Genomic DNA, 54,032 nt, shown 5'->3' with positions numbered 1-54,032 from the left:
GATCCTGGCCTCCCTTGGGGGACTGACGCAGGATGCCCTCGGGGTCGACCACGACCACGGCGTCGAACTCCAGGCCTTTGGAGCCGCGCACGGTCAGGACGGCCACCCTGCTGTCCAGCGGATCGACGGCCTCGGGAAACAGCGCGCCGATCTCGGCGTGCCGGGCGTCCGGCGTGATGACGCCCACCCGTCCCTCCCCGATCTCACCCCCCTTCCCGATCTCACGCAGTTCCGCGTCCACCAGCCGCCGCAGATCTGTCCCGGCGGCCGGTACGGCGCGGGGGCGGGCGCCGCCGTGCCTGACCGACTCGGGCGGCGCCTGCCCGGGCTCCACCGCCCGCAGCACGTCCGCGGCCACCTCCATGATCTCCGCCGGGGTGCGGTAGTTGACCACCAGGCGCTCCTCCCGCCAGCGCCCCTTCACGTACGGGTCGAGCATCTCGCCCCAGGACCGGGCGCCGGCGGCCGCGCCGGTCTGCGCGATGTCGCCCACGACCGTCAGGGAGCGGGCCGGGACCCGCCGCATCACCGTCCGCCACGCCATCGCCGACAGCTCCTGCGCCTCGTCCACGATCACGTGTCCGTACGCCCAGGTGCGGTCGCGTGCGGCCCGGTCCGCGGTCGTGACGTACGGCCCGTCGTCCCGGTTGCGGCCGGCCAGCGAGGCCGCGTCCAGCACCGAGGCGGCGTCGGTGATCGTGAGGACCTCCCTGGCGTACAGCTCCTCCTCGCGCCGCTCCTCCTCCGCGCGGCGCCGTCTCGCCTCCGCCCCGTGGTCGTGCTCGCCGAGCAGTTCGGCGGCCTCGTCGAGCAGCGGCACGTCGCCGATGGTCCAGGGCGCCTCCCGTGGCCGCAGCAGCACCGCGCGCTCGTCCTCCGTCAGGTGCGGCCCGGCGGCGGCGCGCAGCCGCTCCTCGTCGGACAGAAGCTCGCGTACGAGCCGCTCCGGGCTGATCTCCGGCCACAGGGCGTCGAGCGCGTCACGCACCGGCCGGTGCTCCCACAGGGCCGTGGCGGCGTACCGGAGGTCGCCGTCCTCCAAGGGCCGGTCGAGCCGCTCGGCCTCGTCGCGCGCCAGCGCCGGCAGGATCCGGCGGACGAAGGCCCAGCGGGCGATGTTGTGCGGCCGCCGCAGGCCGCGGGCGTGGTCCCGGGCTCGCAGGCAGGTGGCGTGGTCCACCCGCAGCGTCATCTCCTCGACCACCACCTCCACGCCGCCGCGCAGGGAGGTGCGGACGGGGATCCGCACCTCCAGGTCGCCCTCCGGCACCCGCTCCCGGTCCCGTACGGCCTCCTTTATCACCCGGACCATGCGCGGGTCGCCCTTCACGACGGCGGCGGCGGGCGCGTCCTCGGCCTCGGCCCGCACGCCGGGGTGGAGCCCGCCCAGGCTGGTGAGCACCACCTGGGTCTCGCCCAGCGCCGGGAGCACCTGGCTGATGTACCGGGAGAAGGTCGCGTTGGGCGCGACGACGAGGATGCCGCGCCGTTCCAGCGTGTCGCGGTGCGTGTAGAGCAGGTACGCCGCGCGGTGCAGCGCGGCGACGGTCTTGCCGGTGCCCGGCCCGCCCTGCACGACCAGCGCCCCGGCCAGGCCCGAGCGGATCACCCGGTCCTGCTCCCGCTGGATCGTCGCCACGACCTCGCCCATGCGTCCGGTGCGCCCCCGCCGCAACGCCGCGAGCAGGGCCGCCTCGCCGACGAGCGTACGGCGGTCGGCGTCGGCCATCCGGTCGAGGTCGAAGACCTCGTCGTCGATCCCGACGACCCTGCGGTCCCGGATGTGGAGGTGACGGCGGCGTACGAGACCCTCGGGGTCGCCTGGGGTGGCGACGTAGAAGGGGCGTGCGGCCGGTGCCCGCCAGTCCACCAGCACGGACGTGTGGTCGTCGTCGCGGAGCCCGACACGTCCGATGTAGAGGGTGCGGCCATCGCCGTCGTCGACGCGGCCGAAGCAGAGGCCGCGTTCGACGGCCGACAACCGCGCGAGGCGGTCGGCGTGCTCGGCCGCCGTCACCTCCCGCTCCACGAGCGCCTGCCTGGTGCCCGAGGCGCCCCGGGCCAGAACGTCGCGCATCCCGCGGCCGGCCCGGTCGCGGGCGACGTCGAGACGTTCGTACAGCATGGAGACGTACTCCTGTTCACGCCGCAGGGCCTCGGCGCGAGCGGCGTCCGGTTGACGATCACTCATTCCTGTGATAAACTCCTTACGAGCAGATCTGTTTCTCAGATATTTTCGAACCTCTCACTATAGGCCATGTCCGGCCGTTTCCCCGCCTGCCTTCCGGCTCTTTTCCGCTTCTTCTCGGGCACCCCTGATGCCGCAGTCGATCTGTGTGACGGATGTGAGTGAGACCGCGCCTCTTCTGGGTAGCCGTTCTCGCGGCGGAGCAGCCGCCCGCGTCCCGTTCCGGATTCGTGCGGGCGCCCGGTGAACCACCGCGCACCGCGGGACGTCTTGGAAACAAGGAGGCCCGGATGGACGTCCTCGACAGCCTCGTGGACGAGGAGCTCCGGCTGGAGTTCGTCCTCATCGAGGCGCTGCACCAGGAGGCGGAACGGCTGGCCGCCCCAGCCGTACGCTGAGATCGCGCGCCCGCCGTCCCATCAGGGGACGGCGGGCCGTCTTCACGCCCGCCCGCGCCGGGTCCGGAGTCTCAGATCCAGGGGCGGAACACGGCCCGCACGCAGCCGTCCTTCTTGTTCTTGAACAGGTCGTAGCCCCTGGGCCCCTCGTCGAGTGTCATGGTGTGCGTGGCGAGGTGGGACGGCTTCAGGTCCCCCCTGCCGATCAGTTCGAGCAGCTTCGGGATGTACCGCTGGCCGTGCTGCTGCGCGCCCCGCAGTGTGAGGCCCTTGTTCATCAGCGCGCCGAGCGGGAACTTGTCCACGAACCCGGCGAAGACGCCGAGCACGAACACCGAGCCGCCCTTGCGGCAGGCGTGGATCGCCTCCCGTACGGCGGCCGGGCGGTCCTGCTCCAGGCGGAGCCGCTGCTTGACCCCGTCGTAAACGCGCTGCAGGCCGGTGCTGTCCGCCTCCATGCCGACGGCCTCGATGCACACGTCGGGTCCCCGCCCGCCGGTGCGCTCGCGCAGTTCGGAGACGACGTCGGTGGTCGTGTAGTCGACCACCTCGCAGCCGACGTGGCGGGTGGTCATGGCCAGCCGTTCGGGGTAGCGGTCGATCGCGACGACCCGTTCGGCGCCGAGGAGCATCGCGGCTCTGGCGGCCATCTGGCCGACGCCGCCGCAGCCCCACACCGCGACCACGTCGCCCGGCCGTACGCCGCCGAGGTCGGCTCCCATCCATCCCGTCGGGACGGCGTCGGAGGCGAACACGGCGTCCATGTCGGAGACGCCCTCGGGCACGGTGAACGCGTTGTGGTCGGCGAAGGGCACCCGGACGTACTCGGCGTGGCTGCCTCTGAAGCCCCCCATCGCGTGGGAGTAGCCGAAGATCCCGGCCGTCGACCCGCCCCACATCAGGTCCGTGATGCCCGGGTTGGGATTGCTGTTCTCGCACAGGGACCAGTCGCCGTGCCGGCACGACCAGCAGCGCCCGCAGCCGATGATCGAGCAGACCACCACCCGGTCGCCCGGCCGGTGCCGGGTCACCTCCGGGCCGGTCTCCACGATCTCGCCGAGGAACTCGTGCCCGATGACGTCACCCGCCCGCATGGCCGGGATGTGACCGCCGAGCAGGTGCAGGTCGGAGCCGCAGGTGGTGCTGGCCGTCACCTTCACGATCGCGTCCTGGGCGTTGAGGATCGCGGGGTCGGGCACCCGCTCGACCGACAGCTCGTTCACGCCCTGCCAGCAGACCGCCTTCATCACAGCCGTCCCCCTTCCGACGCCCGGCCGAGCGCCAGGTCGAGGACCTTCCCCGGCAGGGTGGGCCGGGTGGTGGCGATCTCCTCGTCCGACCGCAGCACGTCGCCCGTCTCCAGCAGGGACTTCGCCTCGCGCAGCGCGGTACGGACCGCCGTGCGGGAGTCCTCGCCGCGCAGCCGGGTCAGGGCGCCTTCGGCCCGCGCCGTACGCCCCCTCGGGCGGGCGTAGAGTTCCGTGCCCCGGCCGCCCGGCGCCCGGTTCATCCGCACCTCCGCGTCCACGCGGGTCAGCGGCTCGGGCAGCCTCTCGCCGGGGGCGACCTCCTCGGGCGGCCGGTTGATCGTGACGCCGAGCCAGCGGCCGGCCGCGAGGGGGTCCCTCGCCGGAACGGGCCTCCGGCCGCGTGCCGCCGCCCATCGCGCCACTCCGAGGCCCGCGGCCGCGAGTGCCGCGGCGGCGATGAGACGTCTCATGACCTCGCCCCCTCCAGGCCCCCAGGCTCAGCTCCCCGGCCCGGCCGTCCTGTGGGGGTGCTACCCGGACCCTGTGGCCCTATCCCGCCCGTGGCGGCACGTGAGGAGGAGTTGGGGAGGTCTTGGATCGGCTCGCGGAGGCTTCGGTGACCCCAGGCCGCTCGCGAGGGCCTGTCGTGGGGGCCTACTGGGCGGCGCGCGGCGGAGCGGCGGCGAGGGCGGCCTCGACGGTGGGGAAGACCGGGACGTGGGACGCCAGGCCCGTGATCCACAGGGCGCGCGCCGCGCCCTTCTCCAGCGCGACGAGAGCCAGCCAGCCCCCTTCGTCGAGTGCGCGCTTCCAGCAGCTCACCAGCAGGCCGGTCGCCCTGGAGTCGAGGAAGTCGAGCCCCAGGAGGTCCATGACCAGGTGCGGCCCGTACTGCGCGAAGGCCTTGTCGAAGAGCCCGGAGGCCGTCTCGTGGGTGATGAAGTCGAGCGTCCCCCGCACCGTCACCACTCCGAGGATGCCGCTGCTCCCACTGTCTCCGGCGTCGGGCGTGATCGGCTCTGTCGAGATATGGAGTTCGGACATCAGGACACTTCCAAAGCGTTCGGCAAGATGCGCGCGGCGAGGATGCAGGTGTCGTCACCGGTGTTGCTCGGAGCGAGGACCCCCATGACGGCCGCCACCCTCTCGTCCGGAGGCACCTTCGGCACCACCTCCGCAATGGCCTCGCTGAGGATGTCCAGACCCTCGAACAGGTCCCGGCCCGGTCGTTCGATGAGACCGTCGGTGAACATCAGAAGCAGGTCGTCCGGCTCCAGCCGGATCTGTGCGCACGTGTAGCTCACGCTCTCGAAGACCCCGAGGAGGACTCCGGGATGCAGCAGCCGGTGCACCTTGTCACCCCGCACCAGCAGCATCGGAGGGTGGCCCGCGTGGGTCCACGTGAGCGTGCGGTCCTCGACCCGGTAACGCGCCACCACCGCCGTGGCGAGCACGTCGGGCCGCATCCGCCGCAGCAGCCGGTTCAGCGCGACCAGAATCTGCGCCGGGTCGTGGTCGGCGAAGGCCAGCCCGGTGATCGCGTGCCGCAGCTTCGCCATGGCGGAGGCGGCGGCCAGGCCGTGCCCGGCGACGTCGCCGACGGCCAGCAGCGCCTCCTCGTTGTCGAGGTGGATGGCCTGGTACCAGTCGCCGCCCAGCGGGGCCGTCTCTGCGGGGAAGTAGCGTACGCCGAGCTGCAGCCCGGGCACTGCGTCCTGCACCGGGAGGATGATGCTCTGCAGGCGCGCGGTGAGCTGCGACTCCTCCTCCAGCCGCTGGCTGACCTCGGCCAGCTCGTCGGCGGTCCGGCGCCAGTCGGTGACGTCCTGGAGCACGCCGTGGATCTCGACGGGCCGCCCCGCCGCGTCCCTGGTGACCTCGGCCGTGGCCCTGATGTGCCGGTGCTCCCGGCCGACGCGGATGCGCAGCTCGAACTCGTGCGGCCCGCCGTGCTCGATGAGCGTGGAGAGCGCGTGGTCGACGACGGGCACGTCGTCGGGGTGGGCGATCTCGCGGTAGTACTCCAGGGGGAACGGGCCGTCGGCCGGGTCGCGCCCGTGGATGACGTAGAGCTGGTCGGACCACTCGACCTCGCCCGTCACCAGGCTCCAGTGGCCCCAGCCCAGGTGACCGAGGCGCTCGGTGTGCAGCAGCCGGGCGGCCAGCCGCTCCTCCCTGTCGTGACGCACCCAGGACAGGAAGATGCCGCCCTGCAGCGGGGCCACGCGGACGCTGTAGGTGGACAGGAAGGGGACACCGTCGTCGTCCTCCCGGTGGACGTAGGGAGTGACGTCCTCGGCCTCCCCGGTCGACACGACCCGCAGGCAGGCCTCCCAGAGCGGGGAGCCGGCGACGCTCGGGTATCCCTGCAGCATGCGCAGGCCGACGAGTTCCTTGCCGACCCGGTCCTTGATGTCGCGGGCCTCCGGGCTCGCCGCGAGCACCTCGAAGTCGACGACGACGCCGGCCGGGTCGCGGATCGGCAGCTGCCAGACGCCCTGGGTCGGCATCGCGTCGAGCGTGGCCTGCACGAGGGCGGTGACGGCTTCCCGCGGGAGTTCGCCGGACCCGTCGGGCGAACTGTTCACAGGGGTCAGCCGCAGAATGCGATCACCTCCACCCATGAACCCGCCGTCCACCTTCCACCAGGGCACAAGAGCGGACTGTCGGAAGGATCGCTCTTGTCTTCCCGCCGAGACTACCCCTCCCCGCCAAGGATAGGTGCTGGGCCCCACTTGGTCTCCCCCCGGAAAGCCCTGACGGATCTACCGAGGTGAGCGGGGCGGGAGTCTCCGGCAGCGGTGAACGCGGCGGTAAATGAGGTGACGGGCACGTCCGGGAGCGGCACGATGGACTGTCACCTCATCCTGTGCACCCCTCCTCCCCGTGCACCCTTCTCCACCACCGGCCCGTCTCTCGGAGTTCTCACATGAATGGCGTCCGCCGCGATCTCGGCCTGCTCGGAGATCGGCGGTTCGCCCTGCTGCTGGCGGCCCGCACGATCTCCGTGCTCGGCACCGCCTTCGCGCCGGTGGCCCTCGCCTTCGGCGTGCTCGGCCTCCCCGGCGCGACCGCCACGACACTGTCGGCCGTGCTCACCGCCGAGGCGCTGCCGATGGTGCTGTTCATCCTCGTCGGCGGCGTGATCGCCGATCGGCTGCCGCGTCACCGGGTCATGATGGTGGGCGAGTCGCTCAACGCGGCGGCGTACTTCTGCCTGGCCGCGATGATGCTCACCGGCTGGACGCCGCTGCCCGCCCTCGTGATCGCGAGCGCGGTGAGCGGCATCGCCGCCGCGGCCCTGTTCCCCGCCCTGACCGGCATCATCCCGGACGTGGTGCCCGCCGACCGGCTGCAGACCGCGAACGCGCTGCTGGGGCTGGGCCAGAACGTCTCCCGCGTGGCCGGCCTGGTGCTGAGCGGCGCCGCCGTGGTCCTGCTGGGGAGCGGCTGGGCACTGACCGTGAGCGGGGCGATGTTCGCCGTGGCCGCCGTACTGGTCGCGCTGCTGCGGCTCACGCCGGCCGAGCGGACGGCGGGCGGCGGGCATTCGGTGCTGGCCGAACTGCGGGACGGCTGGCGCGAGTTCGTCTCCCGCCAGTGGCTGTGGGTGGTCGTCGCCCAGTTCTCGGTCCTGGTCATGGCGCTGCAGGCCGCCCACGGCGTGCTCGGGCCGCTCGTCGCCAAGGAGTCGCTCGGCGGGGCGCCCGCGTGGTCGGCCGTCCTCGCGGGCGAGGCCGTCGGCATGATCGTGGGGGTGGTCGTCACGCTGCGCCTGCGCCCCCGGCGGCCCATCCTGGTCGCCACGCTGCTCACACTGCCCACCGCCGCGCCGTACGTGCTGCTCGGCCTGGACGCGCCGCTGTGGACGGTCGTGGGCGGGGCGTTCGTGATGGGGGTGTGCTTCGACATCTTCGGCGTGCTGTGGCAGACCACGATGCAGCGCGAGATCCCGGCCGAGTCGCTGTCGCGGGTGAGCTCCTACGACGCGCTCGGGTCTCTCATGTTCGGGCCACTCGGCCTGCTGGTGGCCGGGCCGGTCGCCATCGGGGTGGGGCCGCGGCCGGCGCTGGTCGCCTGCGGCGCGATCATCGTCCTGGTCACGCTGGCGGCGCTCCTGGCCCCCGGCGTGCGTGGACTGCGGGTCGCCGAGGAGGAGACCACGCCCGTACCGGCCTCGTCCTGACCGCGCGTGGTCCGGGGCGGGGCGCTCCAGGCCCCGCCCCGGCCACGCGGCCTACCGGGCCGGTCTGGTCAGCCGGACCTCGACGCTGATGCCCTCCGTACGGATCTCGCAGGTCCCGAACGCGCTCTCGGCGGCGAGGCGGGCGAACAGGTCCCGGGAGTAGGCGCGGCGGCGCAGCGCGAGCAGCGGCACCTTCGTCATGAGGGCGTTCAGCGGCGTGAGCCCCATGCCTCTGATCTCCTCGTCGACGGCGGCCCGGGACGCCTCCCGGCTCATGTCCTGGATCACCGCCCGGCCGCCGGGGCGCAGCACCCGGTGCATCTCGTCGAGGGCGCGCACGGGCCGCCCGAAGTTCTTGAAGGCGGCCTGGCAGACGACCAGGTCGAAGGAGCCGTCGGGGAAGGGGAGGTCGGCGGCGTCGCCCCGCAGCACGTCGACGTGCACCCCCGCCCGGCGGGCGTTGCCGGCCGCGATCTCCACGAACGTGCGGCTGAGGTCGAGCCCGGTCACCGCGAACCCGAGCCGGGCCGTCTCGACGGCCAGGTGACCCGGGCCGGGGGCCACCTCCAGTACGGCCGCCCCCGCGGGCAGCCCCGCCGTGACCTCCGCCGCGAACCGCCGTACGGCGGCCAGCTGGGGTGCGGAGGCGCGCTGGCGGGCGTACCACCGGGCCACCGCGCCCTCCATGCCCGCCGCCTGCTTCTGTGTGATCTTCTCCATGGTCTTCTCCGGTGTCGGTTCGTACGGGTGTCCGAACCGGCCCGTGGAGGGAGCCCGGCTATCCTTGCGGTTGCCAACCTTGCGACCGGATCCGTCCGCGGGTTTCGGTTCGAGGGTCGCGACCCCGGCGAGGTGTTCCCGCACCACGCCGGGGTTCGCTCATGGGGTTCAGTCCGAGGTGAGGCCCCTTTCGGCGAGTTCGGCCATCTCGGGCGGCATCCGCCCCGACTCGTGCCAGGCCCGCCACATGGGCAGGTCGGGGAAGGCCCCACTGGTCAGTTCCTCGACGAAGGACCGGATCCACGCAGCCTCCGCCTCGCGGACGGCCAGGTCGTACTCCGCCTCGACGAGGAACAGCCGCGGCGTCTCCCGGCGCCACTCGGCGAGGGCCTCCCGCTGCGCGGCGACGTCCTCCTCCAGCCGGGCCAGCCGGCGCCGCAGCAGGCCGGTCAGCTCCTCCGGCGGAAGCACTCCGCACACCGAGAGGGCGGCCTCGAACCTCGGCCGCTCGGGCTCGGGGTCCGCGATCAGGTCGCGTACCCAGTCGGCCATCTCGGCCCGCCCGGCGTCGGTGATGCGGTAGATCGTGCGCTCGGGGTGCGCCCCCTCGCGCACGGTTCCCGCCACCTCCAGGAACCCGTGCTTCTCCAGGTTGCGCACCACCGTGTAGAGCGACCCCCACTTGACGCCCATGTCGCGGTCCTTGCCGCGGGCCCGCATCAGGGTGGCCATCTCGTACGGATGCATGGGGCGCTGGACGACCGTCGACAGCACCGCCAGGCCCAGCAGGTTGTTCACCTTCCGCCGCCCGGCCATCGCCCTCACCTCGTCTCTGCTACTCGTGGACGAGTATACGCAGACGAGTATCGCGGACGTCGAGGTCCTATAGGTTGCATTCCTAACTAGCTCGCTTTATCGTCTAGATCGTCACCTGATGTAGAAAGGGCGGCTGGTCATGACCGTTCCGAGCTTCACGGTCCCGAGCCTGTTTCTGGCGGTGCCGCTGACGGCCTACCTGGCCTTCGTCTCCCCCTGGCTCGGCCGGCGCCAGTACGACCGCCTGGCGCGGCGCCGCGCCGACGACCCCCGGGCTCTCGTGCGGGCGTACCGGATCTGGATCGGCGAGGAGTGGGCCTGGATCGCCGTGACGGCGCTGATCCTGGCGCTGTCGCCGGACGCCGGCCTCCGTGACCTGGGCTTCACCCGGCCCGACGACTTCGGGAAGGTCGCGGTGATGACCGCCAGCCTGGGGGGCGCCCTGCTGGCCGGCTCCCTGGCGCTCCGCCACGCGTCCCGGTCCGGCCGCGCCTTACCGGGTCAGGAGGCCGTGGCGGCACTGCTGCCGCGCACCCCCGCCGAGCGGTGGCACGCCGTCGCGATGGCGGTCACCGCGGGCGTCTGCGAGGAGGTCGTCTACCGCGGCCTGCTCATCGCGCTCGGCGTCGGGGTCCTGGGCCTGAACCCGAACGTGGCCGCGGTTCTCGCCCTGGCGGTGTTCGTGGCGGGACACCTCTACCAGGGCTGGAGGGGGATGGCCGGAGTGGCCCTCCTCGGTCTCTGGTTCACCGCGATGTACCTGGCCACCGACAGCCTGCTGCTGCCGATCGTGGCGCACGTCCTGATCGACGTCCGGGGCCTGGTGCTCGTGCCCGCGCCCCCGCCGGGGAAGGTCGGCCACGCCGCCTAGGTAGCACCGCTACCGTGCGAGGATGAGCTCATGGCGACCGACCGCCGGGCGAGCTGGCTCAAGGGAGTCCTCGATCTGCTGGTGCTGGCCAGCCTGACCGAGGGCGAGAACTACGGCTACGAGATCGCCAAGATGCTCGCCGCCTCGGGACTCGGCCAGATCAGGGGCGGCACGCTGTATCCCGTGCTCAACCGGCTGGAGGAGGCGGGCCTGGTGTCGGCCGAGTTCCGGGTGACCGAGCGCGGCCCCGGGCGGCGCTACTACCGGCTGACGGAGCAGGGCCGCCAGACGCTCGCCGAGCAGGGCCGCCTGTGGCTGGCGTTCGACGAGTCGGTACGCACCATGCTGGCCTCGGGAGGGCTGAAGTGACCGGCTACCTCGACGAACTCACCGCGCTGCTGCGCGCCGGCGGCGTGCCGGGCGAGCAGGCCGAGGCCATGGTCGCCGACCTCACGTCGTACGCCGCCGAGACCGGCGCGGACCCGGAGGAGGAGTTCGGGCCGGTCGGCGGGTTCGCGGAGCAGCTCCTGGCGGCGCGCTCGCCCGAGGCCGACGCGGCGGACGCGACCGAGTGGCGGTGGACCGCCGACGTCTTCGCCGACCGGCAGATGCTGGCCCGGCTCGGCGACCAGGGCTGGGAGGTCGACCGGGTCGACTCCCTCGGCAGGTTCGTCAGCCACCGCGACCCGGAGCGTCCGCAGCGGTGGGAGTACCGCAGGGAACGGGTGACACCGGGAGGCGCCCGGGCGCTCGCCGAGCGGTTGGCGCCCGAGGGCTGGGAGCCCTGCGGCACCTGGGTCTGCTTCGGGTACTTCAAACGGCCCAAGGCCGCCAGCGTGGGACCGGCCGCGCAGATCGACTCCCCGCCCGCGGCCCCGGGGCGGAGCATCTTCTTCAGCCGTCGGTTCTATGCCGTGACGGCCGCGCTCCTGATCGTCCTGGTCGCGCTGTGGGCCCTGTGGGGGCGGTCCGAAGGCGGCGAGGGGGCGGGCTTCTTCGCCGGGATGGCCGTCGGAGGCTGCACCGCGATCGCGGTCCTGGCGTTGGTGCTGTGGTGGAACGCGCGCCGCCGCGACTGAGCGGGGGCACTAGCCTGGGGCGCGATGGAGCGCCTGACGACAGCGCGCGGGGACTTCTGCCTCGCCCGCTTCCCCGAGGATCCCCGCGACCCACTGCGCGCGTGGGACGCCGCCGACGAATACCTGCTGCGTCATCTCGACGAGCGCGAGGACGGGCCGGTGGACCTGTCGGGGAACGTGGTCGTGCTGGGCGACCGGTGGGGCGCCCTGGTAACCGCGCTCGCCGGGCACGGCCCGATCCAGATCAGCGACTCCTTCCTCGGCCGCCGGGCGACCGTCGCCAACCTGGAGCGCAACGACCTGCCCGCCGACGCCGTACGGCTGCTCACCACCAGGGAGGCGCCGCCGGAGCGGATCGACGTGCTGCTGGTCCGGGTGCCGAAGAGTCTCGCGCTCCTGGAGGACCAACTGCACCGCCTCGCCCCGGCCGTGCGTCCCGGCACCGTGGTCGTCGGGGCGGGGATGGTCACCGAGATCCACACCTCGACGCTACGGCTGTTCGAACGCATCCTCGGGCCGACCAGGACCTCCCTGGCCGTGAGGAAGGCCCGGCTGATCTTCTGCGCGCCGGAACCCGGGCCGCTCCGGAAGGACGATCCGTGGCCGCGGAGCCTCCGCCTGCCCGCCGACGCCGGGGTGGTCTCCGGCCTGACCGTCGTGAGCCACGCCGGGGTCTTCAGCGCCGACCGCCTCGACGCGGGCACCCGTCTGCTCCTCCGCAACCTGCCCACGCGTACGGGGGCGGAGCACGTCGTCGACCTCGGCTGCGGCAACGGGGTGATCGGGCTCGCCGCGGCGCTGTCCAACCAGGACGCCGAGGTGACGTTCGTCGACGAGTCGTACCAGGCGCTGGCCTCGGCGGAGGCGACGTTCCTGGCGAACGCCCCGGCGGGCGCGGTCGCGCGGTTCACGGCGGCCGATGGCATGGCCGGTTTCCCGCCGGGCACGGCGGACCTGGTGCTCAACAACCCGCCGTTCCACAGCCACCGCGGCCGGACCGACGCGACCGCCTGGCGGATGTTCAACGGCGCCCGCGCCGGGCTGCGGCGGGGCGGCGAACTGTGGGTGGTGGGCAACCGCCACCTCGGCTACCACGTCAAGCTGCGCAGGCTCTTCGGCAACTGCGAGGTCGTGGCGAGCGACCCGAGGTTCGTCCTGCTGCGGGCCGTCAAGAAGTGATCAGAACAGGGTGAGCGGCTCGTCCTGGGCTTGGTCGCCGAGTTGCCCGGACAGCGGTTCCGGCAGTGGCTCGACGCCGGGCACCTCGGCCCGTACCGCGTCGTGGAACAGGCGGGCGAGCACCGGCGCGTCGGCGTTGTCGGGAGTGTGCACGAACACCGTCGGGGAGCGGCCCTCGCGCAGCCACCCGGCCACGGTGTCCACCCAGTGGCGCCAGCCCTCGACCGTACGCGCCTGGTCGTCGCGGCCGAGATAGCGGACGACCGGCCGGTCGGTGAGGGCCGTGGCGCGCAGGGGCACGCGCGGCTTCTTCGTCCAGGCGTCGCGCTCGGCGTCGCTGGTCGGCGGGCTCCGGAACAGCACGGTCGTGTCGAACGGGATCCACTCCGCACCGGCCCCCGCCAGGACGGCCTCCAGCAGCCGTACGGCCCGCGGATCGTCGAAGAACGCGCGGTGCCGCACCTCCACGCCGTACCGGTGGGAACGGGGAAGCCGGGCGAGGAAGGTCCCGAGGACCCCGGCGTCGGCGGGCCCGAACGAGCCGGGAAGCTGGATCCACAGCATGTGGGCGCGCGGCCCCAGCGGTTCGATCGCGTCGAAGAACGCGCGCACCTCGTCCTCGGCGCCGGTGAGACGGCGTTCGTGGGTGATCGACTTGGGCAGCTTGACCACGAAGCGGAAGTCCGGGCCGGTCTGCCCGGCCCAGGTCTCCACCGTGCTCCGCGCGGGCGTCGCGTAGAAGGTGGTGTTGCCCTCCACCGCGTTGCACCAGGTCGCATAGGCCCGCAGGCGCTCCCCGGGCGGGAGCGGGTGCGGCAGGAGGCGCCCCTGCCACGGCTTGTGCGTCCACATCGCGCATCCCACATGAAGCCGCATGCCCCGACGCTATCGAAGCGTCACCGGAAATCGTCAGGTGTAGTAGCCCTCGACGGGGACCCGCGCCTCGTCGAACAACGCCGGCCCCTCCTGACGGAAGGACGACGGGCCGGTCGGCGGCTTCAGCGTGCCGAGTTGCTCGGTGGAGAGCGCGAAGACGACACGGCCGAGCCCGGAGCGCTCGATGGCCCCCGCGCACATGCCACACGGCTGGCAGCTCGTGAACATGGTCGTGCCGGCCGCGGTGGCGGGGTCGAGCTCGCGGGCGGCCCAGCGCGCGAGCTTCAACTCCGGATGGGCGGTGATGTCCGAATCCGTGAGCGAGGTGTTGCACTCCTCGGCGAGGACGCCGCCGTCCGGGCCCACGAGCAGCGAGCCGAACGGCGGGTTCCCATCCTCCCGGGCCGCCGCGGCCAACTCGATCGCCCTGCGGAGGAGGTTTTCTTCGTCCGGTGTCACGGGTGCTCCGTTCTCGTACGGGCGGCGGCCACCGTAGCGAGCATGCGCCAGGCCGCCTCCGGATGGTTTGTCTCATCGGGGTCCCCGCCGAAGGGATCGAGCAGGACAGTCTCGGCGCCGAGGAGGCGCAGCCGTTCCAGGTCGTCGAGGACCTGGCCGACGGTGCCCTCGCCGGCCCGGCGTTCCGCGCCCTTCACGGGGGTGTCGGTGAGCCGCAGCAGGATGCGCGGGGCGAACGCGGGGGCGGGACGCCCCAGGCCCGCCGCGATGGCGGCCAGCCGGTCCATCCGCTCGTCCAGCCACGGGAGGGTGAAGCGCAGCGGGTGCCACGCGTCGCCGAGGAGCACCGCCCTGCGGAGGGCGGCGTCGCTGCCGCCGCCGATCCAGATCGGGATGTGCCCGGCCCGGTAGTCCTCCTCGTCCCGCCACGCCCGGCGGATCGCCCGCAGGTGCTCGTCGGTCAGCGCGCCGCGCCGCTCGTACGGCACGCCGAGCGCCTCGAACTCCTGCCGCGCCCAGCCCACGCCCACCCCGAGGGTCAGGCGGCCTCCGCTGAGCTGCTGGAGGTTGGCCGCAATCCGGGCCGTGAGCAGCGGGTGCCGGTAGGGCACGATGAGCACGGTGGTGCCGAGCCCGATCCTCGTGGTGATCCCGGCCAGCCAGGACAGCGTGGTGAACGGCTCGTAGAACGGCGCCGGATACTGCCCGGCGACATCGGGGGTCACGACGACGTGATCGGAGACCATGAGCAGGTCGAACCCGAGATCCTCCGCCGTCTCCGCCCAGCCGCGCAGCACGTCCGGCCGGGCGCCCGGCCCGAAGTTCGGGACGTTGACACCTAGTTTCACCGGTCCAGGCTATTGTGCGGCCACGCCATCGGGAAGGAAGAATTCCCTGCTTGACGGTGGTTCCGCCGTGGATTCCCCGGTAGATTCGGCGAATGGCCGAGAGTCTTGACGCGACGGACTGGTCCATCCTCGCCGAGCTGCAACGCGACGGCCGCGTACCGCTCACCGAGCTGGCCCGGCGGGTGAGCCTGAGCGCCTCCGCGACGACCGAGCGGGTGCGCCGGCTGGAGGCGGTCGGCGTCATCAGGGGTTACCGCGCCGTCGTCGATCTGGGGCAGGCCGGATACGCCGTGCTCGCCGTGGTGCGGCTCAAGTATCCGGGCAGCAGGCACGAGCCGCTGCACCGGCTGCTGGGCGAGCGCATGGAGATCCTGGAGTGCCTGCGCACCACCGGCGATGACTGCTACACGCTCAAGGTCGCGGCCACCTCCATGGCCCACCTGGAGAAGGTCGTGGACGAGCTGGCGCGGTTCGGCAGCACCACCACCAACATCGTCTACAGCGAGACGCTCCAGTATCGCGGCCCGCACGCCACCTGAAAACGGCACAGCGGCGGGCGAGTCCGGCGCGACGGACACCCCGGGCCGTCTGCGGCGCGCCGCCCTGATCAAAAGATCCGCTCCACGGCGGCGCGTGCGGCGGGCACCGGTCGGCGGACGGCGGTCAGTCGGCGTCGGGGGCGTAGGTCAGGTGCAGCACCCCGGTCTTGAACGTCTCGGAGCCGACCAGCTTCAGCTTGTGCGTCGGGGTGTCCTCGAACAGCCGGTGGCCGCGGCCGACGACGATCGGGTGGACGAGCAGGTGCAGCTCGTCGAGCAGCCCGTTGGCCAGCAGCCATCGCACGGTCGTCGCGCTGCCGGACATCTGGATGTCGCCTTCGGTGGTCTGTTCCTTGAGCTCGCGCAGCCTGCCCGCGACGTCACCGGAGACGAGGGTCGTGTTGGACCAGTCCGCCTTCTCCAGGGTGCTCGACACGACCCACTTGCGGGCGTTGTTGAACGCCGCCGCCACCTCGGGGTCCTGGTCGGTCGTCGTCCAGTAGGCGGACCACTCGTCGTACAGCCTGCGGCCCATCAGGAAGCCCGCGGCGTTCTGCATGCCCGCCTGGACGACGGCGCCCATCTCGTCGCTCCAGTACGGGAAGTGCCACTGGTCCGGCGACTCGACCACGCCGTCCAGCGAGATGAAGAAACTCGAAACGATCTTCGCCATTGCTCTGCTCCCCTTTTCCTCTTCCTCGGCGGCGCCCCGTTCACGCCGGCCACGAGACCCTTCGCCGTCACGACGGCCGCGAGACCCTTCGCGGCCGTTACGACGGCCGCGAAGGGAAGATTAGGAGAGCGGCGGCAATCAGGTCTTGTACAGAAGCGACAGCGGCTCCACCGGATCGCGCTCGCCCAACCGCGTGGCGGTCTGCCCGACGTAACGGACCAGTGACCTCGCCAGATGCGGCTGGTCGAAGTAGCCGAGCCGGTGGACCACCTCGGTCGCGGGCACGCCCTCCCGGATCAGCACGGCCGCCCGCCGGGCACGCTCGATCTGCCGGACCGCGCCGCGGGTGAGGCCGGTCGCCGCGAGGAAGCGCCGCTGGAGGGTGCGCTCCGACAGGTCCGGCGACGCGCCGTCGAGCACCGCGGCGACGACCGGGTCACAGGCCAGGACGTCCTCGCGGACCATGCGGCGCACGAACATCTCGGCGTTGTCGTAGTCCGGAAGGCACCAGGCGGACCCCTTGAGGTGGAACGTCCTGCGGGTCGCGTCGGGTATCTCCGCCGAGGCGTCGACGAGGCGGTTCGCCGGAAGATGCGGCATCGAGGTGCCGAGCGCGAAGACGATCCCGAAGAACGTCGCGTCCTCGGGCACGGAGGCCCGTGCCGCCCTCGTCTCCGGCCCCTGCACGGACACGCTGACCTGCCCGCGGTGTTCCCAGAAGACCAGGTCCCAGTGCGCCGTCGCCACGGACGTCATCTCGCTGACGTCCTGGCTGGTGCTCCGCCACACCCGCTCGATGTACGGCGAGTCGGACGGCCGGCTCTCGATCTCCAGAGCCATCTCGCCTTCCCCTTGTCCTGTCCCCTACGGCGCCGGGAGCTTACCGCACATGAACGTTTCACTCCGGCAGGATGGCGGGCAGGAGGTCGGGCGGGGAGGGCGGCAGGAGACTTGACGGCCCCTGAGATGTCGTATTCGCTCCCTTCGGCACCACCACCACCTGCCTCTCCATCGGGGGAAGGTGCTGGCACGGAAATGTTAACGCTAACACCGGACCGAACTCTGGCTCACCCGGTCAGCCGCGGAGTGAGTGGAACGCCGCGCTTCCCACTCGCCGAGCCGCACCGGCACGAGCACCTCAGAGACGAGGAGGCACGATGCGACTACGCGGACCCGTACGGCGACGCCGTTCCGACGACGCCGGGAATGGTCACCCGGCCCTCACCCGGCCCCTGTCGCGGCTGCTCGTCGCCGTACAGGTCGTGGTCCTCGCCCTGGCGTCGGCGGGATGGGCCGTCCCGGACGGCGTGGCGCGAACGGTCGCCATGCCGGCCGCGGCCGTCGCGGCCGTGGCGACGCCTCCCTTGGGCTGGGCCTCCTGGAACACCTTCGCCGCCCAGATCAACTACAACGTGATCAAGGCCCAGGTGGACGCGATGGTGTCCTCGGGGATGAAGGACGCCGGCTACGAATACGTCAACATCGACGAGGGCTGGTGGCAGGGGACGCGGGACTCCTCCGGCAACATCACGGTCGACACCGCCGAGTGGCCCGGCGGGATGAAGGCGATCGCCGACTACATCCATAGCAAGGGCCTCAAGGCGGGCATCTACACCGACGCCGGCCGCAACGGCTGCGGTTACTACTACCCGACCGGCCGCCCGGCCGCCCCGAACAGCGGCAGCGAGGGCCACTACGACCAGGACTTCCTGCAGTTCTCCCGCTGGGGCTTCGACTTCGTGAAGGTCGACTGGTGCGGCGGCCAGGCCGAGGGGCTCAACGCCCGCACCGCCTACCAGGCGATCAGCGCCGCCATCGACCGCGCCACCGCGCAGACCGGACGGCCGATGGTGCTGTCGGTCTGCAACTGGGGCGCCCAGAACCCGTGGGACTGGGCGCCGGCCATCTCCACCATGTGGCGCACCAGCGGGGACATCATCTACTGGGGCGAGAACGCCTCGATGGACCGGATGCTGGCCAACTTCGACTCCGCCCAGCACCCGAACGCGCAGAGCCCCGGTCACTACAACGACCCCGACATGCTCATCGTCGGCATGAACGGCTTCTCCGCCGCGCAGAACCGTACGCACATGGGCCTGTGGGCGATCTCCGGGGCGCCGTTGCTGGCCGGCAACAACCTCGCCACGATGAGCGCGGAGACCCGGGCGATCCTCACCAACCGGGAGGTGCTCGCGGTCGACCAGGACCCGCTCGGACGGCAGGGCGTGAAGGTCGCCGAGGACCAGAGCGGACGCCAGGTCTACAGCAAGGTGCTCTCGGGCACCGGCCGCCGGGCCGTGCTCCTGCTCAACCGGACCACCTCGTCCGCGTCCATGACCGTCCGCTGGTCGGACCTCGGCCTGAGCGGGGCGGCCACCGTCCGGAACCTGTGGACGGGGACCGACGCCGGGACCTTCACCAACAGCTACGCCACCACGGTGCCCGCCCGCGAGGCGGTCCTGCTCACCGTCACCGGCACCACCGCCTCACCCACGGCGACTCCTACGGCCACCCCCACATCCACACCCACCGCCACGCCTCCGGCCACGGGTTCGATCAGGGGTGTGGCGTCGGGCCGCTGCCTGGATGTCAACGGCGCCTCGCAGTCGAACGGCGCCACGGTGCTGATCTGGGACTGCAACGGCCAGAACAACCAGAAGTGGGCGACGACCAGCGCCGGTGAGCTGCGCGTCTACGGCAGCAAGTGCCTGGACGTCAACAACGCCGGCACCGCCGACGGCACCGCGGTGATCATCTGGGACTGCAACGGGCAGAACAACCAGAAGTGGCGCCTCAACTCCGACGGCAGCATCACCGCGGTCGGCGCGAACAAGTGCCTGGACGTGTCCGGCAGCGGCACCGCCAACGGCACCAAGGTGCAGATCTGGTCGTGCAACGGCCAGAACAACCAGAAGTGGACCCGCGTCTGAACGACGCGGTGACGCGGTGACGCGGTGACGCGCCGACGCGCCTTCGCCGGAGACGACCCCGTCCCGGCGAAGGCGTACGGCAGGGTGTCCCTTGTGCCGGGCTATCCGGCGGCGCGCAGGCGTACGGGGAGTGCCCTGTGCCCGTTGCTGATGAGGGTGGGCAACGGCCGCAACCCGGCGGCCGGCACCGCGAGTGACATGGCGGGGAAACGCTCGAAAAGCTGACGCAGGGCCTCCACGACCTCCAGCCGGGCCAGGGGCGCGCCGAGGCAGAAGTGCACGCCGTATCCGAATGCCAGGTGGTCCTTGACCCGGCGGGTGACGTCGAAGGCGTCGGCGTCCGGCCCGTGCCACTCCGGGTGCCGGTTGGCGGCCCCGTACGCCGCGAGGATCGGCTCTCCCGCGGAGATGACCTGGCCGTCCGGCAGCCGGAGATCGGTGACGGCGAAGCGCAGCGGGAGGTACTTGACGGCGGGCTCGTGGCGAAGGGTCTCCTCCACCACGTCCTCCCAGGCGGCCTCGCCGGTCCGGACGAGACGGAGCTGTTCCGGTGACGTCAGCATCGCGAAGACGGCCTGGTCGATGACGTTGACGGTCGTCTCGTACCCCGCGTTGATCATCAGGCCCAGCGTGTCGCGCAACTCCTGGTCGGTGAATCCCGAGCCGTCCGACTCCTCGTCACGCGCGGCGATGAGGAAGGAGGTCAGGTCGTCGCCGGGGTCGGCGCGCTTGGTCGCGATCAACTGGTCGATGTGCTCGTAGAGACGCACGGTGTTGGCCTGAGCCTGCTCGGGCGTGAGCGTGCTGTCGAAGACCCGGTCGACGATCTGCCGGAACCCGTCGCGCTGGTCCTCCGGCACGCCCATCAGGTGGCCGATCACCGCGATGGGCAGCGGTAACGCCAGTCGCTCCCGCAGGTCCACCACCTGGCCGGCGGGCAGCGCGGCGAGGCCGTCGACCAGCCCGGTGACGATGGACCGGACGATCGGCTTCAGCTCGGCGATGCGGCGTGCGCTGAAGGCGGGTGAGATCATCCGGCGTAACCTGCGGTGATCCGCGCCGTACGCGGTGAACATGTTCTCCACCAGTATCCACAGGGCGAGCGGCCACGTGCCGGCCGTCTCCTGGAAGGCCGGGTAGTGCGCACGGCCGTCCTTCGAGACGTCGGGGCTGGTGAGAAGGGTCCGGAGAACGGCGGGGTCGGTGACCGCCCAGGCGCGCAGGCCGAGGATGTCCACCGGAGTGGCCGGGCCGCGAGCCCGCAGGGCCCGGTACTCGGCGTGCCGGTCGGCGCCGGTGGGATCGATGACGAACGGGAGGAGCTCGGGCATGTGACTTCTCCTTATCGCGCTGTGGATACTCATCATCGACCGGGCGGCCCGGCCATGTGTGACACCTGCGGGAAGCGGTCGCGGTGTCTTCCCGGTGTCTTCTCGGCGCCGGCGGCGCCCCGGAAACTGTCGTAGGGATCGCGTACCGTCCCTGAGAGTCGTCGCCCGGCGGCGGAGCGGACATCGCGGAGGGAGCCGTCAATGCCGGAACTGCGTACGTGGCTCACCGGTCTCGGGCTGGTCGAGTCGCCACGCTGGCACGACGGCCGCCTCTACTTCTCCGACTGGACCGCGCACGAGGTGATCGCGCTCGACCTCGACGGCAAGCACGAAGTGGTGGCCCGGGTGGACTCGCTCCCCCTCTGCATGGAGTGGCGAGCGGACGGGCGGCTGATGATCCTCGACTCCGCGCGAGGGCTGCTGCTGCGACGGGAACCCGACGGCTCCCTGGTGGCCGAGACGGACCTCACCGGTCTCGGGCGCGGCTGGAACGAGATCGTCGTCGACGGCCGCGGCAACACCTACGTCAACCGGATCGGCTTCGACATGGCCGGCGGCGGGGCGTTCGCCCCCGGGTCCGTCGTGCACGTCGGCCCCGGCGGTGCGGCCCGCCAGGTCGCCGGCGACATCGCCTTTCCCAACGGCATGGCCGTGACGCGGGACGGCTCGACGCTGATCGTCGCCGACTCGTACGGCAACCGGCTCACCGCCTTCGACATCGAGGCCGACGGCGGCCTGGCGGGCCGCCGGGTCTGGGCCGATACCGGCGAGGACCACCCCGACGGCATCTGCGTCGACGCCGAGGGCGCCGTCTGGTACGCCGACGTCGGCAACAGGCGCTGCGTCCGGATCCGGGAGGGCGGAGAGGTCCTGCAGACCGTCGACGTCGACCGGGGATGCTTCGCCTGCGCGCTCGGCGGCGATGACGGAAAGACCCTGTTCATCCTGGCGGCCGAGTGGCGCATGCCCGAGATGGTGCCACCCGGAACCGGCCAGGTGCTCTCGACCCAGGTCGAAGTCCCCGGCGCAGCCTGGCGATAACCGACGAATTCAGCTTGAGTTTCGAGTGGCTCGAAGGTGCAGGCTCGTCCTTGTGAGTGACAGAACGGGGTTCTACACCGTAGGCCAGATCGCTCGGCGTACCGGTCTTTCGGTGCACACCATACGCTTCTGGTCCGACGGCGGCCTGATAGTCCCCACGGGCCGCTCGGCCGGCGGGTACCGCCTCTACGACGCCGCCGCCGTGGCCCGGTTCGACCTGGTCCACGCCCTGCGCGACCTCGGTATCGGACTGGAGGCCGTCCGGAAGATCCTCGCGCACCAAGCCACGGTGGCGGACGTGGCCGAGGTACACGCCCGAGCGCTGGACGCGGAGATCAGGGCTCTGAAGCTTCGCCGCGCCGTACTCCGCGCGATCGCAGCGCGTGGCGGCACAACCGAGGAGACGATGATGACGCACAAACTCGCCCGTCTGTCCGCCGCGCAGCGGCAGCAGGTCATCGACGAGTTCATCGAGAACACGTTCTCGGACATCCCGCTGGACGACGACGCCAAGGTGATCGCGGATTGGATGCGGGAGCTGCCCGATGGGTTGCCGGACGATCCGGCGCCGAGCCAGGTCGACGCCTGGATCGAGCTGGCCGACCTGGTCGCCGGCGAGGACTTCCGGCGACGGCTCCGGCGGATCGCGCTGGCCGGTGCCTCATCGGTGACGTCTCGCTACGGCTATGAGCTCCGGTCATTGACCCTGGAGCACGCCAACCGGGCGATAGCCGCATCAATCACACCAGACTCGGTCGAAGGCCGGTCGGTTCTCCATCGCATCATCAAGCCCGACATGCCGGCCGGTGAACGCAGTGAGCTGCTTCGGTGGCTTGAGACCGTCGCCGACGCCCGGGTGGAGCGCTATTGGCACCTGATAGCCGTGCTCAACGGACATGAGCCCTCTCCGTCGGCCGTACCCGCCTTCACCTGGCTGATCGCCGCTCTTCGCGCCCACGGCTGAGCCGCCCGCCCGCATCGCAGCCCACCGGCGCCGCGTCAGATCGGTGGATCTCGCCTTCCGGCGCCGCCGTCTCCGACCGTCCTGGGTTTCCGCCCCACGACGGGACACGCACGTCAGGTAATTGATCAGTGACGGTGAGTAGTGACATGGTGCTTGCGACTCGATCAACTTCCTCGGGAGGCAAACCATGCTCGCTCGCCGTCTGCTGGCCGTCGCCGTCGTCTCCGCCGCCGTGGGTGCGGTCACCACCCTGCCCGCCTCGGCCTCCGCCGACCCGCACGCCGACCGCACGGCCCTGGTCGGCACCCCGGCGTGCGTCGACCTGAGCAACGGCCGCGGCAACGGTACGCAGATGTATCTGTGGCAGTGCCAGGACAACAACCCCAACCAGAAGTTCGTCTTCCAGGACGGCCTCATCAAGGTCGAGGACACCATCGGCACGGGGCGGGAGATGTGTCTGGACGCCTCCAACAACCGCGCCAACGGCACCCGGGTGTACCAGTGGCAGTGCCTCGGAAACGCCAACCAGCTCTGGGTCGTCCAGAGGGGCCTGATCATCCTCAAGTCCACTCTCAACTCGGGCAACCGCATCTGCCTGGACGTCACCAACAGCCGCGCCAACCTCTCGCCGGTCTACCTGTGGCAGTGCCTGCCCAACAACAACCAGAAGTTCGTCATCGACAACGGTCAGATCGCGGTCAGGGACACCCTCCTCTGAGCGCGAAGTCCGGGACCGTCGATCGGTCCGATCCCGCGTGACCTCCTGCCCGCAGGAGGGCAGCGGCAGCACGGCAGCGGTGTGGCGGCGCGCGGCGCCGCCACACTCTCCACGCCCTCCGCTCCCGCGCGAACCGCGCTACGAGGATCAGGCCCGGCCTCCGAGCCGGGCGTAGGCCGCGGGAGGAATGCCGACGGCGGCGGTGAAGTCCCGGGTCAGGTGGGCCTGATCGGTGTAGCCGAGCTCGGCGGCCAGCGTGGCGAGGTCGAGGCCCTGGTAGACCCTCTCCGCGGCCTCGTGGAGCCGGAATCGGCGGATCACCCACTTGGGGCCGATGCCGACATAGTCCCGGAACAGCCTCTGCAGCGAGCGCACCGATCGCCCCGATCTGGCGGCCAACTCGTCGACCCTGGTCACGGACACGTCGTTCTCCACCATCGCCGTCAGTGCGGCGACCTCTTCCGACAGCGGATCCTGATCCGGTTCCAGGCTCAGCAGGAACGCCTCGACGAGCGCGATGGCGGCCTGGGCGTCGGGCTCGGCCAGGACCTGCTCGACCAGGGTCGCGCCGGCCGCGCCGTACATCTCGCTGATCTCCACGAACCGGCCGGTCAGCCGGGACACCGGACCACCGAGGAACGGCCGGAAGCCACCCGGGCGGAAGCGCGTGCCGAGCACCCGGCCACTGCCCTGCATCGTGTAGGAGAACCCGCCTCTGATCACTCCCGCGATCCGGCGGAAGTCCCGGGCGATCGTCATGTTCACGGTCGGGTGCGAGACGATGCGCTGCTCGTACGGCTCGGCGAGGCCGGTCCACGTCACGACCCAGAAATGGTCCACGTACGGCGCGATCCCGGGCGATGGCGCCTGCCGGACGAAATCGAAGGCGTCGAGCCCCGCATACGGATCGACCCAGCCGCGCTGTCGCGTTTCTACAAGCCGCCCTGCGGGCACGCGGGGCAGGGTGGTCGCCATGGAAGACATGATGCCGCTGATGACGCGGGCCACCGAACGGACCGCGGAGTTGGTACGCGCGGTGCGGCCGGAGCAGCTCGGGTTGTCCACGCCATGCGCGAAGTTCGACGTCAAGGACCTGATCAGCCACCTCGAGTGGGTGGCGGCGTTGTTCGAGTCGCTGGGTCGCAACGGGCCGCGCGTCGAGCAGGGGCCTTACGCGGGCGACTTCCCCGAGAGAGCGAAGGCCACGCTGGCCGCCTGGTCGCGGCCCGGAGTGTGGGAGGGGACCAGCCCCGCCATGGGCCTGCCGATGACCACGCTGGGCCACATGTACCTCGTCGACATGGTCGTGCACGGCTGGGACCTGGCCAGAGCGACCGATCAGGAGTACGAGCCGGACCCCGAGACCGTCTCGCGGGCGCTGCACTTCACCGACCGGATGGTGGAGATGGGCAGGCAACGCGGCGCCTTCGGGCCGCCGGTGCCCGTGCCGGACGACGCCCCGCCGTTCGACCGCCTGCTCGGCGTCATCGGGCGGGATCCGGCCTGGACAGCGTGAGCCGCCGGAGCCCGGTGACCGGCGGCGGCCTCAGCCCTTGAAGGCGCCGTCCATGATCCCGGCCACCATGCGCCGCCCGACGAAGACGAACAGGACGAGCAGCGGAAGGGTGGCGAGGAAGGAACCGGACATGGCGAGCCCGAGGTCGATGTTGAAGCTGTTCTGCAGCGCCTTGATCGCGATCTGAACGGTGTACATCTCCGGCGACTTCAGCACCACGAACGGCCACAGGAAGTCGTTCCACGCGGTGACGAAGCCCAGCAGGCCGAGCACGAAGGCGGCGGGACGTACCAGCGGGAACGCGACGCGCCAGAAGATCTGCCAGGTCGACGCTCCGTCGATGCGGGCCGCCTGGAGGATCTCGTCACTGATGGCGGACGATATGTGCTGGCGCATCCAGAAGATGCCGAAGGCGTTGGCCAGGCCGGGGACGATCAGCGCCTGGAGCGTGTCCACCCAGCCCAGCCACGAGGTGATCATGTACTGGGGGACGATGGCGAGCTGGGTCGGCACGGTCATCGTCAGGACGACGAGCAGGAACAGCGCGTCGCGGCCACGGAAGCGCAGTTTGGCGAACGCGAAGCCTGCCAGCGCGCACAGCACCGCCTGGCCCACGCCGATCGTCCCGGCCACGACCAGGCTGTTGACGACCGACCGGACGAACGGCACGGTCGAGAACACCAGACCGGCGAGATGGAAGAAGTTGCCGCCCGGCACGATCTCGGGCGGCAGCGTCGTCGCCGTCGCCGTGTCGGTGGTGGCGACGATGAACATCCAGTACAGAGGGAACAGGCAGGCGAAGGCGGCGAGCGCGAGCAGCGCGTAGGTCCACCATCGGACACGATCGCCGGAGCGTGGTCTCGTCATGCTCATGATCGCCCCCTCAGCCCTTGACCGGGCGGATCCGGGTGGACAGGAAGTAGTTGAGGCCGGCGAGCCCGACGACCATCACGAACAGTGCCACGCCGATCGCCGCGGCGTAACCGAACTTGAACTGGATGAACCCCTGCTCGAACAGGAAGAGAGTGAGCGTCTGGCACTGACGGATCGGCCCGCAGGTGTTGGCCGCGCCGCGGTTCACGAGCAGGGCCTCGGTGAAGATCTGCAGCCCGCCGATCGTCGAGGTCACGATCGTGAACACGATGACCGGCCGCAACGCGGGGAGGGAGATGTGCAGGAACTGCCGCACATCTCCGGCCCCGTCGACGGCGGCCGCCTCGTAGATCGCCCGGGGAACGGCCTGCAGGGAAGCCAGGTAGAGGAGCGTCGTGTAGCCGAACCACCGCCAGGTCACCATGACCGCGATCAGCACATGGCTGCCCGTCACCGACTGGGTGAAGTCGATGTGCTCGACGCCCACCAGGCCGAGCAGCCAGTTCAGCAACCCGTAGTCGCGGTCGAACATCTGGACGAACACGATGGCGGTGGCGGCCACCGAGGTGATGTACGGCACGAGCATCGTCATGCGGAAGAACACCGCGAGGCGCAGCCGCGCGTGGTTGAGCAGGTGCGCGAGCACCAGCGCGACCAGCAACTGCGGCACGGTGGACAGCAGCCAGATGCTCACGGTGTTGCGGGCCGCGTTCCAGAACCGCACGTCCCCGAGCAGCCGGTCGAAGTTGCCCAGGCCGACGAACACATGCTCGCCGATCGGGTTCCAGTCGAACAGCGCCACGTAGAAGGTGAACAGCAGTGGGATGAGACCGAACACCGCGAAGAGCGCGAAGAACGGGGCGATGTAGGCGTATGGGGCGATGATCTCGGTGAAACCGCGCCGCGCCGCCTCCACCGGCGGGGCGGGGGGCAAGCCCGCCGTGGTGGGGGTGATGCTCGTCGTCACGGTCTGCTCGCTTCCCCGCCGCCGGCGCCGCGCCGTGGGAACGGCCCGGCGCCGGTGGCGCTCGTGAAAAGTCCTAGCCGCCGATCGCGTTCTTGATGTTGGTCACCGCCGCGTCCCACGCCTTCGCGGGATCACCCTTGCCCTGCTCGACGTTGGTGATGGCGTTCGTGAACTCCGTGCCGATCGTGGTGCTGTCCGGCCCGATGAGGAACGGCTTCAGGCCGAGCAGGGAGTTGGTGTAGATCGTGCCGATCGGCGCGCCGGTGAAGAACTCGTCCTTCGCCGAGGTGAGCTTCGGGTCCTTGTAGACCGACGGGGTCGCGGGCAGCGACCTGGCCTTCGAGAAGTGGTCGAGCTGGCCCTGCGGCGACTGTGTGGCGGCGATGTAGTCCCAGGCGGCCTTCGGGTTCTTGGCGCCCTTGGGGATGGCGAGGAAGCTGCCGCCCCAGTTGCCCGAGCCGCCGGGGATCGTGGCGATGTCCCACTTGCCCTTGGTGTCGGGGGCGTTGTCGCGGATGGAGCCGAGCATCCAGACCGGTGCGGCGATGACGGCGAAGTCGCCCCTCTTCATCGCGGCGCTCCAGCCCTCGGTGAAGGTGCTCTGCTTGGCGGTGATCCCGGCGGCCACGGCCTTGAGCGCCAGGTCGAAGGCGGCCTTGACCTGAGGGCTCCGTTCGTACACCAGATTGCCCGCGGGGTCGTAGTACTTCTCCTGCCCCTGGTTGACCACCTGCGAGTACACACTTCCGCCGGCGTTGTCGACGAACGCCTTGCCGGTGGCCGCCGTGTACTTCTTGCCGGTCTCGATGAAGGCGTCCCAGGTGGGCCAGAGCTTGCTGACCTCCTCACGGTCCGTCGGCAGCCCCGCCTTCTTGAACAGGTCGGCGCGGTAGGCGATGGCCATGCCGCCGACGTCGGTCGGGATGCCGATGATCGAACCGTCCTTGGCCGTGGGCTGGCTGATCACCCAGTCGAGGTAGTCACCCTTGATCTTGTCTGCGCCCATCGTGCGCAGGTCGACGAAGTTCTGCGGCTGCTGGACGAACTTGGGCAGGTCGTCGCCCTGGATCAGCACCAGGTCGGGCACCTTTCCGCCGGCCAGCGCCGTCGTGAGCGCCTGCGCCGTCTCCTGCGCGTTGCCCACCTCGGTCAGCTTGATCTGGATGTCCGGCCTCTTCGCCTTGTACTCGGCGGCGGACCCCTTCGCGTCGATCCCGGTGAACGACCAGAACTCGAACGACGAAGCGTCCGACCCGCCGGAGGAAGTCCCGGACGACGAGCCTGAGCACGCTGCCATGCTGAGGGCCGCGGTAGCGGCGAACACGACCGCTGAGACGTTGCGGAACTTCACGGCGACCTCTTTTCGCTTGCTGTGGTCAGGGATGTGACGTACGGCCTGGTGCGAGAGGATGCGCCGCGCTCGCCGGGCATCTCTTACGTTCGGTCCCACTGCGTGCCTGAGACGTAGGACGGCGACGATGCCGTGCTACTTCAGGCTCCGGACCGCGGGTGCCGGACAGGTCCAGCACCGCCATGCCGACCTGGTGTCTTACCTGCAGGGCCTTCTGACCTCACTCTTGGCAGCTTGAAAGTTTCGGCGACGTCACGTCGATCGTTTCTCCGGGACAGTAGGCCCCTGCCAACCTGACCGTCAATATTCTGACGGTCATGTGTCTGAAACTATCGGCCTGCCCGTTTTATGTTTCGGGACGCATCCGGCCCCTCACCGAGGGGCTGCCGCTGCCATGGTCTGTCCTCGGGGGAAGTCACGGCGGCGCTGGGCCGGTTCCTCGGCGCGACGACCGGCCCGCCGGCCCCGCTGATCACGGCCCGCCGAGACCTCGCCGCTCAGCAGCCGCCTCCGCTACCGGAGCCGACCACGTCTGAGTGGAATGAAAATCTCACCCGTCATGCCGGTATTACGGCTCTGCAGGACCGGTCCCCGACCTGGTGACATGCCTGGCCCACCGTCGGGAGAGCCGCCTTGGAAATAGGTTAACGCCGGGCCGAATCAGTGTTCTCAATCTGCCGCCTGGACGCCTGGAGGCCCCGACAATAATGTCCTGTGTGCTCCGCCGTCATCATGAAAGAGGTGAGGTTGGAATTGGCACGTTCGAAAGCACGTAGTGCGGTCAGCTCTGTCGCCATGGTCATCGCAACACTCGCGGCGATCCTGATGCCAGTCGCTCCCGCGCACGCCGCCTACGGCCCGGACCAGACCGTCTTCCTTTCGGTCAGCTCGAACTCCGGACCGTCGATCACGCTTGCCCAGCTGACCGGCACGCTGGCCTTCGACGACGGAAACACGAAGTTCAGGTATTCCCTCCGGCTGTGCTGGGGGAGCGGGTCCTACCCCCAGCCGAACTTCTACGTCGCGGTCAACGGCAGTACCTACCTCTATCCGGCCCAGACAGGCACGGCGACCGCTCCCTCCGGGTGCCAGGTGTACCTCTACCTCTACGACGGTGAATACACCCACTCCACCACCCTCAGGAACGTCACCTTGTACGTGACGGGCGGCTGGTTCTACCCCGGCAACACGTACAACAGCCGCACCAAATCCGTGACCTACGACAACCCCTACAACTGAGCGTCCGGAAAGCCGCGGGCGCACCACCACACTGCGGAACGGCCTCCGCCGAGGGCAGCCGGGCTATCCTGCCCCGGCGGCCCAGGCGGAGGCCGATCCGCTGGAAATTTGATCAGTCCACGCATACCGCGTAGTGGGTGGACCGGAAGACCCATGTGCCGCCACCTGGAGAGGAATAGATCATATACGTGTAATAGGTACCGGGGGTGCAGTCGTGGCCGACCGCGAGGACGGCCTGCCGGGCCCGCTGCTCGGCCGACGCCAACCCGGCCGCGTAGGTGCTGCCCGCCCCATCAGCAGTGGCGCTGCGGGGAGTGTCATAGCCGTCGGCGTGCGCGGCCACGGACGTGGTTGCCAGGCCGGCCGCCACCACCGCTGAGACGAGGCCGAGCCGGCGGAGCCAAGTGACTTTTCGCATGCTTCTCCTTACCAGGGACGGGCATTTGATCGATCAACAGAGATTTAGCGCAGATCGATATAGCGGCGATATTGACCAATTGGTCACAATAATCTGGCGGCCGTTGTCCTCACGGTGGAGCACATAATTGAAGGCACTCCGGGGGGACCATCCACCGAATTGTTTCCAGCCGGGCACAGCCGATCCAGATAAACGGCCTTCAGGCAATCGGGGTTGAACTCGCCGAGACCTCCAGAACCACCGAATATGCGGAACGCAGGTACGAGGGGCCGCGTGCGCAGGCCCGGCGTTCGTTCGGCGAGGGCGTCGTGGTGCGGCTCATCCAGGTGGCGACCCCGTACTGGCCGGACGCCGCGTCCTGGATCACCCACTTCCAGGCGTCGGAGAACGGTGTCTCGGTCCCGGCCGCCGGGGACGGCCGCAAGAAACTTTCACCGATCCGGGTGAATGCCCGGCCGCCAAGGGACGCCTCGTAACCGGGCGGTGCGCCGGTTTCCCGCCGGGTCGCCGGGCGCCGCGGATCCCACCCGAGCATTAGGCCGGTCAGGCATCGTGACCTGCACCGCGGCCGCCCCCAGCGGCCCATTCCCCCGGCGGCGGACGGACGCCCGTTCCGAAGGTTCATGTGATCGGGTGGTCGGCGTCCGGCTCCGAGTACGTGGGGGCGTTTGCGGTTCGCGCGCGCACCGCTCAGCGCACCGACTGCGATCGATTGACACTTTTCGTGACCGCGGTGATAGTAACTGCACATTGCTCTGATCGGCCTGTTCCGCCTGACAGGAGCGCATTGTGCAGCCGACGGCCCGCCCTATCGGTCTGCCGTCGTGACACCTTCGGAGGGCGAAGTGAGAAAACGCTCGATCATCAGCGTGGCACTGGCGGCCGCGGTCGCCCCGCTCTGCGCCGCGACGGTGGCACTCACCACGACACCGGCCGCCGCGGCGGTCGGCGGCTCGGGCCCCTACCCGGCCGACTACGAAACCTCCACCAGCCTGCCCAACCACACCATCTACCGCCCCGGAACCCTCCCGTCGGAGAAGATGCCCATCTTCGTGTGGGGCAACGGCGGCTGCTCGGCCAACGGCCTAGACCAGCTGCCCTTCCTCCGCGAGATCGCCTCCCACGGATTCCTGGTCATCGCCAGCGGCAGCCCCAACGGCTCCGGCTCGACGACCTCCCAGATGCTCACCCAGTCCATCGACTGGGCGGTCGCCGAAAACAGCCGCCAGGGCAGCAAGTACAACGGCAAACTCGACACCGCCAAAATCGCGGTAGGAGGCTGGTCCTGCGGAGGCCTGGAAGCCTACGCCGTCTCCAACGACTCCCGTATCACCACGACCACCATCTTCAGCAGCGGCCTGCTCAACGACTCCGACGACTACCAGCTCCGCCGGCTCACCAAGCCCATCGCCTACTTCATCGGCGGGCCCAGCGACATCGCCTACCCCAACGCCATCGACGACTGGGGCAAACTCCCGGCAGGGCTGCCCGCGTTCATGGGCAACCTCAACGTCGGACACGGCGGCACCTACACCCAGACCAACGGCGGCGAATTCGGCCGCGTCGCGGTGCTCTACCTCAAATGGCGGCTGAAGAACGACACCACCGCCGGCACCAACTTCGTCGGCGCCAACTGCGGCCTGTGCAACACCCAATGGCAGGTCCAGCAGAAGAACCTCACCCTCGGCGGCGATCCGTCCCCCTCACCCAGCAACAGCCCGTCCGCCAGCCCGACCGTGACTCCGACCTCCGGTGGCGGTAGCGGGCCGATCAAGGGTGTGGCCTCCGGCCGCTGCGTGGACGTGACCGGCGCCAGCCAGACCGACGGCACCCAGGTGCAGCTGTGGGACTGCAACGGCCAGACCAACCAGACCTGGTCGTCCACCTCGGCCAGTGAGATCCGCGTCTACGGCAACAAGTGCCTCGACGCCGGCGGCACCGGCAACGGCGCCAAGATCCAGATCTACTCCTGCCACGGCGGCACCAACCAGAAGTGGCGCGTCAACTCCGACGGCAGCATCACCGGCGTCCAGTCCGGCCTGTGCATCGACGCCACCGGAGCCGCCACCGCCAACGGCACCAAGCTCCAGCTCTACAGCTGCCACGGCGGCACCAACCAGAAGTGGACCTGGAACAGCTAGCCCGCACCTGTGGCCTGCGGCGCGGAACACTCCGCCGCACCGCAGGCCACGCCCGGCAGCCCTCGCCCCGCCTGGGCATCCTGGTGGCGAGGCACAGGGTGCGACGCTCTTATCGTCGCAGCCGCTGGTCGGCGTCGCGCTTCGTCGGCTGTGGCGCAGAGTCCTCCACGAAACGAGGACGGCAAGCGAACCAGCCGGCGATCACCCCTGGGACGGCGGTCGCAGCGAGCACCAGGAGCGGGATCGACCATGATCCGGTCGCCTCGCGCAGAAGGCCCAGACCGATCGGGCCGAAGCAGGCCAGCCCATAGCCGATGCCTTGCACGAAGCCCGACACGGCAGAGGCTGTCTGCGGGCTCTTGGTTCGACGGTTGATGAGGGTCATGCAGAGCGGGAAGGTGCTCACCCCGATTCCCAGCGCGCACATCCACACCAGCGTGCCGTCGAGGGGGGACAGGAGCAGGCCCAGGTACCCCGCTACCAGGAAGATCGCGCACCCGACGACCACGATGAACGGGTTCTTCATGCGCGTGGCCAGGTGTGGAACCACCAAGGCCGCGAGCATGCCCCATGCCGAGTAGAGCGCGACCATGGTGCCGCCCAGGACCGCGCTGCCTCCTGCGTCGGTGAGCACTGCCGGGACCCAGGTGATGATCCCGTAGTTGGACAGCGAAATCATCGCGAAGAGGGTCACCAGACCCCAGACGGTTGACGATCGGCTGATCCTCGGTCTCGCATCGGTCGCCGTCACTGCCGCGGGCGCGTGGTGATCGGCGGGCAGCCTGACTGCCAGGACGAGCCAGACCACAGCAGCCACAGCAACTGGTCCCGCCCAGATACCTACCGAGAGCCGCCACGTCCCCGCTTCTGCTACCGGGACCGCGAGGAGCGGGGCGATGAACTGGCCCGCCTGCATGAGGATCAGGTAAAGCGAGGTCCACAGGGCCAGACGATCGGCGGACCAGGCCTTCACCAACGGAACGACCACGACGTTCGCGGCTCCGATTCCGGCCAGTGCCAGCACGGTCGAAAGCACCAGCAGCGAGGGCGTTGGAGAGAAGGCGCGCACCAGGAGCGACAGAGCGGTCAGGCCCAGCGCCACAGTGGCCGTGCGCTCGAGTCCGAACTTCCTCGTCACCGCTGGGGCGAGGAAGCCGAAGATACCGAAGGACACCGCCGGCACAGTGCCGAGCAGGCCGGACAACGTCACCCCGAAGCCGAGATCGGATCCGATGATCTCCAGGAGCGGAGTGAACCCGGTCACGGCCGTTCGCAGGTTGAGCGCTGTCAGAGCGATGGCGAGCCCGGCCCACAAGGTTAAACGCCCACGGTGCAATGGAACGAGCGATGAGAGCGACGTCACGTTATACTCCAGTGTAAGGTCAGCAGATGATGGGATTATGGGATGAGTTCCGAAGAGTCTGGCACGCGACAGCCGATGCGTCGAGTGGGACTCATCGACCAGGCTGCCGAGCGCTTCCGCGAGGAGGTGGTCTCCGGACGCTGGCCGGTCGGTGAGCAGATACCGACCGAGGCCGCACTGGTGTCGGAGTTCGGGGTCGGTCGGAACACGGTGCGCGAGGCGCTGCAGTCGCTGGTGCACGCAGGTCTGCTGCGCCGTGAGCAGGGCCGCGGCACCTTCGTCATCTCCAGCTCCGAGCTGACAGGCACTCTTGAACGTCAGCTCGGCGGTGGCACTCGTCGCCACTACCTGGAACTACGCCTTGCCCTCGACAGCGCTGCAGCGTCACTGGCCGCGATGAACCGCTCAGACGCCGACGTCGAGCTCCTGCGCGAGCTGCGCGACCGTCGAGAAGCGAGCTGGTCGACCGACGATCTCGACCTGCGAGCGAGCGCGGACCTCGCCCTGCACCGCGCGATCGTGGCAGCGACGCACAACCCTCTCTACGTCAAGCTGTACTCCAGCATGCTCGACATCTTCGCTGCCCACATGCGCGACGAAAAGAGCGAGGACGAGGACGCGGCACACCGCCACCACCACGAGCTGGTCGAGGCCATCGCGGACGGGGACGCCGACCGTGCTGCCACGAAGGTGGGTTCCATCTTCAAACCCTTCATGCGCTGAACCGCGAGCGACCGGGAGCACCCGTGTTCGCCGCCCGCAATGGCCGCTAGTGGCCCGACCGCACCGGCTCCTGAACGCTCGTCTCGACAGTGGGAACCTGCGGTGCTACCTGGTAGCACCAGATGTCACGCTCTCGTTACACTCATACGGTGAGCATCTCTGAGCCTGAACGCTCCCACCAGATCTCGCAGCGTGATCTCCGCAATCGATCTGCGGAGATCATGGATGGGCTGGAACGCGGGGAACGGTACGCCGTCACCCGCAACGGCCATCACATCGGCGACCTCGTGCCTATCCGGCGCCGGCGCCGGGCCGTCTCGCGAGCTGAATTCGCCGCGATGTCCCGGGGCATGCCACGTCTGGATGACCGGAAGTACCGCGAGGACATGGACCGACACGTCAGCGACGATCTCTACGACCCCTACGATCGCGCGTACGGCAGAGGCGAGTTCGACGAGGACGGGCAATGACCCTCACGCAAGGGCTGCTCGACACCAACATCCTCATCCTGCGCGCTGGGATCGACCCGGACGAATTGCCCGACGAGATGACGATCAGCGCCATTACAACGGCAGAGTTGTCAGTCGGCGTACTCGTGGCATCCGGGCCGCAGGAACTCGCTCAGCGGATGAAGATCCTGCAGGCCGCCGAGGCTGAGTTCGACCCGCTTCCCTTCGACGAAACCGCCGCCCGCGAGTACGGCCAACTCTGGACCGCTGTCATCGCCTCAGGCCGCAAACCGCTTCCCCGCACAGCCGATCTAATGATCGCTTGCGTGGCGATCGCAAACCAACTGCCGCTCTACACCTGCGACCCAAAGGACTTCAAAGGCCTGGATCATCTGCTCAACGTGGTTCCAGTCACTCGACCACGGTGAGACGGCACGTGGCCCTATCTACCATAATCTGCTGCTGTTTCCCCTCGCTTCCCGTCCCATCGGGCACGTGACGGGGACGGCGATACTCGTTCGGGTGGTCGTGGGCACTGCACCGCGCCTCCCCATACGCTGGGGCGAGTTGACGCAGCAACTGACGCCCTACGCCTGACGAGACAGTCAGTTGCCACGGATACCGTCACCCACCATGAATACCTCGTACAGATGGTCCGATCTCTTCCCGGAGGAAGAGCCGGTGGCTGAAGGCCCAGACCAGCCGCCGTTACCGCCGGGCCACGGTCTCCACCCCCCGGCCGACGAATCAGAAGTCATTCGGCTCGAAGAGCAGTTGGGCGTGAACCTGCCGCCGAGCTATCGGCAGTTCCTCCTGTACTCCGACGGCTGGGGCGTCGAGGAGTACTCCCTGTGGCCGGCCGCGGAAGTCGGCTGGCTCCGTGACATCGCGCCCACAACCATCGAACCTGGGCGGTGCCCACAGACGAAGTGCCCGATGACCTCTACTTCGTTTACGGAAAGGAGCAGAACCACCACGCCATCAGAACGGAATATCTGCCCGACACCCTTCTGGTCGGGCTGTGGGATGGAGACCTCCTACTCAACCCCCACGTCATGACGCCTGAGGGCGAGTGGGAGGCATGGTTTCTCGCGGCCTGGATGCCCGGCGCCGTGCGTCACAGGTCCTTCTGGGACCTCATGAAAGACCTGTGTAAGCATCGGCCTCATCACCAGGGACAACAGCCCCGACCTGGGCGAGAAGCCATCCGCGAGCGACCGTGAGTACCCCTTGTTGACCGCCCTTAATGGCCCGCTAATGGCCCGGCGATCATGCGGCGACCTGCCGGGGGCACAGGCGCCCTCCGATCCACCCCGACCTCTTCATAGCCGCCGACACCCAGGACGCAACCGCCGTTTCGATGGTCGGCTCGCTGTAGACCAGAACCCCCTACCTACAGGGGTTGTGTCCGACATAATATGGACATGAAGAAGTTGCGCTTCTACCGGTCGGCGAGGAGGCACCGCATCGGACAGGCACATGCCATGCATGTTGTCCGATCTGGGCCCCCAGTGATCGTGCCGGCTAGAGACCCGACGTTGGAGGATCGATGGGTCTGGATCGGCCCCGACGATCGGAGCATAGAGCTGGAGGTGATCGGCATCCTCACCGACAAAGCTCTAGTGATCATCCACGTGATGCCGACCGCGCTACGAAGGAGGACGCCATGACTGAGCACGAGGCAGCCTGGCCACCCGAAGACATCGAACTGGCCCTGGACCACGACTCCGATATCGACAGCGACTCCGAAGAGATCTACGACGCCAAAGGTAACCTGATCACGGACGAGTATGTACGGGACGCAATCGGCGACGTCCACCGCGCGATCGACGAAGGCCGCGTACCCGTTCCTACCAGTCGCCCCGGACGTCCATCGCTCACAGGCGAGAGCGCACATTCCCCAAGGGTCTCCTTCAGACTCCCCGAGGAGTTGCGTGAACGCGCGAGGGTCCGCGCCGAGCAAGAGGGCAAGAGTGTGTCCGCGCTGGCACGGGAAGCCTTTGAGCAATTTCTCAGAGCGGGATGAGCAGGCGCGACGGGCGACAGCACCAAATGGCCAAGCAGCTCGACAGCCTCGCGCGAGGACAACTCAAGAGTGGATCGGGCACGCAACGTGCACGCAAGAGCGAAGGCCGACTAACGATCAAAGCCCAGGCGGGGGTGGAGCCTAGGGGATCCGAACCCCCGACTTCCTGCTTGCAATTCGGCCTGATCACCAGGGACAACGGCTCCAACCTGGGGGCAGGAGGTGCCCGCGAGTGACCGTGAGTGTCCCCTGTTCACCGGCCTTAATGGCCGCTAATGGCCCATCAATCAACGCCCGCCACCTGCCCCAACCGGGTGCTGACGCGGCCCGTCTCCTGGTCCGCTCCCGTCTTCCTCGTAGCTGCCGGCCCCCAGGACGGGACCGTCGAGTCAAGGGTCAGCGAAGCTGATCGTGAAGCGACGCCGTAGGCGCCCTTGACCCGGCGGGCAAGTCGGCACACTCAAGCAGCGAGGAGGACGAAGGGCCATCGGATTAGAAGTGGATCGCCCTTTCGTGGACCAAGGACGCGCTGACCTACGCGTGATCGCTTGGCCCCTCTCTATCGCGGCAAGGTCATTTCGCGCATCTTTCGGATCTTGTTCTGTATGACGACCAGGAGGGGTGACCGATTCGTGGTGGGCGTTGCCTCAGTAGCGGTGGCCGGGCCAGTGGGGGTCATTCCAGCGGGCGGGGCCGGCGAGGCCGAGCAGTCGTATCCGGTGGAGCAGCTCTACGGGAGCGTTCCCGGTATGAAGCCGGGCGGGGGCGTGACGAATCAGCCAGGCCGTCAACTCGGTACGTAGCTCTTCCTCGCTGTCCCAGCTTCTCCAGGGGAGCTGGTCTCCCAGCAAGTCGTACTCCCAGTGCGCGACCGCTTCGGCCAGGTGCTGGTCGGCCACGGCGCACGTCTGTGCCTCCCAGACGTACAGCCATGGGCTGAGCGTCGCGGAGGCTTCGGCACACAGAGCTAGCACTTCGTGCGCGGGCACAGCAGGATCCGCGTCGATGAGGGTGGAGGCCCACCAGGCGTTCAGGAACTCCCGCACTGATGCTGCCTGCTCGGCAGGCCAGTGCTGCCATTGGCCGCGAGCGAATGCACGTCCGACCTCCTCCATGCCGAAGAGAGGCTCGACGAGGCCGCTGACCAGGGTCCTCGACAACTGGGGCAGAATGCGGCGTAACACCGATGAATGGTCATTCCAGTCGGTAGCCTGCCAAGTGCGGCGTAGAAGATCGAGGTCCAGCTCCGCGTCCGGCAGCTTCAACTGCGCGAGCTCTTCTGCGCTGCCCCAGTGGCACTCACAGTTGTGCTCGTCAGGATGGGCGGTCATGCCGTGGAAGGTGACGGCCATACAGTTCAACGCGGCGTCGAGACGGAACAGTGCGGGTGTCTGGTTGAGGTTCATCGGGGGCGTTCACCTTCAAAGACTCCGGAAGGTTGTGCCATCCGAAGGTTGCCACTCTAGCGAAGTCCGTGCTCCCGGGCCGGTGGTGAAGAAGACGGAAACGGCGCTGTCAGCTTGGGAATTGCATGGATCACGGCCTGCACGGGCGCTGACCTGGGCACGCCGGGAGCACGCTCGCCGCGCAGTCGGGCGCGAGCCTCGCCGACCTCAAGGCCCGAATGGGTCACGACAGCGACCGGGCCGCGCTGATCTACCAGCACGCCACGCGTGACGCTGACCAGAAGATCGCCGATGCGCTGGGCGCGCGAGTCGAGGCGGAGCGCGATGCCGGCAAGAGCTAATGGCCCGTTAATGGCACGAACGCCGCTTCCCATGATCGGAGAAGCGGCGTTTTGGCTGGTGGAGCCTAGGGGATTCGAACCCCTGACTTCCTGCTTGCAAAGCAGGCGCTCTGCCAGCTGAGCTAAGGCCCCTGGGCGGGCGCGAACTGCGAAGACAGGCAGATCTTCGAGCCCTCCGGTGCGTACACCGTAGCAACAGCCCGTGTGCGAGCGCCACTCGACAGCGCATGGGGCATGGCTGCGGGGGGTCAGGAGGCGGAGGTGACCACCGAGGGGGCGCCGACCTCGTTGCCCAGGACGAGGCCGGGGAACTCGGCGATGGAGTCGAGGATGTGGGTGGCGCCGCCGCCGAGCAGGCGCTCCCTGGTGTGGACCCCGGTGAGCACCCCGGCGACGATGGAGGCGCCCGCGCGCCGGCCGCAGAGCATGTCGCTCTCGGAGTCACCCGCCACGGCCACCTGCCGTACGTCGTCGACGCCGGAGCGCAGGACGGCGGTGAGCACCATGTCCGGGTACGGACGGCCACGTCCGGCGTCCTCCGGGCACAGCGCGAGGTCCAGCAGGTCGACCCAGCTGAGGGAGCTCAGCACCCGTCCCAGGGTGGCCCGGCTGAAGCCGGTGATCAGGGCGATCTTCAGGCCGGCCTGACGCAGCTTCTCGATCGCCTCGATGGTGCCGGGGATCGGGACCAGGCCGGCCCGCTCGATGGCTCCCTCGTACGAACGCTCGAAGGTGAGGTTGGCGGCCTGCGCCTGTGCCTCGTTGCCGGGGAAGATGCCGCGGAAGACTTCGATCTTCGGGCATCCCCGGGACCTGTGCACATGCACCATCGCGCGGGCATAGGCGCTGGTCCCGGGGACGATGCCCTGCGTGGCGATCGCCTCGGCGAACGCCCGTTCCACCATGTCGGTGTCACCGATCGTGGTCCCGGCCAGGTCCAGACAGGCCAGCTTCACGGGAGTCATTCCCCGCACCTCTGCCACGATCAAGCACCATCCCTGGTGGTCAGTTCTCGCTGCCGGTCGCCTCGGTCCACAGATCGAGCTCGGCCCGGTCGGCCTGCACCTTGCGCCAGACAAGGAGCCCGCCGACGGCGACCAGAGCGAGAACAAGCAGCTTCTTCACGGTGTGACCCCACTTCTTCGACGGTCTCACCTGCCGGGTGAGACAACGCCCGGTTCTACGGTTCCCTGCAGCCTAGCAAGGCTTCGGCGTCCGGCTCGGCCTGCCGGTAATTTCGGTGAACCTGAATACTGGTTTCGGATTTCCTGCCGAGTCCGTCGTACGACCGCGACGACAGGATGACGAGATCAGAACTGCCCAGCTCCCACCGGCGCTAACCCTGACGGCCGGGGCTATGGGCATTTGGAGGACACGTGGTTTCGGACAGGTGGGGGGCGCTCCGCTCTCAGCGGAAGCCACTCAAACCACTCAGGGAAGGGTCACGCAGAGACGGATCGTCGTTCCGTCGGCCCCGGTGCGCACGGCGAGGTCGGCCAGGCGGTTCATCAGCCACAGCCCGCGCCCGCCGAAGTCGAACCTCCTCGCGGGCTCCTCACGCTCCAGGACCTCGGCCGGGATGCCGGGACCCCCGTCCGTGATCTCGCACACGAGGGAGCCTGCCTCGCTCCACATGGCGATGCCGCGCGGCGGTGAGCCGTAACGGACGGCGTTGGCGACGGCCTCGTGCACCGCGAGGACGAAGTCCTCCAGCACGATGCCCTCCAGACCGGCCTCCTGCGCGGACACCATGACCAGATGTCGTACCCGGGTGACCGAACTACGGTCGAACTCCAGGCTGAGCAGGCTGCCCGCCACGGTTCTCCACCACCCTTCTGCTTCCCCCGCGCTCCTACACCACTTACCGCCCATACGGACCTGACACGTATTTTCCGGTACGGCTTGCGCCACCGTTCCAGCGGACCGCGGGCAGCAGAGGTCGCGCACGTGACGCTAGCGCATCGTCACAGCTCCGTCAGGAGCAGGCTCAGCGTCCGCTTGGTGTCGGCAAACGGTCTGGCCTGGATGCACAGGCGTTCCATGACCGCGAGATAGCGGTCGATGTCTTCGCGTTTCTCCAGGTAGATGGCACTGGTCAGTTGCTCGAGATAGACGACGTCGGGCAGGCCGACGCCCGCGAAGCGCAGGATGCTGAACGGCCCGCCCGCGGCCGCGTGCCCTCCGGCGCTGAACGGGATGACCTGGAGCGTCACACGGGGCAGGTTGACCATTTCGAGCAGGTGCTCGATCTGGGCCCGCATCACCTCCGGGCCGCCGACCGGACGTCGCAGCACGGCCTCGTCGATCACCGCCCACAGGTTCGGGGCGTCCGGCCGGGCCAGCAGTTCCTGGCGGTCCATCCGCAGCCGTACGCGGCGCTCGATCTCCTCCGCCGGAGCGTCCGGATGTCCGAGCCGCACCACCGCCGCGGCGTACTCGGGGGTCTGCAGCAGCCCGGGGACGAACTGCACCTCGTAGCAGCGGATGGTGCTCGCGGCCTGCTCCAGGCCGACGTACGCCTCGAACCAGGAGGGCAGGACGTCGTCGTACTTGTGCCACCAGCCCGGCGCGTTGGCCTGGGCGACGAGGGACAGCAACGCCTCGCGCTCCGCCTCGTCGCTGACGCCGTACAGGGTGAGGAGATCGGCGACGTCGCGGCGGCGGAAACCGACGCGCCCGAGTTCCATCCGGCTGATCTTCGAATGCGAGGCGCGGATGGCGTGCCCGGCCTCCTCCAGCCGGATGTGCTTGCTTTCCCGCAGGCGGCGCAGCTGGGTGCCGAGGAGGAGACGCAGAACGGTGGGACTACGGCGTGACTGTGACGCCAGGTCAGGGAGTTGAGGCACACCCTCCGCAGGGGCCGCAGTCATATGAGGTCCTTTGAGGTGCACCGGTGTTTACGCCCTGTTAACGATACTCTCCCCGTCGTCTCGCGCAAGCGGTGCGATCAGTTCTGCAGCAGATCGTCGAATTCGCCCTCTTTGGCGGAGCGGACGAAAGCGGCGATGTCCTGGACGGGCATGATCAGGGCGGGGCCGGACGGGTGCCGGGAGTTGCGCAGCGCCACCAGACCCTGAGGAAGCGCGGCGATCTCGACGCAGTTGCCGTTCGGATTGCTGTGCCGGCTCTTGCGCCAGCCCACCCGGCCCAGATGAGATGAGGGCATCCCGTTGTAGATCACGGACATGTGGGGCCTCGTTTCGGATTCCCCGCTCATGCAAGGACTTTCAAGCGCTTGCACGTGCATCTGTACTTGCACAGCAGCACCAATGGGAGCAGTATGACTTACTGAGTCATCCCGCCACACGGTCGACATCAACCTCATAAGGCTCTCAATGACTGGTTATCGGACAGACCGCGCTTCACTCGCAGAAGCCGATAGCGGTGCCCGTGATCCCTGGCTGGGTACGCTTGAGCAGGTCTTTCCGGACGGCGTGCGGTGGCCGTGGACCAATGGAACGGAGCCCGACGGCGCACCCCAGGTGGCGGTGCACGAATTCCACCGCGAAAGTCTCGCCGCGCGCACCGCGCGCCACTTCACGACGGGTGTGCTGCGCACCTGGTCGATGGACGACGTCTCCGACGACGCCGCGCTCGCGGTCTGCGAACTGGTCACGAACGCCCTGCGGCATGGTCTGCGCCACCAGGCGATCCACCCCGTCCCGGTACGCCTGCTGATGTTCCGGTCGACCCGGGCGCTGCTGTGCATGGTCACGGACCCCAGCAGCGCCGCCCCGGTGCTGCGTGAGCCCGACTACGTGTCGGAGACGGGACGCGGCCTCCAGGTCGTCGCGGGGGTCAGCCGCATGTGGGGCTGGACGCCCCTGCGTCCCGTGGGCAAGGCGGTCTGGGCCGGCTTCACGGCCGAGCGCTCCGGCTCGCACTGCTGACCCACCGGGCCCTCCTCACCCCCGTCAGGCACCCACCCGGCCCTTCCCCTCTCTTCAGCCCGATTTTCCTCGGTAGTATCGCCGTCTGGGCTGAACGGAGGATCATGCCGGGTTTCCCCCCGGTCGAGCCAGTGGGTTTCGACCCGTCCATCCCGAACGAGGCCCGGGTCTACGACTACTGGCTCGGCGGGAAGAACAACTTCGCCGCGGACCGCAAAGCCGCGGAGATGGCGCTGCAGATCGCGCCCGAGCTGCCGATAATGTGCCGCGAGGGACGCAAGTTCATGCGCAGGACCGTACGGTTCCTGGCCGAGGCCGGAATACGGCAGTTCGTCGACATCGGGTGCGGCCTGCCGACCCAGGGCAACGTCCACGAGATCGCGCAGCGGTACGCCCCCGACGCCCGGGTGGTGTACGTGGACTACGACCCCGTCGTGGTGAACCACGGGCAGGCGCTGGTCGAGGACGACGAGCGCGTGGTGGTGATCCACGGCGACGTGCGCGACCCCGACGGGCTGTTCGCGCACCCGCGGCTGCGCGGGCTCGTGGATCTCGGCGAGCCCGTGGCCGTCCTGCTCGTCGGCGTCCTCTCCACCATCAACGACGACGATCTGACGCTCGCCATCACCCGGCGGTTACGCCAAGTGATCACCCCCGGCAGCTACATCGTCATCAGCCACGCGGTCTCCGACATCCGGCCGGAGGTGACGGACAAGCTGTCCCTCCTGTTCGCCAACGAGTGGGCCGCCAAGGACGACGGCCGCACGCGCCTGCCCACCCGGGCGGAAATTCCTCGGCTGTTCGGAGACCTTGAGCTGGTGGAACCCGGCCTCGTCCTGCTGCCGGACTGGCGCCCTGAGCCGGGTAGGCTGCGGCCGCCGAAGAACACGGTGTGGTCGGTCGGCGGCGTCGGCCGCAAAGCCTGACGCGGCACCCTTGTTAGATCTTCGTTGAATATTAACGTGCCTAAGCATTGACAGAAGTAGCGTCAGACGACGACGCTCAGTGAATACTCCAGCTTCCCTAGGGAGGTGGGACAGCGATGATCATCGCCATGTCCTGCTCCATGACCGCCCGCCCGTGCGCGGCGAGCGGTGGATCGACCACCGGCGTGCTCAGCCGGTGCACTTCGTGACCTCCGCCGCGGATCAGTGCGGAGTTCTCTACACAGACACTTATCTCAGCGTCAGGTGGTCCCCGGCGGACGCGTCGGTGATCATCGATGGCGAGGTCGACGTCTCCAACAGTGAGGCCCTGGCGAGCGCGCTCGCCGTGGCGAGGAAGGCGAGCGCCGAGATCGTCATCGACACGGGCGACCTGCGGTTCATCGATCTCGCGGGGCTGCGGGCCCTGCTGGCTCCCGCCTCCTTCGTCACGCACGACGCCGTACGGCTGCGGAACGTGCCGCCGTACCTGGGCCGTCTGCTGAGGATGCTCGACTACTGACGACCACCAAGGACTACGAAGGACTGCCGAGGAGCTCAGCCGACGAGGTCGCGCGCCAGCGTCTCTATCCGGTCCCGCCACTCCTCCAGCACGGAGGTGTGGCCGGTCGCGCCGGTGTCCGTGACGACCAGCCGCGCGCCGTGTCCGGTGCCCCTGGACAGCTCCCAGCGCACCCGTCGCCCATCTTCGGCATGAATGGCCCCGGGCCGCTCCGGCCCCGCCGGTGCGACCGTGAACTCCACGTACGCCGGCGTCTCCGCGCCGGGCCCCGCGCCCGGAGCCCCCGGCGTACGGACGGCCGTGACGGTCCCCTCGCCGAGGCGGTCCGGCACCGGGGCACCGATCGTCGCCCCGGCGGCCCCCACGGCGTTCCAGACCTCCTCCACCGGCCGCGTGAGCTGCCGTTCGAACCGCACCTGCCGGCCGCCCGGCCCGCCCTCTCGTCCGGCCACCGCCTCGGTGAGCCCGAACGCCTCCACGTACGCCTGATGGAGCTCCGGGAAGTTCCCCTCCGGCCACTCGGGTGACCGTCCGGCGACGACCGCTTCCAACGCGCCGAGGCAGACCTGCCACCCGGAGGCGTAGCTCGCCGCGGCCGGGCGGTCGTCGAAGACCTGCGTGAAGACGAGCAGGCAGCCGCCGTCCTCCTCCGGCGACAGCTCGAAGCGCAGCAGGTTGTCGCCCTCGCGGGGCATCTCGGGGGTGGAGCGCTGGACGAAGGCGAACACGCGGGGCGGGTCCAGCTCGGTGATCTCCGCGTCCAGCGTCATGCCGCCACCGAACACGATCTTCCCGCCCACCCGCAGGTCCATCGCGGCGACCGTGAACGGGAACCACCGGCCGAGCCGCTCGGGCTCGGTGATCGCCCGCCAGACCTTCTCCCTCGGGTGGGACAGCCTGCGCTCCATCCGCAGCACCGGCCGTCCGTCGAGCTCGTCGAGCGTCGCCTTCACGTCATCTCCTCCGGGTCGTCGTCGGGCGTCTCGTCCAGATGCCTCTCCAGCGCGTCGAAGCTCGCCGACCACAGCCTCCGGTACGGCGCGAGCCACGCGTCGATCTCGGCGAGCGGCTCGGGGCGGAGCTCGTACCACCGGCGCTGGGCGTCCCTGCGCACGCGGACCAGCCCGGCCTCGCGCAGCACCTTGAGGTGCTTGGAGGTGCCGGGCTGGGTCAGGCCGAGCCGCTCGGTGAGCTCCCCGACGAGGCGGGGGCGTTCGAGCAGCAGGTCGAGGATCCGCCGCCGCACGGGCTCGGCGAGTACGTCGAAGGTCGCTGGCACGACCCCGAACATACCCGCTCGGCTATATTCCCGCAAGGTTATGTAATCAGCTGAGGATCTCGTCGAGCTCCTTCAGGGCAGCGTCGTCCGGCCGCCATCCGGCCGCCGCCGCGTTGGCCGCGACCTGCTCCGGCCGGGTCGCGCCCGCGATCACCGACGACACGGCGGGCCGCGCGAGCAGTCCCCCGATGGCCACGTCCAGCAGGGTCACGCCCTGCCGCTCGGCGAACTCCCGCAGCCTCTCCACCACGTCGAACCGCTCGCCGGTCAGATACTGCGGGCGGCCCGCGAGGCGGCTACCCTCCGGCGGCTGCTCCCCGCGCCGATACTTGCCGGTCAGCAGGCCGTTGGCGAGCGGGAAGTACGGCAGCAGGCCGATGCCGTGGTGCGTCAGCGCCGGGACGAGCTCCTGCTCCACCCGGCGGTCCAGCAGGCTGTACTCGTTCTGGGCGCTGACGAAGCGCTCCAGACCCCCGGTGCGGGCGATCCAGTCCGCGTCGGTGACCTGCCAGGCGGCGAAGTTGGACGAGCCCAGGTAGCGGACCTTCCCCTCCCGCACCAGGTCCGTCAGGACCGACAGGGTCTCCTCGACCGGTGTGGACGGATCGGGGAAGTGCAACTGGTAGAGGTCGATCCAGTCGGTCCCGAGCCGGCGCAGCGACCGTTCGACCGCCAGGCGGACATAGCGCCGCGAGGCCCGCGCGCCCCAGTCGGGCCCGTTGGCGCCGTGCACGTCCCCGCCGAACTTGGTCGCGAGGACGACCTGGTCACGCCGCCCCTTCAGCACCTCGCCGAGCAGGGCCTCCGACTCCCCGTAGATGTCCGCGGTGTCGATCAGCGTGACGCCGGCGTCGAGCGCGGCGTCGACCACGGCGCGCGTGGCGTCGAGGTCGATCCTGCGGCCGAAGTTGTTGCCGCCGAGGCCGACGGCCGAGACGACGAGCCCCGAGTCCCCCAGCCGCCGATAGGTCATCTCCGTCATGGTTCCCCTCACAGTCCCCTCACCGTCCGCCTCGCCGGCGGCGGAAGCATCACCTCACCGTATTTCGCGCCATCGGAGAGGCCGTCCGGGGGGCGCACGGCGGACGCCCGCGAGAGGATGCCGGGCATGACCACCGTGCGGCACGCTGTCCGGGCCATCCTGTTCGACGGCGACGACGTCGTCCTGTTCCGCCGGGTGCGGCCCGAGCGTGAGCCTTACTGGGTCACGCCGGGCGGCGGGGTGGAGCCGGGCGACGTCTCCCTGGACGCGGCGCTGCGCCGCGAGCTCGACGAGGAGCTGGGCGCCACGGCGGGACCGGCGCTGCACGTGTTCACCCTCGCCGAGCCGGGCCGCCTGAGCACCGTCTTCGCCTGCCGGCTCGTCTCGCTCGACCTGTCGCGCCGCAGCGGCCCGGAGTTCCTCGAACCGGACGTCGGCCTGCACCAGGTCCGGCGGGTCCGCCCCGCGGACGTGCGCACGCTGAACATGGTGCCGCCGGAGCTGGGGGAGTTCATCTCGGCGAGCGCCGCCACGCTGCCCGCGCTGCTCGACGCCTCGACGTACGCCCCGGGCCGGTACCGGCCGGTCGTGGACGTGCATCTGCTGCTGACGGACGGGGACAGGGTGCTGCTCGGCCGCCGCCACGGCACCGGGTACGCCGACGGGGAGTGGCAGATCATGCCGTCCGGGCACCTGGAGGACGGGGAGACGGCCGTCGACGCCACGGTCCGCGAGGCGCGCGAGGAGCTGGGCATCGAGCCGTACGGCTGCGAGGTGGTCCACGTGATGCACCATCGCAACCCGGGCGGCACGGCCCGCGTCGGGTTGTTCCTCGTGCCCAGGGGATACACCGGCGCGCCGGTCAACGCCGAACCGCACAAGTGCGCGGAGCTGGGCTGGTTCCCGATGGACCGGCTGCCCGAGCGGACGGTGCCGTACGCGCGGGCGGGCGTCGAGGCCGTGCGCCGTGCGCTCGCCCACGGCCGGACGGCCGCCGAGTCGAACGGGTCCCGCCCGCCGGTCTTCTCCCTGCACGGGTGGGAGACGCCGGGCGCGGCGGAGGCGGCGGCCGAGGCGGCGCGGTCCGGGTTCGAGGAGGTCACGGTCTGTCTCGTCGGCTGGCTCGACGGCACGCCGCTCGTGCGGTCCGACGAGGAGACCGACCGTCTGCCCTCGACGGTCGTACGGCCGGGGGAGGACGTCGAGGCGGCGCTGGCGCGGATCGCGGCGGCCGGGGCGATCGGGGCGATCGGGGAGACGTGGTTCGCGGGCGCGGACGACTACGTCTCGCCGGCCGGACGCCCCGGGCGGCGGCTGGCCTTCGCCGCCCGCCTGACCACCCCGCCCGAGGGCGTGGTGCCGCTGCCGGCGGGGTCGCTCGGCCGTCTCCCGAACGCCGAGCGGGCGTTCGTCCGCTCTTCGGGACTTCTGTACGGCGTGTCCGGCCGATAGCCTGATCCGGGGCGTGCCGGGAAGTCTGGTCGGCGAAGGGGTCTCCCATACCCGGGAGGCCGGACCGCCGACCGGAAGGCAGCCGTGAGCACAGCCGTACGTCCTGGGCAGGTGAGATCATGCGTGCCCGTGATCTCCTAGTGCCGTTCCCCACGGTGGGGCTCGACTCCCCCGTGGCCGAGGCCGCGCGTCTCATGGCCGAACGCGAACTGCCGGGGCTGATCGTGCTGGACGAGCACGGCACGCCGGTGTCGATCCTGCCCGGCACGCAGGTGCTGCGCCTGGCCGTGCCCCGCTACTGCCAGGACGATCCGGCGCTGGCCCGGGTGATCGACGAGGCGCACGCCGACGCGTTCGTACGCGCGCTGGGCGGGCGCACGGTCCGGCAGGCGTTGCCGGAGCGTCCGCGCGAACTGCCGGTCACCGACCCGGACGCCACCCTCCTGGAGATCGGCGCGCTGATGGCGCGCACCCGCAGTCCCCTGGTCGCGGTGCTGGACGGCGGCCGGCTGCTGGGCGCGGTCACGCTCTCCGCGCTGCTCAAGCGGCTCGCATGACGGTGACCGCCTGGGTGGCGGCGATCGTCTTCGCCGCCACGTACGTCCTCATCGCGACCGAGAAGATCCACCGGGTCAAGGCCGCCCTGGGCGGCGCCGCGATCATGCTGCTGGTCCACGCGACGGCGGCCGGCTCCGCGTTCTTCTCGCAGGAGTCCGGCGTGGACTGGAACGTCGTCTTCCTGCTGCTCGGCATGATGATCATCGTCGGCGTGCTGCGGCAGACCGGCGTGTTCGAATACCTGGCGATCTGGGCGGCCAAACGCGCCAGGGGACGGCCGTTCCGGCTCATGGTGCTGCTCCTGGTGATCACGGCTCTGGCGTCGGCGCTGCTGGACAACGTCACGACCGTGCTGCTGATCGCGCCGGTGACGTTCCTCGTCTGCGAGCGCCTCGCCCTGCCGGTCGCGCCGTTCCTGATCGCCGAGGCGATGGCGTCCAACATCGGCGGCACCGCGACGCTCGTCGGCGACCCGCCGAACATCATCATCGCCTCCCGCGCCGGGCTGACCTTCAACGACTTCCTCGTCCACCTGGCGCCGCTGGTGATCGTGCTGACGGCGGTGTTCATCGGGCTGTGCCGGGTGCTGTTCCGCGGCGCCTTCCGGTACGACCCGGAACGGGCCGCCGAGATCATGCAACTCGACGAGAAGGCGGCCATCGAGGACCGGGTCATGCTCGTGCAGAGCCTGTCGGTGCTCGGGGTGGTCGTCGCCGCGTTCGTGCTGCACCCGGTGCTGCACTACGAACCGTCCGTCGTGGCGCTGCTCGGGGCGGGGCTGCTCGTGCTGGTCACCAAGATCACCACGGACGAGGCCCTGCGCGAGGTGGAGTGGCCGACGCTGGTGTTCTTCGCCGGGCTGTTCGTGATGGTCGGCGCGCTCGTCGAGACCGGCGTGATCGCCCAGGTGTCGCAGGCCGCGGCGGAGGCGACCGCAGGGCGGCCGGGCGTGACGGCCATGGTCCTGCTCTGGGCCTCGGCCGGGCTGTCGGCGATCGTGGACAACATCCCCTACGTCGCCACGATGAGCCCGATCGTGGCCGACCTCGCCCAGCACGTGCCGGGCGACCACGACGTCCTGTGGTGGGCCCTCGCGCTGGGCGCGGACCTCGGCGGGAACGCCACCGCCGTCGGCGCCTCCGCCAACGTCGTCATCCTCGGCATCGCCGAGCGCAACGGCGCGCGCATCAGCTTCTGGGAGTTCACCAAGTACGGCCTGATCGTCACCGTCGTCACCGTGACCCTGGCCACGCCGTACCTCTGGCTGCGCTACCTGCTCTGAGCCCGGCTCTGTGGAGCCGGAGTGCCGGGCGATCGCCCGACAGCTACAGCGATTTTGCCCATATGCGCATTTCAGCCTGATTTCGGGAATCCGCGTCCCCGGTCCGCTCATCGGACCGGGGAATTGCGCTCGCGAATATGAGTAGGGGGATACTTACCCGAGCCGACCGCGATTCTCCGTAACGTTTCTTCGAGGAGCCCGTCATTCGGGAAGCCCGCCCCCGTTCCCTTCGGACGACCCGGCCCGTCCCGTCCGGGCGACCCCGACCCGTTCCCCTCGAATCACCCCGACTCGTTCCGGAGACGATCATGCCGGTACGCCTGATCGTGGCCCTCGCCGTGGCCGCCGCCGCGTTCTGGGCCACGCCGGCGCAGGCCACGAGCTGCCCACCCCCGCCCAACGTGATCGGTCAGACGTACGAGCAGGCGTACGCGACGCTCAACGGCCATTTCGGCTATGGGGTCGTGACCGTGCCCGATCCCGTGCCTCCCGGGACGAGTTTCGTGAGCAGCGCGGAGACGTTGTCGTGCATCGAATTCAAAATCACGGGTGTCCGGGTCTACCTGGAAGGGCAGGTGCCCGACCTGACCGGGATGACGCTGACCGCGGCCACCGCCGAAGCGGAGAAGGCCGGGTTCGGCGTGACCACCGGGCAGCCGGAGGCCACCGGCGAGTGGAAGGTCGCCCAGCAGACTCCCGCGCCCGGCGGGCGGCTCGCCTACGGGCAGGCCGTCAGCCTGCTCCTCGACGGCTCGATCGAGGTGCCGTACCTCATCGGCCGTTCGGTCGGGGAGGCGCGGCAGATGACGGCGGACCTGGGGCTGACGCTCGGAGGGGTGGACGACGCGCGCGACGACCAGATCGTCGAGGACCAGAGTCCGCCCGGCGGAGGCGAGCTGACCATCGGCGACGCCGTCTACGTCGTCCTGAGCGAAGTGTCCGCGGTGAGCCCGCCTGTGAGTCCACCGCTGAGCCCACCTGTGAGTCCACCGGCGAGCCCGGACGACAGCCCCGCACCGAGTCCCCCGGAGTCGCCGCAGCCGGAGGAGTCGCCCGAGGCGAGCCCTGAGCCGGTGCCGACGGTCCCGTTCTCCGGCGAGGAGACGGGCTCCGACTTCGGTGTGCAACCGTGGCTCGCCGTCGTCGTGGTCGCCGCCGCGCTCCTCGGCCTCGCCGGATGGAAGGCCCGGGACGGCCGGCGCGCGCCCGACCGGGACCACGACCGCCGCCGGGAGGTACGACTCGTCTCCCGCGCCGATCCGTCCCCGAACGTGCGCATCCACGAGAGCCGCGACTCCCGCCCGGCCGTACGCCTCCACGCGGTCGCGGACCCGGGTCGGCAGGAGATCCGGGAAGGCCTGTCATGAACCTGACCATCAACCCGAATCCGGGCACGGCCGCCCTCGCGCTCTGTGACGGCGTGCGCGGCGCGGTGGTGGCGGCGGCACGCGTCGTCCGCGACCCCCAGGTGATCAACACGATCTGCCGCGACGCCCCGGACCTCGCCGGACAACTCGTCGCTCAGCTGCCCGAGGCCGGCGCCGGCCTGCTCCACGGGATCACTCTCGGGACGGTCCTGGCGGCCGGGTGGCAGAAGTCCGGCGAACTGCGGACCGCCGCGGTGCGCAGTCACGAGGAGGGCTTCCGTGGGAAGACCAACCAGACCCGTCTGGCCGCGCACTCGATCACCTCGGAGCACCGCCCGTACGTCGAGGTCTACGCCGACGAGCGCAAGGTGCTCACGATCACGTTCTCCGTCGATCTGACGTTCACGATCGGGCTGCTGCACGCGGGAATCCGCGACGGGCGGCTGGTGACCCTCCATCCCGGCGGGGACTGCGAGGTCGCCGTGAGCTGGGGGATGGAGGGATTCAAGATCGGTGAGAAGAAGGTGCCGATCCGCGTCCCAGCCGTCGCCGTTCCCCTCGGCGCCGGAATCCTGCTGGCCCGGCCACCCTTCTGACCGCGTCCCGCGTTCGACTTCCGGACGCGATCGTCAGGCACTGCTCACCCCTGCGTACCGATGACGAAAGGAGATGTTCAGCCTGGCGGAATTTGATCGTATCGCCTGCTGTATGCACGAAAGGTACGTCTGTGAGCTCCTCCCTCTCCCGCCGTGATCTCATGCGCTCGGCCGCCGCCGGCGGCCTCGGCATCGCCGTCGCGGGCAGCATCGAGGCCATCGCCGGCCCCGCGGCCGCCCAGGCCGTCCAGGCCGGGGTCGGCAAGACGACCGGGTACGGGCCCGTCGTCCCCGACCCCGCCGGTCTGCTCGCCCTGCCGAAGGGCTTCTCCTACAAGATCGTCGCTCAGGCCGGGACGACGAAGCTGGAGTCCGGCGAGCCGACCCCGAGCGACGCCGACGGCACCGGGTGCTTCGCCGGCCGCGACGGCTGGGTCCTGGTGAACAACCACGAGATCGGCGGCAGCGAGCCGTACGGCGTGCCCGCCCTGCCCGGCCTGACCTACGACCCCGGCGCCAAGGGCGGCACCACGAACATCGAGGTGGACCGGAACGGCAACCGGGTGCGCGAGTACGTCAGCGTCGCGGGCACGCACAACAACTGCGCGGGCGGCATCACGCCGTGGAACACCTGGCTGACCTGCGAGGAGACCGAGCAGCGGGCCGGGGGCGCGTTCCAGAAGGACCACGGCTACGTCTTCGAGGTGGACCCGTTCGACCGGGCGGCCAACCGCGACCCGGTCCCGCTGAAGTTCCTCGGCCGCTACTCCCACGAGGCCGTCGCCGTGAACCCCCGCAACTCGGAGATCTACCTGACCGAGGACGCGAGCGGCCCGAACGGGCTCTACTTCCGGTGGGTCCCGCCGAAGCACTTCCACGCCCGCAAGGGCGCGCTGCGCGCGCTGGCGCTCGGCCCCGGCGGCGACACCGCCGGGAAGCTGCAGGCCATGCGGTGCCGCAAGGGCGGCAAGCACATCGCCGACCTGTCCGAGGCGACCCAGCCGGGCACCCGCTACAAGGTCGAGTGGGTCGACGTGCCGGACCGGGACGCCAAGACGACCTCGGTGCGCAAGCAGTTCACCGACGACCAGGTCACCCGCAGCCGCAAGCTGGAGGGCGCCTGGTGGGGTGACGGCGGCGCGTACTTCGTCGCCAGCTACGCCCGGCACGACGACGGCAGCAGGAACGAGCACGACGGCCAGGTCTGGTTCTACGACCCCGAGTCGGAGACCGTCACGCTCAAGACGATCTTCGGTGTCAACCCCGACCCGGAGCAGGACACCCACTACGACGGGCCGGACAACATCACCGTCTCGCCGTACGGCGGGGTCATCCTGGCCGAGGACGGCGAGGGCCTGTCGCACCTGGTCGGCGTGACCGACAAGGGCACGCCCTACCCGATGGCCCGCAACGAACTCAACGACAGCGAGTTCACCGGCCCGACGTTCAGCGCGGACGGGCGCATCCTGTTCGCCAACATCCAGACCCCGGGCTACGTCTTCGCGATCACCGGCCCCTGGACCCAGAAGCACGACGGGCACGGGCACGGGCACCACTGACCCGCCTGAGGCGTCCACCCCACCCCCCGGGTGGGGTGGACGTGTTTCGGGGAGCGCTGTGTTTCCGGGGAGGCCGTGCGGGGCGACTGACGCGGCTCAGGCGAGGAGGTGGGCGAGGCCGAGCCCGGCGGCGGCGGCGAGGACGCCGAGAACCAGGCTGCCGAGCGCGTTGAGCCCGGCCTCCAGGACCGCACCCTCCTCCAGCAGCCGTACGGTCTCGAAACCGAACGTGCTGAACGTCGTGAACGCGCCGCAGAAGCCGGTGCCGAGCAGGGTGACCATCGCGGTGGGCAGCCCGAGATCGTCCCGGGCGCCGAGCAGCAGCCCGAGCACGAGCGACCCGGACGCGTTGACCGCCAGCGTGCCCCAGGGGAACACGCTGTCGTGCAGGCGCTGCACCAGGCGGTCGGCCAGATAACGGGCGGGAGCGCCGACGATGCCTCCGAGGAAGACGAGCAGCAGGGTCACGGCTCCGCCCGCCCCGGCTCACGCCCCACGTAGCGGTAGACCTCCACAGAATCGACGATCACCAGGCCCTCGGTCACCAGTTCGTCCAGTTCCGCCACGAACGCGCTGATCCTCTCCGGGACGTCCACGATGACGACGGCGATGGGCAGGTCCTCGCTGAGCGACAGCAGGCGGCTGGTGTGGATGCGCGAGGATGCGCCGAAGCCCTCGACGCCCCGGAACACGCTCGCTCCCGCCAGGCCCATCTCGTGCGCCCGATGGACGATCTCGGTGTACAGCGGCCGGTGCCGGTACCGGTCGCTCTCGCCTATCAGGATCGTCAACCGCTGCGCGGGGCCGTGCAGTCTCATCCGCCCCTCCTCCCGCGCCGCCGTACGGGGAGGCCCGCCAGGGCGCGGGCGACGACGATGCCGCACCAGACCGCGATCAGCCCGGCGACCATGCTCGCAGCGGCGTACGCGCCGGCCATCGGCCACGCGCCGTGCGACGACCTTTCCACGATCTCCGTGGTGAAGGTGGAGAACGTCGTGAATCCGCCGAGGACGCCGACCCCGAGGAACGGACGGACATAGCGGCGCGGCGGCCAGACGTCGAGGACGAAGACCATCAGGGCTCCGAGCGCGAAGCAGCCGGTGACGTTGGCGAGGAACGTCCCCCAGGGGAATCCGGTGGGCGGCGCGGGCAAGGCCCGGCCGAGCAGAAACCTGGCCACGGCGCCGGCTCCGCCGCCGAGCGCGATCACCGCGAGGACGTCCCAGCCGCGGCGGCGTGCGGGGGCCGCCGGGCGGAACACGTCCCGCTCGTGCCGGAGGTCCACGTCGGGGTCGATCGGCAGGCCGGCCTCTTCCCGATCGCCGCGTACGCGCCGGCTCACGCCGTCCTCCTCGTCCTGGTCACCCGGCCTTCCGGGTTCGTCACCCATCCGTGGATCCCGTACGCCGGTCGCGAAGGGGCGCGAAGGGAGCCGGTCCACACGAGTGGGTCCCAGTCTACGTACCGGCCCGTGGCGGCCACCGGCCGCCGTGGCCGCAGGCGAGCGGCGGATGAGCTGACCCTGTCCCTAATCAGGAATTTTTTCGGACCACAAATATCCTGTTACGGAGAGCCGACGAGCGGGACATCCGAAAGCCGCCACTTTCCGGAAGTCAATCCCCTCCGACCTGGCCAAACCCAGAAAACCGACATATGGCAATTACTTAAACAATCGGCCATATATGGTTCTATTGACATTAAACCGCGGTCGCCGTTGACTTGTTAAGTATGGGCGTGATCAT

Annotated in this window: 60 protein-coding genes and 1 tRNA gene (1 of these 61 running past the window's edge); 29 read left to right on the top strand and 32 right to left on the bottom strand. The window is 69.8% G+C overall.

All coding sequences use genetic code 11. From position 1 onward, the window contains the following. From HHX40_RS20355 to HHX40_RS20335, 5 genes are all read right to left on the bottom strand, one after another. Nucleotides 1-2,191, bottom strand: partial view of a HelD family protein gene (locus HHX40_RS20355; RefSeq protein WP_182881870.1) — the 5' portion only. 137 nt of this gene lie to the left of the window's left edge; only the first 2,191 of its 2,328 coding nucleotides appear in the window; the start codon lies at nucleotides 2,189-2,191; its stop codon lies off the left edge, out of view. Between the two features lie 466 nt (nucleotides 2,192-2,657). Then, entirely contained in the window at nucleotides 2,658-3,833 is a 1,176-nt protein-coding gene (locus HHX40_RS20350) for a zinc-dependent alcohol dehydrogenase (protein WP_182882024.1), read from the bottom strand. After that, nucleotides 3,833-4,306 carry a hypothetical protein gene (locus tag HHX40_RS20345; protein WP_182881869.1) on the bottom strand — a complete coding sequence of 158 codons (474 nt, stop codon included), beginning with the start codon at nucleotides 4,304-4,306 and terminating at the stop codon, nucleotides 3,833-3,835. Before HHX40_RS20345 ends, HHX40_RS20350 begins: the two co-directional genes overlap by 1 nt. Nucleotides 4,307-4,490: 184 nt before the next feature. Next, nucleotides 4,491-4,880, bottom strand: coding sequence for an STAS domain-containing protein (locus tag HHX40_RS20340; protein ID WP_111697504.1), 390 nt, complete (start codon nucleotides 4,878-4,880; stop codon nucleotides 4,491-4,493). After that, on the bottom strand, nucleotides 4,880-6,424 hold the full coding sequence (locus HHX40_RS20335) for a PP2C family protein-serine/threonine phosphatase (RefSeq protein ID WP_182881868.1): 1,545 nt from the start codon (nucleotides 6,422-6,424) through the stop codon (nucleotides 4,880-4,882). The genes HHX40_RS20340 and HHX40_RS20335 overlap by 1 nt, the downstream gene beginning before the upstream one ends. A 341-nt stretch (nucleotides 6,425-6,765) precedes the next feature. Between HHX40_RS20335 and HHX40_RS20330 the strand changes: the two genes are divergently transcribed. After that, complete coding sequence (locus HHX40_RS20330) at nucleotides 6,766-8,022, top strand: MFS transporter (protein WP_111697502.1); 1,257 nt, start codon at nucleotides 6,766-6,768, stop codon at nucleotides 8,020-8,022. 51 nt (nucleotides 8,023-8,073) lie between these two features. On the opposite strand, the gene HHX40_RS20325 is transcribed toward HHX40_RS20330, so the two are convergent. Continuing rightward, complete coding sequence (locus HHX40_RS20325) at nucleotides 8,074-8,742, bottom strand: class I SAM-dependent methyltransferase (protein WP_182881867.1); 669 nt, start codon at nucleotides 8,740-8,742, stop codon at nucleotides 8,074-8,076. 168 nt (nucleotides 8,743-8,910) lie between these two features. Then, a complete protein-coding gene (locus tag HHX40_RS20320; protein WP_182873107.1) occupies nucleotides 8,911-9,558 on the bottom strand; it encodes a PadR family transcriptional regulator in 648 nt (215 codons plus the stop codon). 139 nt (nucleotides 9,559-9,697) lie between these two features. On the opposite strand from HHX40_RS20320, the gene HHX40_RS20315 reads away from it, so the two are divergent. Genes HHX40_RS20315 through HHX40_RS20300 form a run of 4 tightly spaced genes read left to right on the top strand, consistent with a single transcriptional unit; the run spans nucleotide 9,698 to nucleotide 12,687 of the window. Further along, nucleotides 9,698-10,429 carry a CPBP family intramembrane glutamic endopeptidase gene (locus tag HHX40_RS20315; RefSeq protein ID WP_182881866.1) on the top strand — a complete coding sequence of 244 codons (732 nt, stop codon included), beginning with the start codon at nucleotides 9,698-9,700 and terminating at the stop codon, nucleotides 10,427-10,429. A 30-nt stretch (nucleotides 10,430-10,459) separates the two neighbouring features. Beyond that, nucleotides 10,460-10,798 carry a PadR family transcriptional regulator gene (locus HHX40_RS20310; RefSeq protein ID WP_138459671.1) on the top strand — a complete coding sequence of 113 codons (339 nt, stop codon included), beginning with the start codon at nucleotides 10,460-10,462 and terminating at the stop codon, nucleotides 10,796-10,798. Beyond that, complete coding sequence (locus tag HHX40_RS20305) at nucleotides 10,795-11,508, top strand: hypothetical protein (RefSeq protein WP_220499354.1); 714 nt, start codon at nucleotides 10,795-10,797, stop codon at nucleotides 11,506-11,508. Before HHX40_RS20310 ends, HHX40_RS20305 begins: the two co-directional genes overlap by 4 nt. Nucleotides 11,509-11,532: 24 nt before the next feature. Continuing rightward, entirely contained in the window at nucleotides 11,533-12,687 is a 1,155-nt protein-coding gene (locus HHX40_RS20300; RefSeq protein WP_182881865.1) for a methyltransferase, read from the top strand. Here HHX40_RS20300 and HHX40_RS20295 read toward each other — a convergent pair whose 3' ends face one another. Genes HHX40_RS20295 through HHX40_RS20285 form a run of 3 tightly spaced genes read right to left on the bottom strand, consistent with a single transcriptional unit; the run spans nucleotide 12,688 to nucleotide 14,870 of the window. Continuing rightward, on the bottom strand, nucleotides 12,688-13,563 hold the full coding sequence (locus HHX40_RS20295) for a DUF72 domain-containing protein (protein ID WP_182881864.1): 876 nt from the start codon (nucleotides 13,561-13,563) through the stop codon (nucleotides 12,688-12,690). 33 nt (nucleotides 13,564-13,596) lie between these two features. Next, nucleotides 13,597-14,022 carry a nucleoside deaminase gene (locus HHX40_RS20290; RefSeq protein ID WP_111697494.1) on the bottom strand — a complete coding sequence of 142 codons (426 nt, stop codon included), beginning with the start codon at nucleotides 14,020-14,022 and terminating at the stop codon, nucleotides 13,597-13,599. Further along, complete coding sequence (locus HHX40_RS20285; protein ID WP_182881863.1) at nucleotides 14,019-14,870, bottom strand: LLM class flavin-dependent oxidoreductase; 852 nt, start codon at nucleotides 14,868-14,870, stop codon at nucleotides 14,019-14,021. The genes HHX40_RS20290 and HHX40_RS20285 overlap by 4 nt, the downstream gene beginning before the upstream one ends. A 92-nt stretch (nucleotides 14,871-14,962) precedes the next feature. Here HHX40_RS20285 and HHX40_RS20280 point away from each other — a divergent pair, with 92 nt between their 5' ends. Beyond that, entirely contained in the window at nucleotides 14,963-15,409 is a 447-nt protein-coding gene (locus tag HHX40_RS20280) for an Lrp/AsnC family transcriptional regulator (protein ID WP_111697492.1), read from the top strand. A 124-nt stretch (nucleotides 15,410-15,533) separates the two neighbouring features. Here the strand turns inward: HHX40_RS20280 and HHX40_RS20275 are convergent, their stop codons facing one another. Both HHX40_RS20275 and HHX40_RS20270 read right to left on the bottom strand, forming a co-directional pair. After that, nucleotides 15,534-16,082 (bottom strand): dihydrofolate reductase family protein, encoded by a 549-nt coding sequence (locus HHX40_RS20275; RefSeq protein WP_182881862.1) that lies wholly within the window; start codon nucleotides 16,080-16,082, stop codon nucleotides 15,534-15,536. A gap of 138 nt (nucleotides 16,083-16,220) precedes the next feature. After that, the gene (locus HHX40_RS20270) at nucleotides 16,221-16,922 is read right to left on the bottom strand and encodes a helix-turn-helix domain-containing protein (RefSeq protein WP_182881861.1); all 702 of its coding nucleotides are present in this window, start codon (nucleotides 16,920-16,922) and stop codon (nucleotides 16,221-16,223) included. 317 nt (nucleotides 16,923-17,239) lie between these two features. On the opposite strand from HHX40_RS20270, the gene HHX40_RS20265 reads away from it, so the two are divergent. Beyond that, nucleotides 17,240-19,012, top strand: a complete 1,773-nt coding sequence (locus HHX40_RS20265) for a glycoside hydrolase family 27 protein (RefSeq protein ID WP_220499353.1) — start codon at nucleotides 17,240-17,242, stop codon at nucleotides 19,010-19,012. Nucleotides 19,013-19,113: 101 nt separating this feature from the next. Here HHX40_RS20265 and HHX40_RS20260 read toward each other — a convergent pair whose 3' ends face one another. Continuing rightward, complete coding sequence (locus HHX40_RS20260) at nucleotides 19,114-20,343, bottom strand: cytochrome P450 family protein (protein WP_182881860.1); 1,230 nt, start codon at nucleotides 20,341-20,343, stop codon at nucleotides 19,114-19,116. Between the two features lie 201 nt (nucleotides 20,344-20,544). Here HHX40_RS20260 and HHX40_RS20255 point away from each other — a divergent pair, with 201 nt between their 5' ends. From HHX40_RS20255 to HHX40_RS20245, 3 genes are all read left to right on the top strand, one after another. After that, nucleotides 20,545-21,384, top strand: a complete 840-nt coding sequence (locus HHX40_RS20255) for an SMP-30/gluconolactonase/LRE family protein (RefSeq protein ID WP_182881859.1) — start codon at nucleotides 20,545-20,547, stop codon at nucleotides 21,382-21,384. A 25-nt stretch (nucleotides 21,385-21,409) separates the two neighbouring features. Next, nucleotides 21,410-22,348 (top strand): MerR family transcriptional regulator, encoded by a 939-nt coding sequence (locus HHX40_RS20250; protein ID WP_310738203.1) that lies wholly within the window; start codon nucleotides 21,410-21,412, stop codon nucleotides 22,346-22,348. A gap of 187 nt (nucleotides 22,349-22,535) precedes the next feature. After that, nucleotides 22,536-23,066, top strand: a complete 531-nt coding sequence (locus HHX40_RS20245; RefSeq protein WP_182881857.1) for an RICIN domain-containing protein — start codon at nucleotides 22,536-22,538, stop codon at nucleotides 23,064-23,066. A gap of 147 nt (nucleotides 23,067-23,213) precedes the next feature. On the opposite strand, the gene HHX40_RS20240 is transcribed toward HHX40_RS20245, so the two are convergent. Next, entirely contained in the window at nucleotides 23,214-24,041 is an 828-nt protein-coding gene (locus HHX40_RS20240) for a helix-turn-helix domain-containing protein (protein ID WP_182881856.1), read from the bottom strand. On the opposite strand from HHX40_RS20240, the gene HHX40_RS20235 reads away from it, so the two are divergent. Beyond that, entirely contained in the window at nucleotides 24,040-24,582 is a 543-nt protein-coding gene (locus HHX40_RS20235; RefSeq protein WP_182881855.1) for a TIGR03086 family metal-binding protein, read from the top strand. The genes HHX40_RS20240 and HHX40_RS20235 overlap by 2 nt on opposite strands. 30 nt (nucleotides 24,583-24,612) lie before the next feature. Here HHX40_RS20235 and HHX40_RS20230 read toward each other — a convergent pair whose 3' ends face one another. The 3 genes from HHX40_RS20230 to HHX40_RS20220 all read right to left on the bottom strand — a co-directional run bounded on the left by HHX40_RS20230 (nucleotide 24,613) and on the right by HHX40_RS20220 (nucleotide 27,773). Beyond that, on the bottom strand, nucleotides 24,613-25,455 hold the full coding sequence (locus HHX40_RS20230) for a carbohydrate ABC transporter permease (protein ID WP_182881854.1): 843 nt from the start codon (nucleotides 25,453-25,455) through the stop codon (nucleotides 24,613-24,615). Between the two features lie 10 nt (nucleotides 25,456-25,465). Further along, nucleotides 25,466-26,422: a carbohydrate ABC transporter permease gene (locus HHX40_RS20225; protein ID WP_182881853.1), complete on the bottom strand. Its 957-nt coding sequence runs from the start codon at nucleotides 26,420-26,422 to the stop codon at nucleotides 25,466-25,468. Nucleotides 26,423-26,495: 73 nt separating this feature from the next. Beyond that, the gene (locus HHX40_RS20220; RefSeq protein ID WP_182873123.1) at nucleotides 26,496-27,773 is read right to left on the bottom strand and encodes an ABC transporter substrate-binding protein; all 1,278 of its coding nucleotides are present in this window, start codon (nucleotides 27,771-27,773) and stop codon (nucleotides 26,496-26,498) included. Nucleotides 27,774-28,568: 795 nt separating this feature from the next. On the opposite strand from HHX40_RS20220, the gene HHX40_RS20215 reads away from it, so the two are divergent. Next, nucleotides 28,569-29,012, top strand: coding sequence for a hypothetical protein (locus HHX40_RS20215; protein WP_182881852.1), 444 nt, complete (start codon nucleotides 28,569-28,571; stop codon nucleotides 29,010-29,012). Between the two features lie 112 nt (nucleotides 29,013-29,124). On the opposite strand, the gene HHX40_RS20210 is transcribed toward HHX40_RS20215, so the two are convergent. After that, nucleotides 29,125-29,430, bottom strand: coding sequence for a hypothetical protein (locus HHX40_RS20210; RefSeq protein WP_111697479.1), 306 nt, complete (start codon nucleotides 29,428-29,430; stop codon nucleotides 29,125-29,127). A gap of 845 nt (nucleotides 29,431-30,275) precedes the next feature. Here HHX40_RS20210 and HHX40_RS36875 point away from each other — a divergent pair. After that, the gene (locus tag HHX40_RS36875) at nucleotides 30,276-31,571 is read left to right on the top strand and encodes a ricin-type beta-trefoil lectin domain protein (RefSeq protein ID WP_310738202.1); all 1,296 of its coding nucleotides are present in this window, start codon (nucleotides 30,276-30,278) and stop codon (nucleotides 31,569-31,571) included. Nucleotides 31,572-31,680: 109 nt separating this feature from the next. Here the strand turns inward: HHX40_RS36875 and HHX40_RS20200 are convergent, their stop codons facing one another. Further along, on the bottom strand, nucleotides 31,681-32,934 hold the full coding sequence (locus HHX40_RS20200; protein ID WP_182881851.1) for a CynX/NimT family MFS transporter: 1,254 nt from the start codon (nucleotides 32,932-32,934) through the stop codon (nucleotides 31,681-31,683). Nucleotides 32,935-33,018: 84 nt separating this feature from the next. Here HHX40_RS20200 and HHX40_RS20195 point away from each other — a divergent pair, with 84 nt between their 5' ends. The 6 genes from HHX40_RS20195 (at nucleotide 33,019) to HHX40_RS20170 (ending at nucleotide 36,132) form a co-directional block, all read left to right on the top strand. After that, complete coding sequence (locus HHX40_RS20195) at nucleotides 33,019-33,657, top strand: FadR/GntR family transcriptional regulator (RefSeq protein ID WP_279633844.1); 639 nt, start codon at nucleotides 33,019-33,021, stop codon at nucleotides 33,655-33,657. Nucleotides 33,658-33,806: 149 nt separating this feature from the next. Continuing rightward, entirely contained in the window at nucleotides 33,807-34,127 is a 321-nt protein-coding gene (locus HHX40_RS20190) for a type II toxin-antitoxin system Phd/YefM family antitoxin (RefSeq protein ID WP_259403159.1), read from the top strand. Then, nucleotides 34,124-34,534 (top strand): type II toxin-antitoxin system VapC family toxin, encoded by a 411-nt coding sequence (locus tag HHX40_RS20185; RefSeq protein ID WP_182881850.1) that lies wholly within the window; start codon nucleotides 34,124-34,126, stop codon nucleotides 34,532-34,534. The genes HHX40_RS20190 and HHX40_RS20185 overlap by 4 nt, the downstream gene beginning before the upstream one ends. Nucleotides 34,535-34,739: 205 nt before the next feature. Beyond that, complete coding sequence (locus tag HHX40_RS20180) at nucleotides 34,740-35,165, top strand: SMI1/KNR4 family protein (RefSeq protein WP_182881849.1); 426 nt, start codon at nucleotides 34,740-34,742, stop codon at nucleotides 35,163-35,165. Between the two features lie 365 nt (nucleotides 35,166-35,530). Then, complete coding sequence (locus tag HHX40_RS20175; RefSeq protein WP_182881848.1) at nucleotides 35,531-35,776, top strand: hypothetical protein; 246 nt, start codon at nucleotides 35,531-35,533, stop codon at nucleotides 35,774-35,776. After that, nucleotides 35,773-36,132: a ribbon-helix-helix domain-containing protein gene (locus tag HHX40_RS20170; protein ID WP_182881847.1), complete on the top strand. Its 360-nt coding sequence runs from the start codon at nucleotides 35,773-35,775 to the stop codon at nucleotides 36,130-36,132. Before HHX40_RS20175 ends, HHX40_RS20170 begins: the two co-directional genes overlap by 4 nt. A 647-nt stretch (nucleotides 36,133-36,779) precedes the next feature. Here HHX40_RS20170 and HHX40_RS20165 read toward each other — a convergent pair. Continuing rightward, the gene (locus tag HHX40_RS20165) at nucleotides 36,780-37,538 is read right to left on the bottom strand and encodes a hypothetical protein (RefSeq protein ID WP_182881846.1); all 759 of its coding nucleotides are present in this window, start codon (nucleotides 37,536-37,538) and stop codon (nucleotides 36,780-36,782) included. A gap of 218 nt (nucleotides 37,539-37,756) precedes the next feature. Between HHX40_RS20165 and HHX40_RS36870 the strand changes: the two genes are divergently transcribed. Next, nucleotides 37,757-37,879: a hypothetical protein gene (locus tag HHX40_RS36870; protein WP_259403757.1), complete on the top strand. Its 123-nt coding sequence runs from the start codon at nucleotides 37,757-37,759 to the stop codon at nucleotides 37,877-37,879. Nucleotides 37,880-37,935: 56 nt separating this feature from the next. Here the strand turns inward: HHX40_RS36870 and HHX40_RS20160 are convergent. The 6 genes from HHX40_RS20160 to HHX40_RS20140 form a co-directional block, all read right to left on the bottom strand. After that, nucleotides 37,936-38,011, bottom strand: a tRNA-Ala gene (locus HHX40_RS20160). Between the two features lie 116 nt (nucleotides 38,012-38,127). Next, on the bottom strand, nucleotides 38,128-38,844 hold the full coding sequence (locus HHX40_RS20155) for an HAD family hydrolase (RefSeq protein ID WP_182881845.1): 717 nt from the start codon (nucleotides 38,842-38,844) through the stop codon (nucleotides 38,128-38,130). A 40-nt stretch (nucleotides 38,845-38,884) separates the two neighbouring features. After that, the gene (locus HHX40_RS35810; protein ID WP_208802288.1) at nucleotides 38,885-39,004 is read right to left on the bottom strand and encodes a DLW-39 family protein; all 120 of its coding nucleotides are present in this window, start codon (nucleotides 39,002-39,004) and stop codon (nucleotides 38,885-38,887) included. Between the two features lie 306 nt (nucleotides 39,005-39,310). Further along, entirely contained in the window at nucleotides 39,311-39,697 is a 387-nt protein-coding gene (locus tag HHX40_RS20150; protein WP_182881844.1) for an ATP-binding protein, read from the bottom strand. Nucleotides 39,698-39,843: 146 nt separating this feature from the next. After that, on the bottom strand, nucleotides 39,844-40,749 hold the full coding sequence (locus tag HHX40_RS20145) for a helix-turn-helix domain-containing protein (RefSeq protein WP_182881843.1): 906 nt from the start codon (nucleotides 40,747-40,749) through the stop codon (nucleotides 39,844-39,846). 77 nt (nucleotides 40,750-40,826) lie between these two features. Continuing rightward, on the bottom strand, nucleotides 40,827-41,066 hold the full coding sequence (locus HHX40_RS20140; protein WP_182881842.1) for a DUF397 domain-containing protein: 240 nt from the start codon (nucleotides 41,064-41,066) through the stop codon (nucleotides 40,827-40,829). Between the two features lie 301 nt (nucleotides 41,067-41,367). Here HHX40_RS20140 and HHX40_RS20135 point away from each other — a divergent pair, with 301 nt between their 5' ends. The 3 genes from HHX40_RS20135 to HHX40_RS37770 all read left to right on the top strand — a co-directional run bounded on the left by HHX40_RS20135 (nucleotide 41,368) and on the right by HHX40_RS37770 (nucleotide 43,215). After that, nucleotides 41,368-41,769, top strand: a complete 402-nt coding sequence (locus tag HHX40_RS20135; protein ID WP_310738200.1) for an ATP-binding protein — start codon at nucleotides 41,368-41,370, stop codon at nucleotides 41,767-41,769. 104 nt (nucleotides 41,770-41,873) lie between these two features. Next, entirely contained in the window at nucleotides 41,874-42,695 is an 822-nt protein-coding gene (locus HHX40_RS20130) for an SAM-dependent methyltransferase (protein ID WP_182881840.1), read from the top strand. Nucleotides 42,696-42,981: 286 nt separating this feature from the next. Further along, a complete protein-coding gene (locus HHX40_RS37770; RefSeq protein WP_182881839.1) occupies nucleotides 42,982-43,215 on the top strand; it encodes an STAS domain-containing protein in 234 nt (77 codons plus the stop codon). Nucleotides 43,216-43,250: 35 nt separating this feature from the next. On the opposite strand, the gene HHX40_RS20120 is transcribed toward HHX40_RS37770, so the two are convergent. The 3 genes from HHX40_RS20120 to HHX40_RS20110 are packed head-to-tail and all read right to left on the bottom strand — an operon-like array spanning nucleotide 43,251 to nucleotide 45,476. After that, nucleotides 43,251-44,168 (bottom strand): SRPBCC family protein, encoded by a 918-nt coding sequence (locus tag HHX40_RS20120; RefSeq protein WP_310738199.1) that lies wholly within the window; start codon nucleotides 44,166-44,168, stop codon nucleotides 43,251-43,253. Continuing rightward, a complete protein-coding gene (locus tag HHX40_RS20115; protein WP_111697521.1) occupies nucleotides 44,165-44,494 on the bottom strand; it encodes an ArsR/SmtB family transcription factor in 330 nt (109 codons plus the stop codon). The genes HHX40_RS20120 and HHX40_RS20115 overlap by 4 nt, the downstream gene beginning before the upstream one ends. Nucleotides 44,495-44,540: 46 nt before the next feature. Further along, complete coding sequence (locus HHX40_RS20110) at nucleotides 44,541-45,476, bottom strand: aldo/keto reductase (RefSeq protein WP_220499350.1); 936 nt, start codon at nucleotides 45,474-45,476, stop codon at nucleotides 44,541-44,543. Nucleotides 45,477-45,602: 126 nt separating this feature from the next. Between HHX40_RS20110 and HHX40_RS20105 the strand changes: the two genes are divergently transcribed. The 6 genes from HHX40_RS20105 to HHX40_RS20080 all read left to right on the top strand — a co-directional run bounded on the left by HHX40_RS20105 (nucleotide 45,603) and on the right by HHX40_RS20080 (nucleotide 52,290). Beyond that, nucleotides 45,603-46,928 (top strand): NUDIX domain-containing protein, encoded by a 1,326-nt coding sequence (locus tag HHX40_RS20105; protein ID WP_182881838.1) that lies wholly within the window; start codon nucleotides 45,603-45,605, stop codon nucleotides 46,926-46,928. 119 nt (nucleotides 46,929-47,047) lie between these two features. Beyond that, nucleotides 47,048-47,485: a CBS domain-containing protein gene (locus tag HHX40_RS20100; protein ID WP_111697468.1), complete on the top strand. Its 438-nt coding sequence runs from the start codon at nucleotides 47,048-47,050 to the stop codon at nucleotides 47,483-47,485. After that, nucleotides 47,482-48,768, top strand: coding sequence for an ArsB/NhaD family transporter (locus HHX40_RS20095; protein ID WP_182881837.1), 1,287 nt, complete (start codon nucleotides 47,482-47,484; stop codon nucleotides 48,766-48,768). Before HHX40_RS20100 ends, HHX40_RS20095 begins: the two co-directional genes overlap by 4 nt. A gap of 308 nt (nucleotides 48,769-49,076) precedes the next feature. Continuing rightward, the gene (locus HHX40_RS20090) at nucleotides 49,077-50,135 is read left to right on the top strand and encodes a PASTA domain-containing protein (RefSeq protein WP_182881836.1); all 1,059 of its coding nucleotides are present in this window, start codon (nucleotides 49,077-49,079) and stop codon (nucleotides 50,133-50,135) included. After that, a complete protein-coding gene (locus HHX40_RS20085; protein ID WP_182881835.1) occupies nucleotides 50,132-50,731 on the top strand; it encodes a hypothetical protein in 600 nt (199 codons plus the stop codon). The genes HHX40_RS20090 and HHX40_RS20085 overlap by 4 nt, the downstream gene beginning before the upstream one ends. Before the next feature lie 131 nt (nucleotides 50,732-50,862). Next, on the top strand, nucleotides 50,863-52,290 hold the full coding sequence (locus HHX40_RS20080; RefSeq protein ID WP_244301685.1) for an alkaline phosphatase PhoX: 1,428 nt from the start codon (nucleotides 50,863-50,865) through the stop codon (nucleotides 52,288-52,290). Nucleotides 52,291-52,386: 96 nt separating this feature from the next. Here the strand turns inward: HHX40_RS20080 and crcB (HHX40_RS20075) are convergent, their stop codons facing one another. Genes crcB (HHX40_RS20075) through crcB (HHX40_RS20065) form a run of 3 tightly spaced genes read right to left on the bottom strand, consistent with a single transcriptional unit; the run spans nucleotide 52,387 to nucleotide 53,680 of the window. After that, nucleotides 52,387-52,758, bottom strand: coding sequence for a fluoride efflux transporter CrcB (gene crcB, locus HHX40_RS20075; RefSeq protein WP_182881834.1), 372 nt, complete (start codon nucleotides 52,756-52,758; stop codon nucleotides 52,387-52,389). Then, nucleotides 52,755-53,108 (bottom strand): DUF190 domain-containing protein, encoded by a 354-nt coding sequence (locus tag HHX40_RS20070; RefSeq protein WP_182881833.1) that lies wholly within the window; start codon nucleotides 53,106-53,108, stop codon nucleotides 52,755-52,757. The genes crcB (HHX40_RS20075) and HHX40_RS20070 overlap by 4 nt, the downstream gene beginning before the upstream one ends. Beyond that, nucleotides 53,105-53,680, bottom strand: coding sequence for a fluoride efflux transporter CrcB (gene crcB / locus HHX40_RS20065; protein WP_182881832.1), 576 nt, complete (start codon nucleotides 53,678-53,680; stop codon nucleotides 53,105-53,107). The genes HHX40_RS20070 and crcB (HHX40_RS20065) overlap by 4 nt, the downstream gene beginning before the upstream one ends. Between the last annotated feature and the right edge of the window lie 352 nt (nucleotides 53,681-54,032).

The sequence above is a fragment of the Microbispora sp. H10949 genome (genome assembly GCF_014161435.1).
Taxonomy (GTDB): Bacteria; Actinomycetota; Actinomycetes; order Streptosporangiales; family Streptosporangiaceae; genus Microbispora; species Microbispora triticiradicis.
This window is presented reverse-complemented; position numbering and strand designations above follow the sequence as displayed.

Excerpts from the sequence above, each read along its gene's own strand:
- HHX40_RS20350 (WP_182882024.1), bottom strand. The coding sequence starts at position 3,833 with ATGAAGGCGGTCTGCTGGCAGGGCGTGAACGAGCTGTCGGTCGAGCGG.
- HHX40_RS20345 (WP_182881869.1), bottom strand. The coding sequence starts at position 4,306 with ATGAGACGTCTCATCGCCGCCGCGGCACTCGCGGCCGCGGGCCTCGGA.
- HHX40_RS20340 (WP_111697504.1), bottom strand. The coding sequence starts at position 4,880 with ATGTCCGAACTCCATATCTCGACAGAGCCGATCACGCCCGACGCCGGA.
- HHX40_RS20330 (WP_111697502.1), top strand. The coding sequence starts at position 6,766 with ATGAATGGCGTCCGCCGCGATCTCGGCCTGCTCGGAGATCGGCGGTTC.
- HHX40_RS20325 (WP_182881867.1), bottom strand. The coding sequence starts at position 8,742 with ATGGAGAAGATCACACAGAAGCAGGCGGCGGGCATGGAGGGCGCGGTG.
- HHX40_RS20320 (WP_182873107.1), bottom strand. The coding sequence starts at position 9,558 with ATGGCCGGGCGGCGGAAGGTGAACAACCTGCTGGGCCTGGCGGTGCTG.
- HHX40_RS20315 (WP_182881866.1), top strand. The coding sequence starts at position 9,698 with ATGACCGTTCCGAGCTTCACGGTCCCGAGCCTGTTTCTGGCGGTGCCG.
- HHX40_RS20310 (WP_138459671.1), top strand. The coding sequence starts at position 10,460 with ATGGCGACCGACCGCCGGGCGAGCTGGCTCAAGGGAGTCCTCGATCTG.
- HHX40_RS20300 (WP_182881865.1), top strand. The coding sequence starts at position 11,533 with ATGGAGCGCCTGACGACAGCGCGCGGGGACTTCTGCCTCGCCCGCTTC.
- HHX40_RS20295 (WP_182881864.1), bottom strand. The coding sequence starts at position 13,563 with ATGCGGCTTCATGTGGGATGCGCGATGTGGACGCACAAGCCGTGGCAG.
- HHX40_RS20280 (WP_111697492.1), top strand. The coding sequence starts at position 14,963 with ATGGCCGAGAGTCTTGACGCGACGGACTGGTCCATCCTCGCCGAGCTG.
- HHX40_RS20275 (WP_182881862.1), bottom strand. The coding sequence starts at position 16,082 with ATGGCGAAGATCGTTTCGAGTTTCTTCATCTCGCTGGACGGCGTGGTC.
- HHX40_RS20270 (WP_182881861.1), bottom strand. The coding sequence starts at position 16,922 with ATGGCTCTGGAGATCGAGAGCCGGCCGTCCGACTCGCCGTACATCGAG.
- HHX40_RS20265 (WP_220499353.1), top strand. The coding sequence starts at position 17,240 with ATGCGACTACGCGGACCCGTACGGCGACGCCGTTCCGACGACGCCGGG.
- HHX40_RS20260 (WP_182881860.1), bottom strand. The coding sequence starts at position 20,343 with ATGCCCGAGCTCCTCCCGTTCGTCATCGATCCCACCGGCGCCGACCGG.
- HHX40_RS20255 (WP_182881859.1), top strand. The coding sequence starts at position 20,545 with ATGCCGGAACTGCGTACGTGGCTCACCGGTCTCGGGCTGGTCGAGTCG.
- HHX40_RS20245 (WP_182881857.1), top strand. The coding sequence starts at position 22,536 with ATGCTCGCTCGCCGTCTGCTGGCCGTCGCCGTCGTCTCCGCCGCCGTG.
- HHX40_RS20235 (WP_182881855.1), top strand. The coding sequence starts at position 24,040 with ATGGAAGACATGATGCCGCTGATGACGCGGGCCACCGAACGGACCGCG.
- HHX40_RS20240 (WP_182881856.1), bottom strand. The coding sequence starts at position 24,041 with ATGGCGACCACCCTGCCCCGCGTGCCCGCAGGGCGGCTTGTAGAAACG.
- HHX40_RS20230 (WP_182881854.1), bottom strand. The coding sequence starts at position 25,455 with ATGAGCATGACGAGACCACGCTCCGGCGATCGTGTCCGATGGTGGACC.
- HHX40_RS20215 (WP_182881852.1), top strand. The coding sequence starts at position 28,569 with ATGGTCATCGCAACACTCGCGGCGATCCTGATGCCAGTCGCTCCCGCG.
- HHX40_RS20210 (WP_111697479.1), bottom strand. The coding sequence starts at position 29,430 with ATGCGAAAAGTCACTTGGCTCCGCCGGCTCGGCCTCGTCTCAGCGGTG.
- HHX40_RS20185 (WP_182881850.1), top strand. The coding sequence starts at position 34,124 with ATGACCCTCACGCAAGGGCTGCTCGACACCAACATCCTCATCCTGCGC.
- HHX40_RS20180 (WP_182881849.1), top strand. The coding sequence starts at position 34,740 with ATGAATACCTCGTACAGATGGTCCGATCTCTTCCCGGAGGAAGAGCCG.
- HHX40_RS20175 (WP_182881848.1), top strand. The coding sequence starts at position 35,531 with ATGAAGAAGTTGCGCTTCTACCGGTCGGCGAGGAGGCACCGCATCGGA.
- HHX40_RS20170 (WP_182881847.1), top strand. The coding sequence starts at position 35,773 with ATGACTGAGCACGAGGCAGCCTGGCCACCCGAAGACATCGAACTGGCC.
- HHX40_RS20165 (WP_182881846.1), bottom strand. The coding sequence starts at position 37,538 with ATGAACCTCAACCAGACACCCGCACTGTTCCGTCTCGACGCCGCGTTG.
- HHX40_RS36870 (WP_259403757.1), top strand. The coding sequence starts at position 37,757 with ATGGGTCACGACAGCGACCGGGCCGCGCTGATCTACCAGCACGCCACG.
- HHX40_RS20155 (WP_182881845.1), bottom strand. The coding sequence starts at position 38,844 with ATGACTCCCGTGAAGCTGGCCTGTCTGGACCTGGCCGGGACCACGATC.
- HHX40_RS20145 (WP_182881843.1), bottom strand. The coding sequence starts at position 40,749 with ATGACTGCGGCCCCTGCGGAGGGTGTGCCTCAACTCCCTGACCTGGCG.
- HHX40_RS20140 (WP_182881842.1), bottom strand. The coding sequence starts at position 41,066 with ATGTCCGTGATCTACAACGGGATGCCCTCATCTCATCTGGGCCGGGTG.
- HHX40_RS20130 (WP_182881840.1), top strand. The coding sequence starts at position 41,874 with ATGCCGGGTTTCCCCCCGGTCGAGCCAGTGGGTTTCGACCCGTCCATC.
- HHX40_RS20110 (WP_220499350.1), bottom strand. The coding sequence starts at position 45,476 with ATGACGGAGATGACCTATCGGCGGCTGGGGGACTCGGGGCTCGTCGTC.
- HHX40_RS20105 (WP_182881838.1), top strand. The coding sequence starts at position 45,603 with ATGACCACCGTGCGGCACGCTGTCCGGGCCATCCTGTTCGACGGCGAC.
- HHX40_RS20100 (WP_111697468.1), top strand. The coding sequence starts at position 47,048 with ATGCGTGCCCGTGATCTCCTAGTGCCGTTCCCCACGGTGGGGCTCGAC.
- HHX40_RS20095 (WP_182881837.1), top strand. The coding sequence starts at position 47,482 with ATGACGGTGACCGCCTGGGTGGCGGCGATCGTCTTCGCCGCCACGTAC.
- HHX40_RS20090 (WP_182881836.1), top strand. The coding sequence starts at position 49,077 with ATGCCGGTACGCCTGATCGTGGCCCTCGCCGTGGCCGCCGCCGCGTTC.
- HHX40_RS20085 (WP_182881835.1), top strand. The coding sequence starts at position 50,132 with ATGAACCTGACCATCAACCCGAATCCGGGCACGGCCGCCCTCGCGCTC.
- HHX40_RS20070 (WP_182881833.1), bottom strand. The coding sequence starts at position 53,108 with ATGAGACTGCACGGCCCCGCGCAGCGGTTGACGATCCTGATAGGCGAG.
- crcB (WP_182881832.1), bottom strand. The coding sequence starts at position 53,680 with ATGGGTGACGAACCCGGAAGGCCGGGTGACCAGGACGAGGAGGACGGC.